The organism is Paenibacillus silvestris (assembly GCF_009882985.1).
In the GTDB taxonomy this organism is placed as follows: domain Bacteria; phylum Bacillota; class Bacilli; order Paenibacillales; family NBRC-103111; genus Paenibacillus_E; species Paenibacillus_E silvestris.
On record NZ_WTUZ01000040.1, the window covers coordinates 57,672 to 115,342 of the forward strand.

Here is a 57,671-nt window from a genome sequence, read left to right on the forward strand (position 1 = left end):
CGCAGCTCCGGCTGCTCCGCTTGTTGGCGCTTTACTGGGTCCCTTCTGACTTAGCTGCTTGAGCGTATCGGCATACTTTTCCCAAGTCCAGTTCTTATCGTCGATCGGTATACCGGTTTGGTTAATGCCTTTTTCATCGCCAATTAATACATTTAGGAAAAAGGATAACGGTAATCCGAAAAGGCCTCCACTTGTTTGAGAGCTCTCCAGAATATTGTTATAATAGTCTCCCTTTAGAAAGCCAGGGTCTTTCTTCAGCATCCCGCTTAGATCAGCAAGTAGATGTTGACCGACATATTTCTCGCTTGGCAGCATGTCTAAAGCAAGCATGTCAGGGCCTTTCCCTGATAACATGGCGGTATTCGTTGCTGTTACATATTTCTGCAGTTCGGCTTCCAAATGCGCATCATCCGTCACCACATCTTGCAGCTCAATGGTAATATTCGGATGAGCCGCTTCATAACTCATCTTCGCCTTCTTGAGCCCCTCATCTGGCCAAAAGGTGGAGAATACAATCGTTGCTTTACCTCCTTTAGAAGGATTAGCCGCGTTCGTCCCGGTTTGTTGTGGAGCGGATGACTGTCCTGCCTTCCCCGTGTCCGTGCTAACATTGCTTGCACTCGTGCTGGGGTTCGAGCTGCATGCCGACATTCCCAGCATGACAACGCTCAGGCTAAGCCCTAGCCAATAGTTGGATTTCTTCAATTTACTCCCCATCCTTGTCCTAGATAATTTGATATGTCGCCTATAAGATCAATGTAAACCAAGGATGTTGCGGTCACTTAACCAACTTGTTAACGAAATGTCAACGAGATGTCAAAAAAAAGAACCGAAAGGTGTCCCCTTCGATTCTTTATTTGAATTCAATCACTAAGTTTTGATTCACTTTAGTCGCTGCAGCAGCTTCTTGAGCCGAAGATGAACGCGTTGCTGGTTCAGGCGCAGGGGCGGGAACAGTATGAGGCTTATCCCACTCGTAAGGCTTCCATCCACTTAAGAGAAGTCTTCGATTATCGGAGCTCCACGCTATGAACGAGGGAACAACTCCTTTGAAGAGTTGCGTTTTGTTAAGCACATTGTTTCCATACAACGAAGCCGCATAGACAGTGTCCTTGTTCTGTGAGAAGGCAATCGATTTGCGATCCGTTGATAAACGGAACATGTTTACCCCTTCTACTAGGACGGAAAGGGCCGCATTACGTCGCTCATAGGCATATAAGGTGTTTTCTTGTCCGATAAACGCGATTTGATCGTTGTGGATCCATTCGATTTGGCTGTCGTTAGCTGCGAGATGTTCGTATTGGCGGTTCGCTGCGTTGCCGTTCCACGTGTCGATTTCTACATAGAATTGTTTCCCACTTGAACGGACAATTGCCATACTTTGGGCATCGTCAGCTAGCTGAATGGAATCAATAATATCGGCTTGGTTCCATCCATCATACCAATAACTTTTCATACGATGCTCCATCATGTCGTATACGCCAATTATTGCCCCTTCGTTCTCTGGCTTATTCATGATATAAACGAGATAACGACTATTGTTTGACCATCCAAGTTTCAAAGATCGAATCTGGTCTATGGCAATTGCCGTGATAACCAATTCTTTCTGATCCGTGATAGTCGTGAGGTTTAATCCAATCGTTCCATTAGTCTGCTGTTTGGCATAAGCAATCGATTGTCCATTAGGAGATAAAGACATGTAAATAGACTTCGCTTCGATGCTGAGCAGTTTCAGATGCTCTTCATAAGGAGCATCAACACGATCTAGACTTGGCAGTTTCTCATGTCCCTCAAATAAGGTCAGAACAGAAGTGGGACTGCTCCAACCTAACGGGGTTCCCTGCTCACTTGTTTTGCTAAGCATGCGATAGATCGTCTTGACATCATACACACCGTGTTCCCCTTTGAGCGTTGAGGATTCCTCTGTATCTGGGATGATAATGGTATCCGATCGTGTCCTTGTCGAGCAGCCTGTCAATAGAATCGTTACAAGAAAGAGAATCGTAATCACGACAAGCTGGCGTCTACTCATTCCTCGTCACGCTCCAATCTTTTGTATGGCAATTCGATATAGACCGTGGTTTGCTCCAAGGAGCTTGTTATGCGGATACTGCCTTGATGCTCATCAACAATCCCTTTGCTAATGCTCAGTCCCAGGCCTGCACTATCTGCTTCATGTTTCGTGGAATCCACACGATAGAAAGGCTCAAAAATCCGGCTGAGATGCTCCGGACTCATCGTCGGCCCCTTATTTGTGAACGTCAACTGTACAACATTGGACGCAAGTTCCGCTTTCGCTTCAATGTCACTGTGGGCATAGCCATATTTGATCGCGTTATCTAGGAGATTAATGAAGAGTTGCCTCAGTTTATCCGCCTGTCCATTTACGAATAAACCTTCTTCCGTAAGACATCGAATTGATTTCTTATATCGTTTGGCCTTAATCGTCATCGTTTCACTAACATCCCCAAGAAGATAGCCTACATCCACGACGGATACGCGATCCCCCACATGGGATTCCTTCGACTGTTCGAGCAGCTTCAACACCATGTCATGCAACCTTTTGCTCTCGTCAACAATATGGGTAATGCCCTTATCAAACATCACTTGATCTTGGATGCCATTCTCGCGAATAATGGTGGCATACCCCATGATGGTTGTAAGCGGTGTTTTCAGTTCATGAGTCACATTATCGAAAAAGCGCTTGCGCGCTTGGTTCAACTCCTCTAGTTCATCTCGATCTTGTTCGATTGTGGTGATTTGGTCCTGGATGCGTTCAATCATGTTATTGAAATTGGCAGCAAGCTTGCCGATCTCGTCTTTGCGCCTAAACGTAAGCCGAGTGTCTAGCTTGCCCTTCATGACTTCAGTGGAGGCCATGGACAATTTCACTAATGGCACCGTAATATGCCGGGATAACAAGTAAGTGAATAGAAATGCTGCCGCAAAAACAGCCATGGCAGTCACGAAGATGGTTCGCCTTATTTGTGTGCTCTGCTCATAGAGCAAAGTGAAATCCTTGGCAAATCGAATAATTCCGACCTTCGTTCCATCAACAATAACGGGGAATGCGAACAGAACCGATGCGGTGCTATTCTCATAAGTGATCCGATAAGCGGTCTTGCCAAGCAAAGCTTGTCTTAAATCGTCGCCATCCGCCGTGAACAAGGTAGCGTCCGTCGCATACAGTTTCTCCCCAGCTACAGAGTACAAAGCAAGGCTAGTGGACGTGTCATGCAGCAAATCTTTCGCCATTTCTTCAGCGATTTGTCCGAAATACAGCTCATCATTGGCAAAATGATGGATCATGAATGACTGCCGCACGTAGGCATTGCTGTTATTTTTCAGACCAATTAACGAATCGGTCATCATCTTTTGGTTACCGGATTCGATATTTCTTGCTACCATCTGATTTAGAATCAAAAAGAAAATAAGAAAAATGAGAAAAAAACCGATGAGCAGCTTCCCTCTAATGGTGTTCAACATGTTACAAGTCCACTTGTCTCTCGAATTTGTAGCCTATGCTAAACACAGTTGTAATCAGGTCGCTTAGTAACAATTTCTTGCGCAAACGCTGAATGTGAGTATCCACGGTTCTTGTATCCCCTGCGAAATCATACCCCCAAACCTGATCAAGCAGTTCTGTCCTGGTGAAGATTTTACCCTTGGATTGATAAAGCGTCATCAGAAGATCATATTCTTTGGGGGTCAAATCAACAAGTTCATTGTTTCGTCGAACCAAACGCTCACTTGTAGATATCGTAATTTCTCTTATTTGGATGACGGCTTCTTGTGGTTCGCTCGTAGTCCGATTCGCTTGAGCAAACCTGCGCAATATCGTTCTTATTCTGGCAACTACTTCACGAAGATCAAACGGCTTCGTTATATAGTCATCGGCTCCAAATTCCAAACCAAGAATTTTATCTGTAATATCCGATTTCGCTGTCAGCATGACAATTGGAATGTTATATAAGGCGGTCACTTTTTTGCAAATATCCAGACCGTTCCCGTCCGGCAGCATCCAGTCTAGCAATAATAAGTCTGGCTGAAACAATTCTAGCCGTCTCAAGCCTTCGGCACTTGTAGATGCCTTTTGGATGTTATACCCTTCCTTTTGTAACCCATATTCCAGAAGATCAGCAATCGCTGCTTCATCCTCAATCAGTAAGATCTTGGTCTTCTCCATCCGTCCTCCGCATTCCTTATGCCATGGACACCCGCTCTAGCCTTGATCTTGTCTTCCATCAAGGACGAGGATGCTCGGTGAAATTATACCTCTCTAGGGTAACGTGCATGTTACCAACTTGTAAACTTTTTGTGTCTAAGTAGGACACCTTGCTTAATCATTTGGATGACGAGAGACCTTGCTTTTTTCTACCAACAATAGAAAGCAGCACAAACAACAGCAAAGGTACAAGGACACAAAAACTCAGATCAAACCAAACGTAATATTGCTTCAGTAAGTCAATGTAAATGATTATACTCGGAGTGCCGACAACGGTACCCACTAGAAGTATCATGCCAATTGGAATAGTAAGCATATGATTTTCTTTTAGTTTGAGCATTTGGGATATACCAGTCATCAACGAATAAAATAGCAGCAGCGTTTTATAGAATACGGTTATGATCCATAAAAAAGCGAGAATGACTTCAAGCCGCTCCAAAAAGTGGCCAATCGTTATTTTTTGCGCCAATACGAAAGTTGGGTAATATTTCGTTTCCATCAAATTCGTGCCAAGAACGAGAACGCAAAGTAATACAATGAAAAACATGATGACTCCGCCGAGAGCGAAGCCTGTCATAATCGGTTTTGTCAACTTTGCGTTACCCGTAACATTGGAAACCAACATAAGTAAAATAACCATCTCCGTAAATCCGTATGTGAATGCCGGTATTGAACCTCGCCATATCTGGCTCATGCCTTTGGCTGCAATCGGCCATAAGTTGGAGAAATCGACTTGAGGCATCAAGAAGATAATGAGAAAAAGAAATAATACCATGAACATTGGAAACAACAGCTCGCTCATGCGCGCAAAAGCTTCAATACCATACCTGTAAGCGATTATAATAACCGTGAGAAATACGATAATGATGGCGTTAACAGGTGTTTCAGGCATCATTTGGGTCGTCATAAACTGACTCATCTCACTCAAAAGGGATAGGATGCATATAAAAAATTCAAATAAGAACAGCAAACAGAAGCAGCCTCCTACATAGCGCCCAAGCTTCTGAAGCGTGAAATCGAACAAGCTGTTTCGTTGAAGCTTATTGGCCATAGAAGCGAATAACCAACCAGACAAGAATCCAAGGAATGTGGCTACAATCATGGATAACCAAGAATCTTGCTTGGCCGAGGAGGCAATGATCGTTGGCAAGATTAAGATGGAGTCACCTATGATCCCCAGAATGATCAAAATTGTAAGCTGACGCAGGGATATCTTAGCATTGTCATAAGCGTTCATGTGCCCCTCCCTTTTTCTTGCTAATACAGGTTAATTGCTAGTCTAGCCACTGAAACAGCAGTTTTAAGATGTAAAATGGATTCGGAAGGTTTACTTTTAACGTCATAGCTCCGTAGAGCGCTGTTGCCATGAGCAGGAAGATTATGAAAATAAGCAGCTCGCGTTTATGTTTTCGCCGGATAAGCCCTGGAGCTTCGAGCCAGAAGGTTCCCGCCGCTAAAGCTAGTACAGCAAAAAAAGAGGACATGCTTGCACCTCGTCCTTTCCACGCATTGGCTATTTCATTGTTGAATTCCCCGTTGTTCCCGTTTTCCGAATAAAGATTTGAATCTCATATTGCACTTTGGTCCTGGGAAACGTTACGTCATTCCAATCGTCTTTGACTTGTTCCCAATAGTCGGGATGCTCCTTCCCTATTTGGTTCCCGAACCCTATGATATCCGACTTTATTTGTTTGGCTCGAGCGACGGTGGCTTCCATGTTGGATTGAACAATTTTCCTGGTCTCTTGCTCCAAATGCCGAATGGTAGCTGGGTCTGTCAAGTCCACATCACTACAAGGCCTGTCGACGATATTCGCTTCCACCCTAACTTGGACATTAACTTCGGGTAGTCCATTCTGTACGTTCGTTTTCAGTTTGGCATCTGAGGAAGTGACTTCAATGCCCATATACTTGTTCTCTCCACACGCAACTTCTATGGAGGTACTATCCAGATTATCCGTAATATCCGTGTATCCCTTGCTTTCCTGTTGATTCAACCATCCTACCAACTGATCTCCCTTAAAGGCTGCAATACCCGTATATCGGAAACGGCTTGGCGGTAGAAAGGATTCTACATTCTGCTTCGATTCCCCCACCTGAGGGTCACCAATTATTTTGATGCCTGTAAGCGCAAGCTCAAAACCGGGATTAGATAGCTTATTAAGAACTTCATCTAACGTAATTGCTGCGGTTGGCGCCCAATTCTTTTGGGAAGTTTGCAAAGATTGTTGCATGCTTTGACTGGAAAGTTTCTCGAGTGGTGTATAAAGTTTTAGGATGTTCTCCGCTTTGGTGCCTCTAGCTATAACAATATTGAAGTCCATCCGTAGTTCATTGTCTCGAAACGAGTTATCCATAAAGTCTTTAATTCCTCTTCTAGCCAGAGTCTCACTAATCACATAGAGTTGCAGATGTCCCATGTATACTTTACGCGGAGCCTCAGCTGTCAGAGACCTTGCAGCCTCGAACATCGTTTTGCCTCGACCCTGAAAAAGCGTACTTGGCGGACGATCTCCCCGTTTTTTCTGAGCCGAAATTTCGCTGGGGTTAACAACTTGGAACGAGATCAAATACTCACCGTCCTCCCAGTCAATTCCGACACCAAGAACGATAAGCAGCTCATTCAGTTCCCGCCTGCTCCAACAGCCGGTTAACATCAGCAAGCAAAGTATAATAATAGACAGTTTGTACCTCATGACGACAGCGCTCCTTCCTAACGCTTGCGAACCCTGATACTGCCATTATTCTGTGAAGTTTCAGGCCTTTTGAACATCAGCCATCTCGGCAAGCGTACAAGAGTATCCTCTAAATCTGTTTTGTTGTAGGGTGAAAATGGCGACATATAGGGCTCACCGAAAGAGCGCAAAGAGCACAAGTGCAGCATAAGCACAAATACCCCCATAATAATCCCGAACAACCCGAAGCTAGCTGCTAAACCCATAAACACAAAGCGTAGAATACGTATTGGAATTGACATGCTGTACGCCGGCAAGGTAAAAGTGGAAATTGCTGTTACGGATACAACAATAACCATCGCTGCAGAAACAATTCCTGCCTCCACGGCTGCTTGACCAATTACGAGCGTACCTACAACCGAGACAGCTTGACCAATCGCACGAGGCATTCTGAGACCGGCTTCACGCAATATTTCGAAGGTAACCTCCATAACTAGCGCCTCGACAAAGGCGGGCAAGGGTACCCCTTCTCTCTGCGCAGCCAAACCAATCAGCAGCGAAGCAGGTAACATGTCCCGATGGAAGGTTGTTATAGCAATATATAAGGATGGCAGCAAGAGCGAAATGAATACACTCCCAAATCGCAATAGTCTCAATAAACTCGCATACACGGCACGCTGGTAATAGTCCTCCGGCGATTGAAAAAAAGTAACGAATTGACTGGGAACAAGCAATAGATTAGGCGTTCCATCAACAAGAATCGCGACTTTCCCCTCCAGCAGCTGCGAAGCTACGTTATCAGGAAGTTCAGAATTATAGATGGTTGGAAATAAAGACAATTTATTATCCTCAATCAATTCCTCGATATAGCCGCTGTCAAGAACACCGTCGATTTCGATAGCGTTAAGTCTCGTTCGGACCATGTCAATGACAGATGATTTGGCTAAACCATTGATATACATGATGCTTACACCGGTTTTGGTTATCTCTCCAATCGAGATGGTCTCAAGCCATAGCCGAGGGTCCTTGATCTTCCGACGAATCAGCGACGTATTCGTGCGTAGCGTCTCCGTGAAGCTTTCCCTTGGACCACGCACGGACGTCTGGTTCGTCGACTCCGTCACCTCGCGTCCCTTCCATTCACGAATGTCTGCACGATAAGCGATGTTGGTGTCTCTAAGCAAAATAATAGCTTCACCAGAAAGTAAATTTGTTAACAAAGACATCATTTCCGTAACAACGTTAATCGAACCGACTCCGACTAGCAGCTCTTTGGCAAGAGATTCTATATCCATATGGTCAGACGGTGAGACAACGCTTAGTTTGTGATTTAACACGTCATAAATATAATGATTAATGGCTTTTGTATCCGACAAACCATCGATATACACGACGGCAGCTGCAATTTCTGCCTGTTCATTGAAACGGATCTCTCGGATGACCAAGTCATCGCTTCCGCCCAAATCCTGCTTAATTCGTTCGAGGTTATGTTCAACGACCGGGTTTATTGGAACTGCTGTATCTTCTGCCAAACACCCTCCCTCCTTATCGTTGACACCACATTAAGAGTAGTTACAACTTAGTGCTTCTCTACTTTTTAGTATTTTCATCCAATTGTATTTTTATCCCAGCACAAAAAAAGCGCCAGCGATCATATCGCTGACACTTTTCGAAGTTATGTAATCACCTAAAGGTTCTCAAATTTAACAGGTCTCATAAATAGCTTATTAATCTGCTTCTGCGCATCTTGAGTCTCCCAAACAATATCATTCACAGCCTGACAAATGGGTAGTTCCACCTCATATTTGGCCGACAATTGAAGTAAAGCTTTCACAGTAGCTGCTCCTTCAGCTAATTTCTCGAAGGGTTCCTGCCTAACAAAAGCTTCCCCAAACCGCCGATTATGACTATGCTTCGAAAATACCGTTGCCTCATAATCACCTAGATGCCCCAGTCCATAAACGGTTAACTCATTGCCGCCCATGGCCTTAACTAACCTGGCAATTTCTTTCGTTCCTCTAGCCATTAAAGCACCCTTCAAACTTGTATAGCCTAATCCATCCAGGATGCCTGCTGCAATGCCGATCACATTTTTCGCGGCGGCCCCAATCTCATTGCCTAGTACATCTTCCCCATAGTAAAAACGGATCGTTTCACTTCCCAAACCATCGACGATTCGCTTCATAACGTCATTATCCTCCGAGTCAATAACCATACAGTTCGGAATATCCTGTACAAAGTCTTGCACATGACCGGGACCAACCCAGATAGCAACATGGACGGGCTGTTGAATTTCTTCCTTAAATACACGGGTAAGCCTTTCCCCCGTATTCATCTCAAGACCTTTCATACATAAAACAAAAGTCTTGTTAGTAAGGTCAAGTGAATTTAGCTGCTTGGCAAAGCCCCTAAGCTCTTGAGCGCTAATCGCGATAAAGATAAGTTCAGCAGAAGCAATGGCTTCTTCCAGACTATTCGTTAACTGAATATTTTGTGGCAAAAGCAAATAATCATTCGTTCTCGTTTGCAAGAGCTTTTGATAATTAAAGGAAGTGTCCCTTCCCCATAACTTAACAGCATGGCCTTGTTTATTGGCATACCAGGATAAAAAGGATCCCCATCTTCCGCAGCCTAAAACGGTAATTCTCATGACATAGCACATCCTTTGCGTCAATCTGTGGCGTAAATACTTACTATGTTCTTCCATTAGCATTATTCGCGATAAAGATTGACTATCCTTTTGCGGCTCTAAAAAACAATAAATCCGCCAATTCGGCGGATTTATAAGGGTGACTATTACTTGGGCAGCCACAAACGATTTGACGTGCGGCCCCCCAGAAGAGGTCTGCCCACTTGCATTTTTCTCGGTTTGCCCGTTGGAATTTTACGCATCGAGCAGATCGTTTTGGACGGCAACGACACAGCGCCAATAGCCTTATTCGCACTACGAATTGCGGTTAAAGTGAGTGTGAAATTGGCAACTAGTAGGCCCATTCGAATACCTCTAAATCCGACTGTTCTACAAGTAGAGCAGCCTGTGTTCCAACACCATCGATACGGCGTCGAAGGAACTTGTGTGAAGAATTGCCCTGCCCAGCGGCGGCCGAACGCATCTTCAGCGTAATAATAAAACGTTTGCCCGCCAACGAACCCACTCCAAACTAGTCTCGTTTGCCCAGGGTCCACTCTATACCAACCTGTTTTGACAAAGGTTGTTGGTCGACAGAGTAAATTAAAGTATCCGAAGGAGATAAACAGTGCAGCATTCGTGGCGTTTCGGAAACTAAAACCCATAGTTCGTCACTTCCTATTCAATTATAGTAATCTTACAGTTTATACTATGAGATTACTGGAAATTGGAAAGGGACAAACGTTGACTCTTATAAAATATCACCTAGAACTAGAACATTAATTGTGTTTCCCATTCCGATCTGATACCAAGCTCTTAAAATTGGTCAATTTATAGTTTATTTTCTCAAGAGCCATGCTCATTTCAGCCATTTGTTCCTCTATCTCCACTTTGTGTGTGTGAAGAACCTGATAACAACTCTCATAATCTTGATCGATGTAGAACTGAATATATCGGTCAATTTCTTTTAATGGCATTTGTGTGCGTTTCAGTTGGGTAATAAAAATAAACCGTTCAAGGTCGCCGCTTGTATATTCCCTCTGCCCATTGCCTTTGCGATGTGGTGACGGCAGGATCCCAATTTTCTCATAATACCGAATCGTATCTATACTAAGTCCCGTCTTCTCAGATAGCTCTGAGATTGAGAGTTTAAGCTCCATAGTAAGCCTCCTTTCTAACATCATAGCGCCTGGAGTATAGTCTAGGTCAAATGAGTAGGCGATGATAAAGCAAGAAAGGCCGCCATTTAGCGACCTTTCACTGTTTCGTGCTGCATTTCGTATTCCATCTCTTTCTTAATTTTATCTGGCATTTTATCCGGCTTAGCGCCAAACCATTTCGCATACATCGTTTCGTAAGTTCCATCTTTACTGATAGACTCGATGCCTTGGTTCACCTTACCAATGTATTTATTGCGTTTCTTCCCGACAACGGCGTATCTTTCTTTGTTGAATGTTTCTCCAACCATTTTCACTTGCCCTTGCGCTTTGTCCTGTAGAAAATCATGGGCGTTTCGCTCATCGAAAATAGCGGCATCCACCGTATTGTTTTTTAATTCGTTGTAGACATCCGCAACATTGGAATAGCTCCGTATTTTAGCTCCTTGAATTTCACCGGCATAGTTAAAAGCTGTTGAACCATTCTTTGTAGCTACCACCTTTTGAGCCAAATCTTCCTTCCCTTTAATGACACCATTATCGGTAGATGTCAAGACGACTAGCCCTGTTTGAAAATAAGGACTGGAGTACTCAAAATTATTCTTACGGGCATTACTGACCGTCATACCGGCAATCGCCAGATCTACCGCACCGGATTTGACGCTCTTGATTAATTCTCCATGCTCCATGGGAACGAGTTCATACTTCATATCTGCTTTTTGCGCAATTGCTTGCCACAAATCGACCTCGAAGCCTTTCTTATCCCCGTTTTCCATATACGTGAACGGACGGAAGTTCTGCTCGATCCCGACTTTGACCGTTTCCTTTTTCCCGCACCCTGAGCCAGCCACCATAACCAACAGGACGGCTAACAGAGCGATGCTCCGCTTGCTTCGCATTCCAACCATTGCTTGTATACCCTCCTTCTCATAACAACGGTATTATTTGTTAATCGATGAGAGGTTATACTTGCTTATTTACATAGCACTACCGATAGCTCGGTGCGATTACGCCCTTATCTGCCTCAATCTTTTTCAGCTCAATGCCATCAACCCAATCAAATCGTTCATTTCCTCTCACAGCTACACGCCATTCCTGCCCCTGATAAGAAACAACGCCTTCAACCGTTCGAGCACTCATCCCTATCAAAGACTTCAGCTTTCCTTCTCGATCCGTCACAGCTCTAAGACCATTCGGAAACTGAAGCAGGACTTTCCCATCCTGATAAACGATAGAATCTTCTAGTGTATTTACTAATTCATAGGTAACGCCATCTATTTGACGGCTATAGGCCGTAGCATCAGCAATTGTTTCCCCATGATCGACAGCATATGGAAGCAGCCCCGTAAACCACAGCTCATTATCCGTTCTAGGCATAATCCCGCATAGACGTTCAACATAATCCAGCACGCACAAAATAGCCGGTGAATAGGTTTGTGTGAAACCCTCTTCGCCTGTCCAAGGGCTAAGCGCTTGAGCGAAACGCGTCATTTTATGAAAAGCCGCCATGATGGGATAAAGCACATACGTCAGCTCTACGAATCGCCCATGATGCTCAAAGGCATGCGGTGCACGGATCAGGCTGAGAAAATTAGATGACCCTCCCCAGCTGTTATAGGATGAAAAAGGATCAAATCGAGGATCATCCATCGCGATGGAGGTAAAGGGATATTTGGCGAAAAACTTACGCGTATTGAGCAAGTATTTACGCAGCGCCTGGTCGAAAAATGCCTGATCGCCTACTTCACATGCAAGCACACGCAAAAGCACATCTGATTGAATGCGGACTAGCTCGTCATTGTTATCTCGATCATAGAAGAACTGATCCTCTTCATCGAAACAGTATTGAAATAAGCGATTTAAGCTGATTTCAGCCTTTTCCCGCCAAGGCTCACCGCTTTCCCCTAACTCTTCCGCCATTTTCGCCAAATAAAGACGCTGGCAATAGACATTTGCCGTTAAATCCGGTGCAATAAACGGTAAAATCGGCGAATCCGGATGGTATTCTCGCGGATTATTCCTATGCGGCGTATCGGGTACATGCCAGAAACGCGGCGACAAGTCATGCCCCGTATCGAATGTACAGAACGCTTCCACAGCGTCAGTCCCACGCGTATTGCGATAGGTGACAAGCCACTCATCATAGCGCTGCATGGCCGCGTACATTTTACGCAAGAATGTTTGATCCTTCCCATTCAATTGGTAGTGATTCCAAACGCTTCGCGCAAGGGGTGTCACCAGCTGGATTTGTCTATACGATGGGCCATTTTCGGTCAATTTGTAGGGTATTAAACCATCCTCACGCTGGTAGTCAGCAAACATTTCATACGTCGTTTGCGAAACGGACGGAATGAACCGCGAGAGCAGTTCGGCGTTAATAGTCCCTGTGCTTTCCAGCCAACAGCCTAAATAGATGCCGCCTTCGTGTAAAATAGGCTTGTCGCCGAGGGTTGGCACAACGCAGTCCAGCAACTTGCGGAGCGCCTCGTAGTAGACATTCTCGATTTTGTCGGAGGATGCAGCAAATTTCACCCCATGCTGCAGCCATTCTTTGACTACTTGATCATCAGATGCTTTTTTCACTTCACCGATCTTCTGCTCCGTTTGGATTCCACGAAGTTTTTCAAGCAACTCTTCTCTCATGTTTCAGCCTCTTTTCTTGTTTTTTGGGGAGCTCTATTTGAAATAAATGGAAATACTACCGCTATTTAATGGAATAACGCAGCAAAAACATAAATAACTGGAATTTCTCCTGTTAATACGACAATTGTGTTCGGAAACTACGATAGTAGAGTAAAATTAATGGAATTTTTCCAGTTAATTCTCCATCCGTGAAGATTCCACTTGAAATAGCTGGATAATTTCCTGTTATATGTTGAATCACAGAACACAGATACGATGGGAATCGACGACTGATTGTGCTTTGATGATAGAAAAAAACGAGAAACTATGCGAGAACAGGCCGCTTAGTTCCTCGTTTTTATGAATCCAACCCTATTTAGTTACTGCTGGTATTCTCCCATAAGCGGATGCCTTATTTGTTATTGTTGAAAATCTTCACAGTACCGGTGTAGAAATCAGTTACACCTTTTTTCACATCTTTTTTGCCAAAACCGATTTCCTGTACGGTCGTTTCAATTAATTTCGTATACTCCGTATTGCCCGGAGGATTATAGCTGACAGCAAACGGTTCTTTATTCGTCGCTGCAGAAACACGACTTGTATAATCATAGATGACTTGATCTACCGGATTTGCATCCTTCTTCAACAGTTCACGCATCTTGGAGGTAACTGGAACGCCACGGTCATTGCCGAGAATTTTCGCTGCATCCGGATCGTTAATCCAGTAATTCATCAGCATCGCCACTTCTTTGGGATGTTTCGTTTTCGCATAACCGGACAAGCCTTGGCTGGATTCGAATACGACACCAGTTCCTTTCGGTCCGCGAGGCAGTTGGACTAGTTCCAGCTTATCTGGAATCAAGTTTTGATGAGCGCCAAGCTGATTCGATGCAAGCAAGCTCATCGCCACTTTCCCCGTTACAACAAGTGATTTACTCGTATCCGAAGGAGGATTCGACACTTGCAACGCTGGTGTAACAACGCCTCCAGCTTTGGTCATTGTATCCCATAATCCGAACCACTCTTCCGCGTCCTGCTGCTCAAAGCCGAGCTTCGCGTTGTCCATGTCGTAAAGCATTTTGCCTCTTTGCTTCAAGTATATGTCCATACCATCAACGGTGAAGTTGTAGGTGCCGAACACATCTTTACCAAGCTTATCCGAGATCTCTTTGCTTGTTTTGCCAAATTCCTCCCAAGTCCAACCATCTTTCGGAACTGGGATACCGGCTTTTTTGAACATCTCCGTATTGACCACGATTCCCCTTGCATTCGCTCCAGCAGAGACATGTAGAAGCTTGCCTTTGAAGGTCCCATATTGAATCATTGATTTATCCATATCGGTGAGGTCAAGCTCTTTACCTACATAAGGGTCCATTTCTAGCAGAACGTTCTTGTTGGCGTAATCAACGACGTTCCCACCGAGGAAAAACGCATCAGGTGCTGTGCCAGAAGCGAGCTGCGTATTGAGTTTATCGAAATACCCGGAGCTTGGCGCGAACTCACCGACAATTTTGATATTCGGATTTTTCTCTTCGAACTTGCGAAGCGCTTCATTCGTGCGATCGGCACGTTTTTGATCGCCCCACCACATAAGCCGCAGTTCAACTGGCTCTGCTTTTGCAGCTCCGGTTGCCGTACTTGCTGCTGGCGCATTTGTACTTGTGTTGCTGCCTGTCCCCGTACCTGAAGAACAAGCCGTTGTCACTGCCATCAACATGGCTAGCGTTGTCATGATCAACTGTTTTTTCATAGATAATTCCCCCTGCTTATAGTGTGATGATCGTTGATATCCTGATCGTAATGCATTTTCACCTTACATAGAATGTCATTTCTTCGGGTGTTGACTACTTAATTTTTCGGGTTATTTCAATCCAGTAGTCGCAATGCCTTCCAAGAAATATTTCTGGAAAGAAAGGAATATCGTCATAATCGGTACCAGGGAAAGCACAGACATCGCCAGCAGCGCGCCCCAATCCGATTCCCCGGAAGGATCAAACAAGGAGCGGATACCTAGTTGAACCGTAAACAATTTGATGTTATTTAAATAAATCATTTGTGAAAAGAAGTCGTCCCACGTCCAGATAAAAGTAAAAATAGCAGTTGTAATTAGCGCTGGAACCAGCAGCGGCATCATAATCCGAAAATAGATTTGACCTTGTCCGCAGCCGTCAATCGTTGCACTCTCGTCAAGCTCTTTCGGGATACCTCGGATGAACTGCACCATGAGAAGTATGAAGAAGGAATCGTGTGCCAGCCACTTGGGTACGATCAGCGGTAGGTACGTGTTAATCCACTCAAACTTGTTATAAATAATGTACTGTGGAACTAATGTGACATGGTAAGGAAGCATAATCGTCACCAGCATGAGACTGAACCAAAGTTTTTTGAACCTGAAATCCAGCCGGGCAAACGCATAAGCTGCAAAAGAGCAGGTAATTACGTTCCCAAGTACGGAAAGCACCGAAATTTGTGCGGAATTCAGAAAAAACCGACCAAACGTCGTGCCCTGCAAACCTCTCCAGCCGTTGATATAATTATCAAACGTAAATGTTGACGGCCACAGGCTCGTAGTTGAGAAAATGAGCTGATTCGGCTTAAAGGATGCACTGAGGAGCCACAAAACGGGATACAACATCAGCAAGCCAAAAGCGATAATCAACAAATGTTTCAGCAGTTTTGCATAGTTCCTATTCACAGTCATTGAATCATCCCCTTTCATCCTTGCCATCGCCGTAAAATACCCAATATTTGGAGGTCAGGAACACAACAGCCGTTAAGACGCCAATCACAACTAGCATGATCCAAGCAAGCGCTGACGCGTAGCCCATATCGAAGAAAGCAAATCCTTTTAAATACAGATACAGGGTATAAAATAGCGTTGAGTTAACAGGTCCTCCGCGCCCGTCACCGATAACATAACCAGGCGTAAACACCTGGAACGAGTTAATAATGCTCATGACGAGGTTGAAAAAGATCACCGGCGACAACAGTGGCAGCGTAATTTGAAAAAACTGTCTGATCTTTCCTGCACCGTCTACTTGCGAAGCTTCATAGAGATCCGCTGGTACTTGCTTCAGACCGGCCAGAAAAATAACCATCGCAGATCCAAACTGCCACACCGATAACGTAATGATCGTAGACAAAATATAGTCTGGATGTGCCACCCATGCTGGCCCCTTTATGCCAAACCAGCTCAAAAATTGGTTGAACAATCCGTCTCCGTCGAATATTTTACGCCACACGATTGCAATCGCAACGCTTCCCCCAAGCAGGGATGGGATGTAATAAACGGTTCGGTAGACCCCTAGCGCTCGAATTCCTTTATTCAGCGCCATTGCCACCAGTAAGGCGAAAATCAGTCGAAGAGGCACTGACAATAAGGCATATTGGAAAGTAAGTCCCATCGAATGCAGAAAGGAGTCATCTTCCTTGAAGATTTGCACATAGTTGTCCAGTCCTAGCCACCGGGGGCTGTTCAATAAATTGAATTTCGTGAATGACAGATAAAGCGAACCTAACATCGGCCCTAGCGTTAAACAGAAAAATCCGATTAACCAAGGCAGTAAAAATAAATAGGCGGTACGATTTTGCCGCGAAAGGGCGGTTTTACGTAGAGATGACATGAGCGCCCTCCTCCTTCGTGATCGTTTCAGGTGACCATCTATCACCATTAGGATCATCATACGGATTTGCGGCGCTCCTTTGAATGCTATTTCTTCGGTATTTGATTATCAAATTTTTCAGGTGTTTTTAGACGTACCCGGTAATCGGACGGTGAAATACCGTACATTTTCTTAAATTTCGAACTAAAATAACTCGCATTCGAGAAGCCCGTCAGCTCCGCGATGTCCCACAGACTGAGCATCGTTTCCTCCAGCAGCTGCACGGCCTTCACCATCCGCACATCTGTCATATATTGAATAAAGGTTTTACCGGCTTTCGCTTTAAACATCTCGGAAAAATAGGAAGAATTATAATTAAACCGTTCCGCTAACATCGTTAAATTCAGATCATACATATAATTATCTTGGATAAATTGCTCAGCCGCCTGAATCATCGAATGTTCGGCATCCAGTGCGTCCTTTTCCGGTCTGCCCATGATTTTCACGGCTAATTTATTCAGAAATTGCTGGGCTTTAGCTGTCGTATCGAAGCCCCACACCTGCTCAGGACGAAGCCACAGCTGTTCGCTGCTTTCTAAGGCAATGCCACCTGTAAAGGCCATCGTATCCAACATCAGATACAGCTGAAAAATAAGCTTAACGAATCGGGCCTGCGAGGCAGCGAAAGCCGCACTCAACTCTTTGTGAATCGCCTGCTCAAAAGCCGTCAAATCGCCTCGCGTCACATAACGCTGCAGCACCTTAGTCGTCTCTTCTGAGAGAACAGCTTCCATTACCGTTTGTTGCTGAATAACGTTCGAAGCATGATTGCCTTTTAAATTCCAAGCTAGCAGCGCTGATAAATAGCCATCCTTCCACTGCCTAAGGCCCGTCACGGTCTGCCCCGTGCCAATCGCAGGCTCGAATCCTAGATGTTCAGTCACCGCATGACGTAGGCTTTGCACGAAAGCCTTCAGATCCCCATCCTCAGCAGCGGTAACGAAGTGCATCAAGCCCGCATAATTCGCATCACGAAACACATGATACTGCCCATTTGAATTCTCCGCTGCTTCTCTGCATACCATTTCGAAGGGCAAGCGCATTTTATCCGGCGAACGCTCCTGCTGCGTAGGCTGACGCTCGATCGAACCGGCGGTAACGAATCGCACTTGGCGATTTTCCCATACATCCAGTTGAAACCACTTGGCTCTCTCCCTTAGCAGAGACTCCCGTTCCACTTCTTCTTTGACAAGATGGACAAGAAAGTGCTCCTTCATTTCCTTGTAGTATTGCGAAAGCCGCCACTGCATCATGGCTTGTTGGTCGCGTTCATTCCTTAGACCGTCCAGTTCCTGAACAATTTTGCTCAGTGTTTCGGTCAATTCATCTTGTGTCACAGGCTTAAGCAAGTAATTCCTTGCCTGATTGCGGATCGCCGCTTTGGCATAATGGAAATCCTCATAACCGGTAATAACAATCAACCGTAAAGCAGGATATTGCTCGTAGCAAGCTTCCAAAAAGGACACACCGTTCATGACAGGCATATTCATATCCGTGATGACCACATCTACAGGATGCTGTGTCAGCCATTCCATAGCTTCCGCTCCATTACCGGCCTCACCTGTAATATTTAAGCCAAGACGCTCCCAGTCAACCTTGAGCTTCAAACCAAGACGAATTTCCGGTTCATCATCGACAATAAGCACACTATACATCTAAGGTCCCTCCTTGAATAGGCAAAATCAGTGAAATACTCGTGCCTTCCAATTCGCCCGGAATGATTTCAAATTCAAACAAATTACCGTAGTAAAGCTGGCATCTGGCCAATACATTGCGCAAACCAATCTGCTCCGACCTAGTTCGCAATATATGGTCAAAATGGGAAGTCAACGATTCTGCGCGCAATAACTGGTACATGTCCAACGTGATTCCAGTGCCGTTATCAGCAACAGTGAGAATTAGACGCTGATCAGCACGTCGAACTCTGACGATGACTTTCGCTTCTGCCTGTTTCTTAAAGCTATATTTCACAGCATTTTCAATCAGTGGCTGCAAAATGAACTTAGGAATGACACATTGGCGAAGCCCTTCATCTTCCTCTAACGAGAGTTGTAATCTATCGGCAAAGCGAATTTGTAAAATAGAAGCATAATGGCGAACATATTTCAGTTCTTCTTCAAGCGGAGTTAAATCGTTGCTGATTTTCAAGGAAAAGCGCATCATTTTCCCCAAAGCTTCAATAACCCTCACCGTATCCTGTGTACGTTGCTGCATGGCCAAACTGCTTAGTAACTCTAAGGTATTAAATAAAAAATGCGGGTTAATCTGCATCAGTAATGCTTTGTATTCCGCTTGCTGCTTTAATAGCTTCAGCTCAAATTCAGTTTTAATATGGTAGCGGAGCCGACTCACCATGTTTCGAAACGTTGTCGTGACATAACTGACTTCATTACGCACTTTTTCATCTGCTGGAATCCGATTCTCTGCTCCGTCAAAATCACCCATCTGGACATAACGCATCCCGGATGCCAACCGTGAGAGCGGTTTCGAAATACCATGTGAAAGCCAGATGGCAGCCGCAATTGCTCCTACAAGCAGCAAGGATCCAAAGATCAATAAACTTGTGCGCAGCTTGTACAATTTCCCGTACAAATCGACTTCAGGCACAATGCCAACGAGCAGCCAATTGTTTAACTTCAACTTTTTATAAACCATAATATCCCTAGCGCCAGCTTCATTCTCCAGATAAATAACACCGCTTTGCTGCGAACTAGTGCGGATTGCTTCCATCTGCTTGGCAGCCTCGGGGTGAGAGTTGTATTCATTCTGTCCTAGCACCGAATCTCCTTGGCCATCCAGCAGGAAAATCGTACCTTTCTCCCCCAAATGAATCCGATTAAGCGGTTCCAAGAAAAATTCAGAGCTAACATTAATCTTCATCATATTCCTAGACAGTGAGGGCTCAAAAGTGCCGATAGGCAGCAATAAACTAAGTACATCAAAAGTTTTGGCACGATTCAATTCAATTGGGTCTTTGTGTGCAGAAACCCATTGAATGCCTCTCGTTTTAAAATGTTCGTACCACTGTTCCTGTTTGAACGAGGAATCGTTCATCATCTGGTTATCTGCGGTGATCCACATGCCTTCCTGCCTATACACCGTCACCGACGAAACAATCGAGTAATTATTCGTGGTTTGTGTTAGAAATTGGCTCAAATTAATGTTTGCCAGCATTTTTTCTCCGTCTGGCAGAGCAGGATCTGACAGCGCGTTATCCCAGCTTTTTATCATCGAACTGTTAAACACAATGGATGACACATCATAAATTTGCACCAGTGCCATATTGACGAAGGAACCGTACTCGTCCATTTTTTCGAAGGCTGACGATTCGATATAGGAACGTATAATGGATCGCGATTCCGTGAAAAACAAGTACGACATTAACCCGAATGAGACGGACAATAAGATGACGAAAAAAACGATTAAGCGGTTTTTTAGCGAGTAGAACATGGAAGGCCCCCTCTAGCTATATCTAGCGTTGTTAATTACATCCATATAACGCCTTCGGGCATCTTTTTGTCAACAGCTAAAATCATTGCAGCTTCGCAACCGGCTTATCGGACCATTGTTTTTCGCTCCCAACGATGTTTTTCATCGCTGCGATGCTCCTACCGTGGCTTGTGTGTCTACAACGATGTTTTCCATCATTGCAGCTCCCACCATTACAAAAAAAATGCCGCATAGATTGCGGCATTCCTTTATTCGCTGATTCGATTATTCCTCGCTATCTTCAACTTCTCCATTCAACTGATCTGCGTACGCTCGAATCAACTCATAATCATGCTTCGCTTCGGCTTGCTCCACCTGCTCAGTCACCTGAAACTCCATCAACTTCTCATTATCATTCTGCATACGGCCAACCCCTTCGTGTTGTTGAAATTAGAATTTCCTATCAAGGAGTTGTTATCCTTTCTCCAGAAAGTTTTCCTTCTACTGGCAACATGTTGACACGTATACTAGAAAGAGTACGAACTCTGAAGGAGGATATGGCAAATGATTGTAGCAGAACAAATTTATCAGTCGTATGGGATGGATAAGGAGTCATTTATCACCTTTATGAAAGAACGAAGTTTGCATACAGCTATTCAATCGCTCGGCATCGACTTCGTTGAACTGGCGCCCAATCGTGTTGTGATGTCAATGCCCGTCGGACCTAGCACCCATCAGCCTGCTGGCATTTTACATGGCGGAGCCTCGGTTCTATTGGCGGAAACCGCAGCTTCGATTGCTTCGGAGATTAATATCGTCGACAAAGATAACTATGCGGCGGTTGGACTTGAAATCAATGCGAATCATCTTAAAAGCAAAAGAGATGGCATCGTAACAGCCGTTGCCACGCCCATTCATAAAGGCCGCAAAACGATGGTTTGGGAAATTCGCATCTCCGATGAGAACGATCAACTGATTTGTATTTCACGATGCACAGTTGCGATTATAGAGAAAAAATAACAACCCCCCTCTGCTAGATCCACATGACTGTGAAATAGCAGGATACATGGTTCCCATACCCCATAATCTCGCTAACAACTTACTTAAGAGAACTGTAGTCCTTTATTTCCAGAAAAACGGGCTGTTTCCACTTGCAGCGGAACTAGAGGGTCTTATGTCTTCTCAGTGGGCGCGTTTTTCAGATGATTTGGTGAAATAGCGGAACGTAGTTCCAGGAAAATCCGGAAATGCACAAAAAACAACAGCCCAGACAATACGTCTTGGGCTGTTGAATCTTCGCTATGTAACTTTACTCTTCAGCGTATATCATTTTAACCGTCATCCCGCCGTCGATGGTTAGATTCTGCCCCGTAATGAATCCAGCTTTCTCATCAGCTAAATATAAACAAGCAGTGGCAATATCTTCTGGTTTGCCGACTCTGCCAACTGGATGTTGTTTTTTATCCACTTCAGAATGGACAATGCTATCCTTGACTGCTGGATAATGCCAATCTCGAACCTCAATCCATCCCGGTGAAATGGCGTTAACCCGAATGCCATATTCCCCTAGGCTTATAGCCATCGCGTGCGTTAGCGCAGAGATGCCGCCTTTAGAAGCCGAATAAGCCTCTGTGTTAGGCTCTGACATGAAAGCCCGCGTAGATGAGATATTGATAATGGAGCCGCCTCGCCCCTTCTCCTTCATCACACGCGCCGCGGCTTGCGAGCATAGAAAAGCTCCTCCTAAATTCACCGAGATGACCCGCATGAACTGTTCGCTCGTGAGGTCGAGAACATCAACATTATGCATAATCCCTGCATTATTAACAAGCACATCAATCCCGCCTAAATCAGAGACTGTGCGCGCCATCCACTGCCTAACTTCATCTTCCTTTGAAACATCGACCTTCGTGAAAATGACATGCTCTGTATAGGCGTTCAAGAGCTTGACCGTCTCCAAACCCGCTTCTTCATGAATATCCGCTATGGATACACCGTATCCTTCTTGGGCAAAAGCAAGTGCAATTGCACGTCCAATGCCATGGCCTGCGCCAGTGACTGCTGCAACTTTTCGCGTATTCATCCCTCTATCTCCTTTGCTCATCCTTTGAAAAAATGACCTGAAGCTCCTTCGAGGAACTCAAGTCATTACGATGTATATAACCTACCTGTTAGTTATAAGTTATTTTCAAACCTAATTCAACAGCGCGGTTTAGTGCCGCTTCAGAGAATTTAGGCTTCTTATATTTTTGTTCAAATTCTTCTTTACCAAGTGGCATCCATATGAAATCCTTGTTCTGATAGATCCACGTCTTCGTTCCCCAATCCACGTGGATGGTCCGATTCGTTACTTTCTTGATGACGCCAATTTCAACAATAAATCCGGTTTTGCCAAATAATTTGGCACAGTATTTGTTAAGCATTTCGCTCACGATGACACCCCATTTCTCTATACCTTCGCTCTATTCTCTTATAAAATGCCCGTTAATGCAACTTTAATAGTTCCAGCACAACGCAAAAAAGGCACCAAAGCTGGTGCCGATCTTGCTTCAACCATTACGCTAAAATTTGATTGGTTCGAAGAGTATGAACAATTGCCGCTGCAACTTCAACCGACGTATCTTGATCTTGATACTCTTCGCCAAATGATGTCCGAAACAACTTATTGATCTCTTTGTTAAGGTTATGTGCGTCTAAATCTAACAGGTGTTTCGTTATGTAAATCGTCAACGTACGTGTTTCACCATCATATTCGTCATCAAGAGCGTTCATATCTAGAAGCCCGATAGGATCCCACGCATCCAAGAGTTGCTTGACGATCTCCATAATGGGTGTGGGATCATAAGGCAAAGAGTTCAAATACGCATTTTCTTTGATAATCTCTCTTCGAATGCTCCACATCATATAATTCATTTTTGTTTGCTCAGATACCGCTCTAAACTTCAATGGATAAGCCTCCTTTATTGGACGCTCTCTTGCTTCTCTGTCATCAACTTGTCAGACTGTGTGATCAGTTTGGCAGATCGTTCAATTATCGCCCCATTGAAGTTTAGCATTTTCCCTGTCCCTTGGGCAATACATGCCATTGGATGTTCAGCAAGAAACACAGGAACGCCTAGTTCTTGCTGAAGACGCTTGTCCAATCCTTCGAGCAATGCGCCGCCTCCGCAAAGCAGTATCCCCTGCTCCATAACATCGCCAGCCAGCTCAGGAGGACATTTCTCCATAGCAAGTCGAATGCACTCCACAAGTGCAATCATAAAATCATCAAAAATTTCATAAATTTCCGATGAAGTAATCGTAATGCTTCGCGGCAATCCTTCCATCAAGTCGCGACCTCGAATGTCCATCGTGATTTCCTTGGCAGGTTTCACGACAGTTGCGACGTTCTTCTTGATGTCCTCTGCCGTACGTTCACCAATAATCATATTGTAGGCACGTTTCACATATTCAATAATATCCTGGTCAATGGACATGCCTCCACGACGAATCGCTTCGCTTACGACAATGCCGCCTAATGAGATAATTGCAACTTGGCTTGTCCCACCGCCAATGTCGAGAACCATGCTGCCGATAGGTTCTTCGACAGGAAGACCTGCTCCCATTGCTGCCGCTAATGGTTCTTCTACCGTTGTTGAACGCCTCGCTCCTTTATGAACGATCATCTCTTCAACGGCTCGTTTCTGCACGTTGGTAATGCCGCACGGAACTGAAATCAATACGTGAAAGCTGCGGAACCAGTTGTAGCCTTTTCTAATTTTGCCAATAAAATATTTAAGCATCGCTAAAGTCATATCAAAATTAGCAATAACGCCATCTTTTAAAGGATAAATGACTTCCACATTAGCAGGTGTTCTCCCAATCATATCATAGGCTTCTTGGCCAATAGCTTTGATTTCCCCTGTATCTGTTTGAATGGCGACTACGGACGGCTCTTGCAGAACAATACCTTTTTTTTGCTGATAGATAAGCGTATTACAGGTGCCCAAATCTACACCAAACAGTTCTTCCAATCTCTTTAACATGACTCGCTCCTTCTCGCTGTTTATTAGACGATGCCCCTAGTAGCGTGTGTATTTAAAATGATTATGACTAACTGCATCTGTATACTTGTTCGCATTGCCGCACCATTCTACGGGGGTATACCACGAAAGACCAATCATTTCCAAAACGGAATTTCCATTTAATCAATGCATAATTTAGATCAATCCATCAGGAAAATATCCTAATCAGAGATGTATCTTTTACTTAAATTTAACCTTCTCTACTTATTTTGAATCAATCCGATGCCGTTCCCGCAAAATTAAGATAAGGAAACTACATGGACGCAACGCTTATTTTCAGCGTAAAGTACGTCCAGTAGTTTCCTCTCTGCTTTGTTCGCGATAACCTTCTGAGCGCCATTCATTCTTGGTAGGAGTAAAATCCCTGCCCCGATTTACGCCCTAATCGACCCGCTTTCACATATTTACGCAGCAGCGGACAAGGCCGGTATTTGGAATCTTTAAAACCATCATACAGAATTTCCATGATCGAAAGACACGTATCCAGTCCAATGAAATCCGCGAGCTCCAGCGGTCCCATCGGATGATTCATGCCAAGCTTCATCACGTTATCCACGGATTCAATGGAAGCTACGCCTTCGTATACGGTGAAAATGGCTTCGTTAATCATCGGCATCAGAATGCGGTTAGAAACAAACCCAGGAAAGTCATTCACCTCAACCGGCGTTTTACCCATACGCTGACTCAGCTCATAAACAACCTCGAACACTTCCTGGGACGTCTCCAACCCTCGGATCACTTCAACCAAAGGCATGACCGGCACTGGATTCATAAAATGCATCCCAATCACTTTCTCAGGTCGACCCGTAACGGCTGCAATTTCCGAAATAGGAAGCGATGACGTATTCGTCGCCAGAATCGTATGAGCCGGACATAGACTGTCCAGCCTATGGAACAGCAAGACCTTCAGCGCCATATTTTCGGATATCGCTTCAATCACCAGATCAGCTTGCTCCGCAAGCTCTACAAACTCTGTTGACTGTATGCGGCTAACGATCTCCGACATCCCTTCTGGTGTCAGTTTGCCTTTATCAACATTTCGGCTTAACTGTTTGTTAATCGCCAGCATGCCCCTGTTCAGAAATTCAGGGGATGAATCGTGCAGCAGCACCTGAAAGCCTGCAGCAGCAGCCACCTGTGCGATCCCGCTCCCCATTTGTCCAGCGCCAATGACCATGATGGTCTGTATGTTCATAGTCCCGCTCCCCTCAATCCTAGTCAGCCATCTACGCGAATGAGAATGGCATCACCTTGTGCAGCCCCGCTGCAAATAGCGGCTATTCCGTAGCCACCACCCATTCTCCGCAGCTCATGAATGAGTGTGAGCAGAATCCGTGCACCGCTGGCGCCGATGGGATGACCAAGCGCAATAGCTCCCCCGTTAACGTTGACTAGCTCCGGATTCCATCCTAGTAATTGTTCGCTGGTCAACAAGACAGCAGCGAAGGCTTCATTCACTTCAAACCGGCTGATTTGTTCCAGTTTCATACCTGTTTGCCTTAAAAGCTTTTGAATCGCGAGCGCTGGTGTTATTGCAATGTACGGCGCTCTTTCCCCAACGCTCGCATGCCCGACAATTGTTGCAAGCGGGCTCACACCTTGGGCTAACGCTTTATCCTTCGACATCACGACCATCGCAGCCGCCCCATCGTTAACACTAGGAGCATTTCCGGCAGTTATCGTGCCACCTTTCACCAGTGCCGGCAAAACGTCAAGCTTCTCCATACTCGTATCCTCACGGGGACCTTCGTCTTGATCAATCAGCTTCGTTCCATGCTTCGCTTGCACAACAATAGGTACAATTTCTTCCGCCAAATACCCTTTCTTTCTCGCCTCAACTGCCAGAACATGACTGCGATAGGCCCACTCATCCTGCGCTACACGGCTCAAGCCGAACTCTCCGGCAACGTCACTGCCATGAACGAACATTTGGACGTGTTCAAATGGACATAACAATCCATCGTGAACCATCAAGTCAATGGTCGTTTGATTCCCCATTCGCGCGCCCCAGCGTGTGCTCGGCAGCAAGAAAGGGCTACTACTCATGCTCTCCATGCCCCCGGCAACCATGCACGCTGCATCGCCAGAGCGGATCATTTGATCAGCAAGGGTGACACTTCGAAGTCCCGATGAACATACTTTATTGATCGTTTCTGCCGTAACGCTCCAGTCCAGACCCGCCAAGCGCGCAGCCTGACGCGCAGGATTCTGCCCTGCTCCCCCTTGCAGGACCATCCCCATGATGACGGCCTCAATCGCAGACGGCTCAAGAGAGGAACGCAGAATCGCCTCTCGAATGGCATTACCCCCAAGCTCGACTGCCGAAACATCCTTTAATCCACCGCCGAATTTCCCAAACGGTGTGCGAGCACCTCCAACAATGACACTTTCCCTCATACGTTAATCCTCCTAAGGTGAGAAGCCTCAGTAGATTGTCGTTTCCTCATCATATTTCTCTAAATAATGCTTAACTCGCTGCAAAAAACGACCGCAAATCCTGCCATCAAGCAAACGATGATCAAATGAGAGGCAGATAGAGACCATGGATCTTATCGCAATCATTTCTTGAATCACTACCGGTTTTCGCACAATTTTCTCAAAGGTGAGAATAGCCGCTTGCTGATGTTGAATAATGGGATAAGAAAGCATGGAGCCAAATGCTCCTGTATTATTAAAAGTAAACGTACCGCCTTGCATATCCGTCACTTGCAATGCACGAGCTTTAGCTCGTTTGACTAAATCAAACAGCTCAAAAGCTAAGCCAGCTATGGACTTGTGGTCGGCATGATGAATAACAGGCGCAATCACCGCGTCCTCAGAGCCAATTGCGATGGAGACATTGATATGCCTTTTGACGGCAATGCCTTCAGGCGTCCATGATGCATTCATCAGTGGGAATTCTTTTAAAGCATTCACGATCCCTTTTAACACAAACGGTGAGATCGTTAATGGCAATCCTTCAGTAATCAAGAAGGAATCCTTCAGCTTGTTCCTTAACGCGACAAGTTGACTAACGTCCACCTCGATCATCAGCCACGCATGGGGAATTTCGGTGACACTTTGCTGCATACGGGATGCAATCGCCTGTCGCATTGGAGTTACAGCCAGCATTTGATCGCCTGGGAGACCTGCACCTAATTCCTCGTTATGCGCCATGTCCACCCTCCTCTACAATTCCGCTAGTTGGCGCATCGCGTCCTTTACCGAATCCACATTTGGCAAGTAGAATTTCTCTAGCGTCGGCGCCATCCCGACAGGTGGAACGTCCGGTGGACAGCAGCGCATGATGGGAGCATCCAATTCATATAACAGATGTTCAGCCAACATCGCCGATATCTCTGCACCAATGCCGCCAGTTTTGTTATCCTCATGGACAATTAGAACTTTCCCCGTTTTCGCTGCTGCCTCAAAAATAGCTGACTGATCAAGAGGATGAAGCGTCCGCAGATCAAGCAGCTCTGTGCTGACTCCTTCTAAATCCAGTTCAGCCGCTGCTTTCATGGCATGATGCACAGATAGACCGTAAGCAATGACCGTGATATCCGTCCCTTCGCGACGAGTCACCGCTTTACCGATCGGCACAAGATAATCATCCGCAGGAACTTCATCCGATACGGAGAGATAACATTTTTTATGTTCAAAAAAGAGTACCGGATCCTCGTCCCTGATCGCTGCTTTCAATAATCCCTTGGCATCATAGGCCGTTGACGGTGCAACGATTTTGAGACCCGGCGTACCAAAAAATACCGATTCAGGACATTGTGAATGATACAGTCCCCCGCCGCCAGTGGCGCCATAAGGTGCGCGAATTACGATCGGGCAATGCCAGTCATTATTCGAGCGGTAACGGATCTTTGCGGCTTCGCTGATGATTTGGTTCACTGCTGGAAAAATGAAATCAGCAAATTGAATTTCTGCAATCGGCCTCATCCCTACCATTGCTGCTCCAATTGCGACTCCCACAATGGCCGACTCAGAAAGCGGAGTATCGAGCACCCGCAGCTCGCCGAATTTATCGCGCATGCCTTTCGTTGCGTTCAAGACGCCCCCTTTGCCGATATCTTCGCCTAGTACAAAAACGCATTCATCCCGCTCCATTTCTTCCGCCATCGCTGAACGAATAGCCTCCAAGTAGGTTATGATTGGCATCTCAAACATCACCTCCATCTTCCGCATACACATGTCGCAGCACGTCTTCGGGGGCCGGATATGGCGATTTTTCAGCGTATTTCGTGGCTTCATTCACTTCTTTGGCAATGTTCTCTTGCAAGGCGCGATCCAGCTCCTCACTAAGCACGTCACTTTCTAACAAATAACGCCGGAACCGCTGAACGCCATCCTGCTCTTTGTGATACTCAACTTCCTCCTTCGTCCTATATAGCATATCGTCATCAGCCGTGGAATGAGGCGGAATTCGATACATCATCGCTTCTATCAATGTGGGGCCATAGCCACGAACAGCACGCTCTCTTGCTTCTTTCACCGCACGATACACTTCCAGGGCATCATTACCGTCAACACGTTGACCAGGAAAGCCGTACCCTGCGGCACGATCAACAACACGACCGGCGACCTGCCGATGGGCAGGAATAGAAATCGCATATTGATTGTTTTCGCACATGAATATCACAGGCAGCTTGAATACACCAGCGAAATTAAAAGCCTCATGCACATCTCCCTGATTACTTGAGCCTTCACCAAAAGTTACGAAGGCAATATGCTCTTCCTTCCTCATCAAGGCTGTCAGTGCAATACCAACCGCATGAAGCACTTGTGTAGCTACTGGGCTTGAGCCCGATACGATATGGAGCTTTTTATAACCGAAATGGCCTGGCATTTGCCTGCCGCCGTTAATATCCTCTGCTTTAAACAGCGCAGCCAACAGCAGTTCCTGGACCGTCATGCCAATCGTGAGCACGAAAGCATAATCTCTGTAATACGGAAGAAAATAGTCCTGTTGTTTATCCAAAGCGAACGCTGCCGCCACCTGAGCGGCTTCTTGACCGATGCTGGAAATGTGAAATGCCGTTTTACCGGATCTTTGCAGCAGGGTAGCGCGTTCATCAAACTTTCTCGCTTTCAGCATGTAAGAATACATCTTCAGCACGTCATCGTCCGTTAAACCCAGCTGTTGATGCTTGAGAATGTGCTGAGAAGACATCGCTATTCCTCCTCTTCTGCTCTCTACATGTTTCTGCGATATTGCCCGCCAACCTGATACAGCGCACGTGTAATTTGCCCGAGACTCGCGACCTTGACAGTTTCCATCAATTCCGCAAAGATATTACCGCCGGACAGCGCCACTTCTTGAAGCTTCTGCAGTGCCACTGGAGCTGCCTGTTGATTTCGATCAAGAAACTCCCGAAGATGGGTAATTTGTTGATCTTTCTCCGCAGTTGATGCTCGAGCAAGTGGAATATCCATGTCCCCTACAGGTGGATTTGGATTCAGGAACGTATTGACGCCAATGATCGGCAAGTCACCTTCATGTTTTTTCATCTCATATAGCATCGATTCATTCTGAATTTTACCCCTCTGATACTGCGACTCCATTGCGCCGAGCACACCGCCACGATCACTAATGCGCTCAAGCTCTTGCAGAACAGCCTCCTCGACCAAATCTGTCAATTCCTCAATGATAAAGGAGCCCTGAAGCATGTTTTCGTTTTTGATAAAACCAAGCTCTTTCGTAATGATCAACTGAATCGCCATCGCTCGGCGAACCGACTCTTCCGTAGGCGTTGTTACAGCCTCATCATAAGAATTTGTGTGCAGGGAATTGCAGTTATCCAGCAGCGCCATCAAAGCCTGAAGCGTCGTTCGAATGTCATTAAAATCCATTTCCTGCGCATGCAAAGAACGCCCTGAGGTTTGTATATGATATTTCAGCTTCTGGCTGCGATCGTTCCCGCCATATTTAACTTTCATAGCCACAGCCCATATGCGGCGCGCTACTCGGCCGATGACGGTATATTCCGGATCTAACCCATTGCTGAAAAAGAAGGAAAGATTCGGCGCAAAGTCATCAATCGACATCCCACGGGATAAATAATATTCCACATATGTAAAGCCATTCGCCAGTGTAAAAGCGAGCTGTGAAATCGGGTTCGCCCCAGCCTCCGCGATATGATAACCGGAGATGGAAACCGAATAGTAATTCCGCACTTCCTGATCGATGAAATACTGCTGAATGTCGCCCATCATCCGCAGCGCGAATTCTGTAGAAAATATACAGGTGTTCTGTCCCTGATCCTCCTTCAAAATATCCGCTTGCACCGTTCCCCGAACGGATTTCAGCGTTGTTCTGCGAATTTCGTTGGCCTCATCCCTTGTTGGCTCTCTTCCGCATTTCTGCGCAAAACGTGCGATCTGATCCATCACCGCCGTATTCATATACATCGCCAAAATGATTGGTGCAGGCCCATTAATCGTCATGGATACAGATGTCATTGGATCACATAGATCGAAGCCGGCATACAGCTTTTTCATATCATCTAACGTGCAGATACTGACGCCGCTTTCGCCAATTTTGCCATAAATATCTTGCCGCTCCGCAGGATCCTCCCCATACAACGTGACAGAGTCAAAGGCTGTGCTGAGACGTTTGGCTTGATCATTTTTGGATAAATAATGAAATCTCAGATTCGTTCGTTCTGGCGTGCCCTCTCCTGCGAACTGACGTTTGGGGTCTTCTGCTGTACGTTTAAAAGGAAACACGCCTGCGGTATACGGAAATTCGCCAGGCACATTCTCTCGGTACAGCCACCGGGTAATATCGCCAGTATCTCGGTATTTAGGCAGGCTGATCTTCGGAATATCTAGTCCCGATAAGCTTGCCGTGGTAAGTTCCGTCACGATTTCTTTATCCCGAATCCGGGTAATGAACGTCTTTCCGCTGTATTGCTTCTGACGTTCGGGCCACTGAGCCAGCATACGGAGCGTATCTTTATGCATCTGATTCTCTAAGCTCAGCTTGATAGCTTGCAGCGTAGCTAAGCTTTCATCTGCAGCTTGGGCTTGCCTTGCAGCAGCAATAGCGCCATCCAACCTGTAGCCAGAACTCGCCAATTCCGCCTCCTTTTCAGCAAAAGCATGATAGGACCGTATGCTCTGAGCGATTTCACCCAAATATCGCGTTCGATCCACGGGAATAATAACATGCGTTTTCGAATGAGCCTTAGGCGCGAAGCCATCCACTCGCCATTGCAATGTGCACTTACGGTTCAACGTATCGATTAGTGCCTTAAATAACGTATCTACACCGATATCGTTAAATTGACTAGCCATCGTGCCATAGACTGGCATCGTTTCATAAGGCTCAGAGAATCTGCTGTGATTTCGCTGCACCTGCTTCTTCACATCTCGGAGTGCGTCCTCTGACCCTCGCCGATCGAATTTATTGATCGCCACCAAATCTGCGTAATCAAGCATATCGATCTTCTCCAGTTGCGAAGGCGCACCGAATTCGCTAGTCATCACATAAAGGGAAACATCTGCAAGTTTAGTAATCTGGTGATCCCCTTGACCAATTCCACTCGTTTCGATAAGGATCAGATCAAAGCCCGCTTCTTTCAGAACAGCAATAGCAGGACTAATCGCAGCGGATAATTCATTTCCCGAGCCACGTGTAGCCATACTGCGCATATACACACGCTGTGAATGGACAGCATTCATGCGTATCCGATCCCCAAGCAAAGCTCCCCCGCTTCGCTGTTTGGTTGGGTCCACCGATAGAATCGCTATCGATTTATCCGGATATTGCCGCAGGAAGCGCTGGACGATTTCGTCTGTTAAGGAGCTCTTACCCGCTCCTCCTGTGCCAGTGATCCCAACAATGGGGCACGCTGTCACCTGTCCCAGCGAGTTGACTGGATCTTCTGACGGTCTACCCGCTTCAGTTTCACATGCGAGTTCCGCCGCTGTAATACGCTGCGCAAGTGACCTATGATCCTTCCCTCCCTTGGTACCGATACCTCCCTCCAGATCCGTAGCAACCGTACAGAAATCGCATTCTTTCATCATGTAAGAAATCATGCCTTGAAGCCCTAATTCCCTGCCATCGTCTGGCGAAAAAAGGCGTGTAACGCCATAGTCATGCAGCCGTTTGATCTCCGAAGGCAGGATGACGCCGCCCCCTCCACCGAATACTTTGATGCGGGAGGCTCCCTTTTCACGCAGCAAATCAATCATATAGGTGAAAAATTCAACATGTCCGCCTTGATAAGAGGAAACGGCAATGCCTTGAACATCTTCCTGAATCGCTGCCTGCACAATCTCTTGAACCGACCGGTTATGACCCAGATGAATAACTTCCACTCCGCTAGCTTGCAGAATCCGCCGCATAATCGTTATTGACACATCATGACCGTCGAACAAAGCGGAAGCCGTGACGAATCGCACTTTATGATTCCCTGATGACACCGCTGAACCTCCTTTCCCCCTGATGACGGATGTGCACAAAAACCCCACCGACATTAGGTATCAGTGAGGCCTAGCCCTTATCGGGCAAAACGGTTTTGGCAATTTTTCCATCCAGCGCTTCATACTCGAAATAACGAATCGTCTCGTATAGCTCACTGCGGGTTTGCATGTGGCTTAGAGATTGCTTCTGCGTGCCGGTCCTCTGAATCTCCTCAAACACGATCTCCATTGCCTTGGCCGCTACACGCAGGGAAGTAACGGGGTAAATCACCATGCGAAATCCCCAGCTTTCAAACTGCTGCGCCGTAAAATACGGCGTTCTTCCGAACTCCGTCATATTTGCGAGTAGTGGAGAGTCTAACGCTTGACTAAATCTGAGGAATTCCTCCTCCTTCTCCAGTGCTTCTGGGAAAATGGCATCTGCGCCTGCCGCTACATAATGCTTCGCCCTTTCGATTGCTGCGTCCAATCCTTCCACACTTTTCGCATCTGTGCGCGCTATCAAATATAGGGAAGGGGAAACGGCCTTGATCGTTTGGATCTTTTGCATCATCTCCTCTGTGGAAATCAGCTTTTTCCCGTTCAAATGCCCGCATTTCTTCGGCATTTCTTGATCTTCTATTTGAACGGCTGCGACTTTAGCTTCCACCATCTCTTTCGCCGTTCGTGCGGCATTCAGAACACCTCCGAAGCCGGTGTCGATATCAACCAGCAGCGGAAGACCTGACGCGCGAACCAGCTCACGGGCGCGCTCTGCCACCTCATTGGAGTAGATGAGCCCCAAATCCGGCAGTCCTCTGCTAGCCGTATAAGCCGCACCAGAAAGATAAATGGCTTCAAACTTGGCTTGCTTGGCAATAAGTGCTGCCATCCCATCGTGTGCGCCGGGAATTTGGACAATAGGACCCTCTTCAACGAGTTGACGAAAGCGGGCAGCTAATTGATTTTGATCAGGTTCTTCTTCAATAAGCCATGCCATAGGAACCTCCTGCATTCATACCATCGGTCAAATAACAAAAAGCGAAAGGAACTCCTGACATGGCGTTTGAATGAAACGCTCGTAATCGAGAGTAAGGTTCAAAATGTCAGCCGATTTTTTCTTAGGGAAGCGGGTTAGAAGGTTAGACTCAAATTTCTCTATCACCTTGGGAAGCCCTTCCGCACGCCGCCTGCGATGGCCGATCGGGTATTCACAGACAACTTTCTCCGTAGAAGAGCCATCCTGAAAATGAATTTGGACCGCATTCGCGATCGAGCGTTTGTCCGGGTCCAGATAATCCTTGCTGTACTGCTCCTCTTCGGTCACGATCATCTTCGCCCTTATCGCATCTATTCGCGGATCTTTCGCGATGCTGTCTTCATAATGCTCAGCTGTAAGTGTCCCATACAGCAGTCCGATAGCGACCATGTATTGCAAGCAATGATCCCGGTCCGCCGGATTCGACAAAGGTCCTTTTTTATCGATGATCCGGATTGCGGATTGATGGGTAGTAAGCGTGATAGATGCAATTTCCTCTATACGTTCGCTTATCAGAGGATGCAGCTCAAGCGCGCATTCCACTGCTGTCTGTGCATGAAATTCGGCAGGAAATGAAATTTTAAATAAAATATGTTCCATCACATAAGAATCAAGCGCTCGCCCTAGAGTTAGCTCCTTGCCTCGGAATAACACATCTTGAAAGCCCCACGTTTTGGCCGAAAGCGCGGTTGCATATCCCATTTCGCCGCCCACAGCCATTAAGGCCAGACGAACGGCGCGGCTTGTTGCATCCCCGGCAGCCCAGGACTTGCGCGAGCCTGTATTTGGTGCATGCCTATACGTTCTTAAGCTGGCTCCATCAATCCATGCATTCGAAAGAGCGCTGCACACTTCCGCTTTGGTTCCACCTAACATGGCTGTGGCCACGGCTGTTGAAGCTATTTTAACAAGATGAACATGATCTAACCCTACACGATTTAAGCTATTTTCTAGCGCCAGTACGCCTTGAATCTCGTGCGCCTTAATGCACATTGTGAGGATATCCTTCACATAGAGCGGCATTTTACCCTCTGCCACCCTGCAGCGGCTAATATAGTCGGCAAGCGCCACAATACAACCTAAATTGTCGGATGGATGCCCCCATTCTGCAGCCAACCACGTATCGTTATAATCGAGCCAACGAATCATGCATCCGATATTGAATGCGGCATGTACGGGGTCGAGCTCATATCGGGTTCCTGGCACCCGGGCGCCTCCTGGCAAGCTCGCTCCTGGCACAATCGGGCCCAAGTGTTTCGTACACTCTGGAAAACGCAGTGCAAGTAAGCCGGTTCCGAGGGAATCCAATAAGACATGCTGCGCAATGCGATACGCCTCTTCACTTGCAATATGTGCGTTTAACGTGTAATCAGCTATTTCTTCAATTAATGGGTCAAAAGTCATCTCCTTATCGGCAATGTTCTCGTATCCACTCATTCACAATGTCGTCCTTTCTGGCAAATTAATTTCCAGCGCTCAAGGATGTAAGTTGCGAGGTCCCGTATACTGTACACGAGGCCGGAATAGCCGATTATTCGCATGCTGCTCCATCACATGGCTGCTAACGCCAATTGTACGGGCAGCGAGAAATACCGGTGTGAACAATTCAATTGGAATACCGAGCAAATAATAGACAGGGGCTGCGTAATAGTCCAAGTTCGGATGCAGATTTTTCTCGCGTTTCATGACTTCCTCACCAACCACACACATCGTGTACAGCTCAGGTTGATTTTTCTCTAAAGCAAGTGCCGCTAACGCATCTTTCATTAGCAGTGCGCGTGGATCGGCTTTTCTCATATAAACCCGATGACCGAAACCCATAATACGCTCTTTCCGAGCTAGCTTGCTTAACATGAGCGTTTCGAGGTTGCCTTCCGAACCTGCCGCAAGGAGCATCTCCATGACCGCTTCATTGGCGCCTCCGTGCAGCGTTCCTTTCAACGAAGCAACTGCGCCTGTAAGCGCGCCATATAGATCAGACTGTGTCGAAGCAATCACTCTTGCCGCGAATGTCGAATTCGGCATTTCATGCTCGCTATAAACGATGAGAGATTGGTCAAAAATATCCTCTTCCATCTTCGTGGGTACCTTCCCCGTAATCATGTACAGAAAATTAGCTGAATAAGATAGGTCCTCACGTGGTTCTGCGAACGTTTGTTTGGTCTTAGCTTGATAGCCATTTGCTACAATTTGCGGTACCTTCGCCAGCAATCTGATTGCTTTTCGTGTATTTGCCTCCCTAGAACGGTCTTCAAGCTCATTATCGTAGCTAGCCAAAGCTGAAATCCCTGTTCGCAGCACATCCATTAGGTTGGATTGTTCAGGCAGCAACCGAAGAATCGAACAAACGTTCGATGGCAGTCCGTATTCGCTTTTAATTCTCTCCTCAAACGCCACTCGTTCATCTTCATCAGGCAGATCGCCCTCAAGCAACAACGCTGCAACATCCAAATAGGTAACATGCTGCGCAAGCTCAATGAGGTCATACCCACGAACAACAATTTCTTCTTTCTCAACATCCAGAAAGGAAATCCCCGTCTCACTTGCAATGACATTCTCCAGTCCAGGGTGATAGCTGTTACTCATCTCATCGCTCCCCTTCCTCTCTTCCTGCCGCGTCTAGTCGGCAAGCAGCATGCGGGAAATCACAATACGCTGAATCTCATTCGTCCCTTCATAGATTTGTGTGACCTTCGCGTCGCGCATATAGCGCTCTACTGGATAATCTTTCGTGTATCCGTAGCCACCGAAAATTTGAACAGCTTCAATACTGACAGCTACAGCCGTATCACTGGCAAAAAGCTTCGCTATGGCAGCCTCTTTCCCATATGGCAAGCCTTTGCTTTCCTTCCATGCTGCTTGATAGGTCAGCAGTCTAGCCGCTTCAATCTGGGTCGCCATATCAGCAAGTTTAAAAGCAATGGCCTGCTGCGCTCCGATCGGCTTCCCGAACTGCTTGCGCTGCTTCGCATAGGCAATGGAAGCTTCCATCGCTGCCTGGGCGATCCCCAGCGCCTGCGCGGCAATGCCGATTCGCCCGCCGTCCAGACTTCGCATGGCAATTCGGAAGCCCTCACCCTCCTCGCCCAGCAAATGACCCGCAGGTACGCGGCAATTCTCGAATTGCAGTTCGAGAGTTGGCGAAGAGCGGATGCCCAGTTTTTTTTCCTTGTGGCCGAAAATGAAACCCTCGGACCCTTTCTCTACGAGAAATGCGCTGCACCCGCGCTTCTTGTTCACTAGATCCGTCATAGCAAAAACGATATAGATGTCCGCTTCGCCGCCATTTGTGACGAAAAGCTTGGAACCATTTAGTACATAATGGTCTCCATCCCTGACAGCCGTTGTTTTCATCGCTCCCGCATCAGAGCCTGAGCCACTTTCTGTCAAGCTGTATGCGCCTAGCTTCTTGCCTTGAGCCAGCGGCCGCAAAAACGCTATTTTCTGCGCTTCCGTCCCGTACTTGGAGATCGCCCAAGAAACTAAGGATGTATGAACGGAAAGCATCACACCAGTAGAAGCACACGCCTTCGAGAGTTCCTCGACGACAATGGCATACGTCAAGAAGTCGGAGCCGATCCCCCCATATGCTTCAGGCCACGGGATTCCCGTCAGGCCAAGCACTCCCATTTTATCGAACAGGGTACGATCGAATCGTTCTTCTTCATCCCTTTTAGCAGCCGTAGGTTCAATTTCGTTTTTGGCAAAATCCCGCACCATAGCACGAATCATATTCTGTTCATCCGTTAAGGCCAGTTCCATATGATCGCCTCCTTCGACATGATAGCTATTCCTGCATGTTTGGCCGAGGATAAGATCGGTGAATTGCTTCTTCATGGGACAAGTTGTAACCGCTTCCAATAACATGTTTTATATATACACGTTACGCTGGAGGCTTATACCTGACAGGCTATGAAATTACGTATAGATGAAAAAAAACACCGCCATTAAGCGATGTTTGGTCTCAATCTTATTATTATCGTAATTTAACGGGCATCCCGCTTCTGGAAGACTCCAATGCAGCTAAAGTAATGCGCAGCGTGACAGCCGCGTCGGCGTAATCCGTCAAAATTCGTGACCGATCCCCGGTTTTGATCGCATGCAAGAAGGCATCTGTCTCGATTTCATAGGGATTGAGGAGGTTCTTATACTCCGTTGTTTGTGAACCTTCATGATTCTTTAGGTACCGACTTTGTTGGATTTCCAAAACACCTTTATCTGTAAACAGTTCCAATCCCGATCGATGCCCGAAAGGTAGCATGCACGTATTCGTGATGGACGCAACGGCACCACCTGCGAGCTTTAAAGTCACAGCTCCAACATCAGCCACATCAACGCCGTCATGCTTCGTATGCATATGCTGCTGCGCATAAACCGCATATACTTCCTCTACTTCGCCAACCAAATAGCGAACCAAATCGACAATGTGTGTCGTTTGTTCGATAAATTGTCCACCAGAACCACTCTGCTTGCGCCACCAATGAACCCCTGGCATATCTCCTAGCCAACTGCCAACAGCCATACCAACTTTGCGGGTTTCCAGCAGTTCTTTCGCCTTTTGGACCGTATCCGTATATCGGATATGATAACCAACGGAGGTGATGATATTCCTGGTTGTCACCTGATCTTGGATGCGATTCACCGTTTCCATATCCAGTCCAATTGGTTTTTCGATCAGGAATGGGATATTTCGCTCCACAATTGCATCTTCAATACGACCATGCGCCATAGGTGGAACACTTATGTATACAGCGTCTGGTTTAACCGTATCCAGCATCTGTTCGATCTCGTCAAATGCTTGCGCACCAGCAAATTTCTGCGCGATCTTCTCTGCCTTGGGCAGCGAAGATCCTAGAAAAGCAACAACTTGTGCATCCTCCCTAGCGGCTAACAAACTTGCGTGCTTATCAGCAAACCATCCTGTTCCGGCAATTGCAATTTTCAACATGATGAAATACTCCTCCCAGTGGTTCAAATTAGCATAGATTCCCATAAGACAAGTATATACGTTGATGACAATCTTTTCTCTATTAATTTTTTTTGATAAAATTTGTTTTATACTGTTAGTAATTGTAGTCATTTGGGTATATGATAATGAAGTCTCTCTCGATTATGGAAAGATCTTTCAAGGCCTTTTGGTCAAAAGTATGGTTTAATGGATGTATCATGTTTTGAAAATTCCCTGAAAGGTAATTACGACCATGAAAACTGCCTCATTTCTTTTTCCGAAAGACAAAGTAGCCTTTATTAGGTCATCCTCTTCCATGAAGGAAGCAATGGAACAATTAGAGCAGCACTATTATACAGCACTTCCCATCGTTGATGAAGCCGGCAAATACGTTGGAACACTATCCGAAGGCGACCTTTTGTGGACGCTCAAAAATAAACCGGGTGTTTCCTTCGACAACATGGATGAGATCCCTGTAAGCACGATTAAAAAGCATATTCGCAACGAATGTGTCTCCATTGATGCTTATATGGAGGATATGCTAGCCAAAGCAGCCGATCAGAATTTTGTTCCCGTCGTCGATGATAAACAAATATTCTTAGGCATTATTCGCCGCAAAGATATTATCGCCTACTATATGAATAACATTACGGATTAAGAAAATAGGCTGTCTCAAAAAGTTCAAAAAAGAGGCTCTCCCTCATTCATTGAATGATTTGGGATCGCCTCTTTTTTATGAGCCGAATCGAATTAGCTGGAAAAACTCCCTTTGTTTCAAGCAAGTCGCCGCTAGATAAACTTAATAACTGGAAAAAATCCCGTTAATTCGCTGCTCCAATCCTGTTTCCGAGCTCAATCGTCCACATGAACAGGAGAAATTCCATGTATTCATGCCTATATCGGCGTTATTGGGCGATTTAGCGGTAGTATTTCCAGTTCATATAGTGAAGCTAGTTATTTAGCCCCAATCTCAGCGATCGTTGCATGCCCTCTTTCTAGCTGAACAGCCAACGTCTGGACACGGCTCCATCAACTAGAAGGCGCCTTCGATAATGCTCTCGCTAAGTGGACGTCGACCATTCGGCAGTTCGCGCTCTTGCAGTTCACTTGGCAAGCCCTCACTGGCTCCGCGGTAGCCTAGAGCAATTACCGCATGCAATTCATACGCCTCGGGTACGCCTAGCACTTCACGGGCTATATCTCTGTCATAGCCGCCGACAGCTCGCGTTGCAAGACCCAGCAAATGGGCTTGAAAAGCAAGCGAGGCCCAAGCTGCACCAGCATCGAACGCGTGGGCACCATTCAGGGCTCCGTCTTGACGGAGCTTGTGCGAAAGAACGAGCACAAGTACTGGCGCATGATCCGTCCACAAGCGGTTGTTCGGCTTAATGAATGATTGAAATTGCTGCTTCTGTGCTTCCGTTTTGGCAACGATAAATCGCCATGGCTGCAAATTGCTTGAGGATGGCGCCCAGCGCGCGGCTTCCAGGATTGTATAGAGTGTTTCGTCGGCAACCTCTTTCGGTTCAAAAGCACGTGAGGACCAGCGGTTCAGAAAAAGCGGGTGAACGGGGTAATCTACTTTCCGGTTCTCCTCTACTTCGGGGAGTAATACAGCTTTCTGTGCTTGGGTTGTCATGTGTCATCATTTCCTTTCTTCCAATTCCTGATTGGCTGAGAAATAAAAAAAAGAGACAACTTCTCTGGATAGAGAAAGTGTCTCCGTTAGAACGGTAGTCCTTGTGTATATACAGTAGCACTGTATAGGAAGTGTCGTCAATATTATTTCTTGTATTCCGATGAACTTTATCGGGAATTGAACAATTTCATGATGAAGTGATATACGGAGCGACCAGCTTCCGAACACGCTCAATCCCTTCCCACATGTCGCCGGTCCCGTCATAGACTACAGTAATCGGACCTTCGTACCCTGCTTGCTTCGCAATATCCATGCAGCGGATGAACTCGTCTGCATCTGGAAATCCTTCCGCATCCGTTTGTGCTTTGGCATGGATGGACTCGCTGAATGGAATCGTTTGGGCTAACGCTTCGAATTTGTCACTCCCTTTGAAATTGCCATAATCGGAAGTGAATCCAAGGACATCCTCGCATTTTTGCAGCAAAGTAAGACAATTATCAGCTACAGAAGTCAACGAGTGGAAATTTTCCGTAACCACCCTAACCCCGCGCGAGCTAGCATATTCCCCTAACTCTCTTAATGCATCAACCGAACGCGCTAAAGCTTGGACATCTGAAGGCTCCGCATCCCCTGCAATGACCCGAACTCGCTCTGCTCCCGCAAGTGCGGCAATATCAATCCATCCTTTAATCCATGCAATGTCTGAGGTTCTGCGATCCTCATCAGCGCTAGAGACATCTCCATACTCGAGTAGCAGGGTGTAGAAGCGTAGATTTGCTGATTGGAACGATTGTTTCAACGCTCCGAGATACTCTTCACTTGTCTCTGGAAAATGAAAATGGCAAACCTCCGCAGAGGCAAACCCTTTGTTGGCAAGTGTGGCTGGAAGCTCCAGCAGCGTAAGAAGTTCCGGTTGCTCCTGCGCTACCGTTATTTGTGTACGTGTCGATTCATCCCAGCGTGTCCACCGCAATGGACCTAACAATCGGTGCAAACTCCAACTCGTCAATGATAAAAATGGCATATGTTCAACCCTTCCTTACTCTGTTTGAACAGATTCTACCAAATCCACCCTACTGGAGACCATATGCCATCTCGCCGTTTCCTCTCTTATTGTGCTGTTTTGTCTGCTTCTTCCACAACCAGGTATCCATTCCCGTCCGGATCTTGAAAGTGGAAACAAGTAACACCTAATCGAGTTTCGATTCCCTCTTTAACAAGGCCACCTACAGAACGAACATGTTCAAGGGCGGCTTGCACATCCGGCGATTCCAGGATCATAATGGGGTTCGTTCGCGTTTCTAACTGAAGCTGCTCAAAGAATTTACTTGAGGACTGACTTAAGCGGTTATCGTCAATAAGCAGATGAGCTCCGCGATCCATTGGAATCACAGGCAAATCGCTGAACCGAAGATCTGGACCTGCGCTTTTCCCAACAAAAGCTTCATACCAAGCCGTCGTATCATCCATATCATCGGTATGCACCAGGATGCGGCTAATTTTTCGTAAAAAAACATTCGCAGGTCTTGCCTGCTTTAAACCTAAATCCCGTTTCGCTTGGCAAACCATATGAGAGTTCATATTGAAAACGGAAATATACTCATCTTCGATAACATCCGTCAAGACCGTGTGCGATCTGCTTTCGCAGAATTGATGCGCAGCATGGCTGTCATCGGTATCGAACATAATCGTTGGCGGAGACCCCCAGGTGTTCCGGTCTAGAATGATTTCTGTGCCCTCCAATGCAAAAATATAAATACCATGGGTGTCCTGATCAGGTTGGGGAACAATGGGTCGCTGAAACAAATTCGCGTACCATTCAATGGAGCGCTTTAGATCTTGAACGGGAATAAATACAGCTGGCATAAAAGCATTAATCGGATGTGACATCGTCGTTTTCCTCCTTAGTTGATTGTACAGCATATAGACACAGCGGCTGCATCATTTCTATCACACTCATTCAAAAATAGTTGCAATGAGGCGGATGCCTTCTTTTTCAGCCTCCCACGCTAGCATCAGCTCTTCCCTGATCTTGCTTATTTGGCCTGCATGACTGCCTCCGTAACCAAACGGAAAGCTCGGGTATAAGCGAGTGAAGGATTGGCTGACTTGCGTATAGCACAGCGCTGCCTCAGCCAGCTGCTGTTTGCGCCAGACATTGTTGCTGTTAGCCGACAGCTTCTGCAAATAGTGAGCCGCATGCTGACGAGCTTCGGCCAAAATCGCCACTTGATAGGCATGTCCATGCAGATCAAGTGAACCTTCTTCTACAGCCTCCAGCCATAGGCGGTAACCGTCAAGGCCGAAAGCATAGCCGTCCAAGGGAGGTTCTTTCCCTCTTGCATGCTCGATTATCGCTCGGAGCGCAGCATCCTCTGTTTGAGGTGGAGCCGCTCTACCGCGGATGCCGAGCACGAACAGCGGCGGTTGATCAGCTTTTCTTCCCAACTGGTCATAACGAATAGACCTTTCCTCGCGGTTATAACCTAGATATAGGATTTTCTGTTCGCTGTCATTGTAGCTATGGATAAACCCAAACTCATTACTCTGCATATTCCAAATAATTGCAGGTACATCCTGATCGATAGAACCATGTATGATGGATAAGAGATGAACTTGCTGTTCCGGCGTTAGTGTCTTGCGCTGAGGCCGCCCAAAACATGTTCCACGGATACCTAGTCGCTCCAGAATTCGATAGGCGGTATAACTCCAGTCGAAGGTTGCATTTCCTTGGGAGTGACAGCTTTTCGCCACATTCAAACGAAATGCATCACCCGAGATCCCCATCAGCTCCGTATGAGAAAGGTTCTCCTCTCCTACAGTCCGGAGCGCTTCACCAATCATAACGGACAGAAAAGCATAAGGACGAGAAAACACGGGATGCGGCAGCGTTCTTGTGACTGGCAGCCCACATCTGCTCCGCCCCTCAAGATAACGCTCGATTTCATTCCGGAAACGCTCTTCATTCGCTTTCACGCGTGCGCGAGACAACAAGTTATAGACATTGCTTTGCTTCATTCCGAAGCGGGCAGCCAGCTCTTCCGTCGTCGCTTCATCAAAAGCGCTGGCGGTTAAAACCTCGCGTGCCTGCTCGGAAAGCGCGCGCATAGAACTGCGAATCAACTCTTCGCCTTCTTCCCGCTCCTGCCAGGCACTTGGACTAGTCTCCTTGCCTCCACTAAACTCTCCCGAGCTCGATTCAGGGACTTCCTCGGTAACGTATTCGCTCCGGTTAGCCGCTCCACGAATCGAATTCATCGCGATACGGCGAACTATAATTCGAAACCAGCCACCGAATTTCGCTTCGTTTTTCAGGTCATGTATATTGTCTTTTACTTTGAGAAAAGCTTCCTGCACCACATCTTCTGCAAGAAAGGCATCCCGAACGATGGCTTGCGCCCAGGACAAGGCAGCTGAGCGATAATCGCTGAGAAGCTGCTCGAAAGCAATCGAATCCCCCTCTTTGACACGTCGTATAAGATCAGGTACTTCGCTATGGTTCCCCACTGGCAACCTCCTGCCATCTTTATTTCCCGTCTATATTCGCCAAGACGACCGATTTTCCTACTTCCACGCCCGATAGCTGGATAGATTCCAGGATGGCCAAGTTTTACTCTTTTGATCACTCATCACACGATCTATCGTTTGCTGGGCTTTACTTAGCTCGGGATGCTTAGCCTGCAAATTCCTCAACGCTGGAACCACATCCGTTGACAGGCTACCCAAGTAATTTAGGTCGATGACACCTGTTTTTTCATAGCGCTCGATGTTGTTAATGGCAATCCGGTGGTCAAGGTTCATATAATTCATCACTACATAGGCAAGAATGGCAGTCGTTATGTAAGCTCTGGACATCGACATCTTTTCCAACCAAATCCGGAAAAAAGCAAGGATAAACAAAATGCCAAGGAAGATCATAAACCCATGCACGAGCAGTCTCGTTTGGGTAAATCCATATGCCTCTTCATATAACGAAAGCCTTCCATAAGCAGAAATTAGCATCACAATTGTACAGGCTACCAGTAAAGTAAGCAGTGCTTTTCGAATCATTTCCCCTAATGGACTGCTAGAGCGAATCCAATGTAAACCAGGAAACAGCAGCGATACATTGATAAGAGCGACAACGACAAGCTCTGCAAAACCTCTACGGGCATATTCCGCATAAGCAACTCCAATTGGCAATAGGCCATCTGCGGCTCCGAATAAATACGAAAACTGAATGATCGCAAACAACACATAAACCACATTCACGCAAACAAGCAGAGTTCCTGCTGTTATTGGATCAAGCAAGGGTTTGTTGCGAATCACATCAGCAGTAGCAGCAGCTGTTTCATTTTCCGTACGGTCAAATGGGTGCGAGGCTTCGATGACTTTTGGGAAAAGCAGTCCCCACATATAACAAAACGTGTACAAGGTAACGGCAACTGCCAGAATGATTCGGCTTATCCCTTCCCCAATGGATACGCCAGTGAACCAAGCCGGAACTTCCGCAATCCAAGATAAGAAAATCCGGTCTGCAGAAGCTAACAATCCAATCACGATAAACAAGATTGGCGCTGCAAGCAGTAGGCCAGCCAAGACCTTTACGACTTTCGCCCACGTCGAATCTTTCGGGTTATCACGGGTAGGCAGCCAAGCTTTGACCATCCCGAAGGGGACAGGGAGATAAGTAATCGGACTGCTGAGAACGTGCCTAACCATGTCTTGCAAGAAAGTAGCATGGTACCAAGCATGTTTGCTATTCCTCGATAACACAACCGTTTGCATCACGATACAAAGCGGCAGAGCAATTATATTTAGCAGGTGGAAAAAGTTATTTGCGAACAAGGCATAGGTCAGCGCCAGCAAAGCAACAGGCACCATCAGCAGCCAACCGGCGGTACTCTGCCCTTTCCACGGTTCAAATCCGCCTAATCTGCCTTTTATCGAATAAAAATAAAGTCCATAGAAGCCGGCAACGCTTAGAAATACAGATATACCTGCTGGACGGCCAATAAATAAATATTGCACCAGCAGTCCGAATAAACAAGCGTACGCTAACATGCAGCTATATTTTCTTTGCCATGGAGCTGGATCTCTCATTGAACTTTCTCTCCTTTAATCATAACGATATGGAATTGCAAGGAATTGATAATTCCTGCCTTTTATTGTAACCTTTAAAACAAGAACAAAAAGTGTAAGTTTAATTTCTGTAATTTCATATTTTATGACGGAGGCCATATGATGAAAATTCGCAAGCATTATTTGACACTTCGGCAGGCTTTCCCACATCTCCATGAAGAGGCTCCACTGGAGACAACGCTCGAAGAGCTTGCGGCGGAGGTAGACTGCACACATCGCAACATGGTGCTGCTCCTCAAGCGGATGCAGCAAGAACAGTGGCTCACTTGGCAGCCCAAGAAAGGTCGCGGCAATCGCTCGACCCTCATCTTTCATATGCGCAAAGAACAATTGCTTCTGGAAGAAGCCAAACAATTCGTGGCCAAGCAAGACCTCGAGTCTGCTCTTGAGCTGCTGCAAACAACCGATCATCCCTCTCACCTGAGAGAGCAGTTTCAAGAATGGTTGTCTGGCCAATTCGGGTTTCGTTCGGAGCTGCAGGGCGATCGGCGATCTGATGTGCTGCGCTTCCCTCTGACCCAAACCATTCACGCATTAGACCCTGCTGCGATCCATTATACTGGAGAATCCCATCTGGTGAACCAGCTCTTCGATGGCCTTGTTCGGATGGATGCAAAGGGTGAGCACATCGTGCCTCATTTGGCGCATGCCTGGGAAGTCGATGAAACGAGAACCATTTGGACGTTCTATCTCCGAAAAGGAGTGCGCTTTCATCATGGACGCGAAATGGCTGCAAGTGACGTCAAGTATGCGCTTGAAAGGCTGCAGCGCTTAGCGCCGCGCGGACTGTACAGCTGGGCATATGCGGGAATTAAGCAGATTTCCTGCCCGAATGACACGACAGTTGTCATCCAACTCGTTGAACGCAATGAATTGTTTTTGGGATTCTTGAGCACGAATCGTGCGGCGATTGTGCCTGAAGACGCGTGCGAATCTGCTGGCGGTTGGATGGGCACGAACCCTGTCGGAACGGGTCCTTTTCGCTTAGCGGGACACGAACATGGCATTTGGATACTGGAGGCCTTTCCTGCGTATTTTCAAGGCAGAGGGTTCTTGGATCGTGTCGAGGTATGGACGCAGCCAGAGCTTGAACATCTGTCTGACTCCGATTCTAAGCAGTCTTTTCAAGTCATGCACAATGTGCGAATTTCGGACATGGATGCTCAGCGCTGGCAGCAGGTGCGACAATCGGGAATGACGACGAAGTTCATGACGGTTAATGAGCGGAAGGAAGGTCCTTTACGAGATCCGCTTATCCGTAAAGCGCTCAGATTTGCTCTAGATCAAGCTTATTTATTAGAGCAGCTTTCTGGGGATGTGATCGAAGCGGCGGACTCTTTCTTTCCGAAATCAGATGCTGAAGGAGAAGAAGTAGATGGTGATGCTCCCCGCCCTTCTTATAGATCCGCAACACTTGATCAGCTGATTCACTCTGCCGGTTATCAAGGGGAGACTTTGATGCTTGCTACGATTCCGCAATACGAGCAGGATGCACTTCTGCTGCAGAACATGTACGAGAAATCTGGCATCTCACTCCAAATCATGCTCATTCCTGCGGAACAGTTCAATGGCGAGCTGCGCATGTCCGCTGATCTTGTTCTTTTCGCCACCATGATGGATGAGCACCGCGAACTACGGCTTTATGATATGTACAAAAGTATGCAGCAACATGCGGCGCCTGAGGTGCAGTCCCTGCTCGATGACAGCTTGCACCAGCTGCGTTATGAAATCGATCCCCTACGCAGAAAAACGCTGCTTGAGCAGTTAGAATCACAGCTCAAGCAGCGTAATAGCTTGCTTTTTCTATATCGCAAACATCTCAAAACCGCCTATCACCCATCGATTCGCGGCATTTCGTTCGATTCTCTCGGGTGGGTACGATTTCGCGACATTTGGTTCACTTAAACGTGCAGCCTTACAGGCTAAATCTCAGCGGTACTCCTGAAGGAAGTACACCTACAATATGCTCGCGAAGCGCATCATTCGTGTGCATCTCTTCGCTAAAGATAGCGATAATCCCGCTATCTTCCCGCGTTCGGATTAAGCGCCCAATCCCTTGTCTCAGCCTTAACAGCATGTAGGGGATGTCTACTTCCTCGAAAGGATCAGAGGCAGCTTCCCTCTTAGCCATGAAAACGGGATCTTGCGGTGGAAATGGAAGCGCCCAGATGATGACGTTCGATAAGGAAGGACCTGGCACATCGAGTCCTTCCCACAAGCTGACGGCAGCCAGCACGCTATGCTCGTCTCCTTGGAAAGAAGCGATGAGATGGCTGATTTCTTGATCTCCTTCGAATAGAAACCGCAGGTTCTCGCACTCGCTCCGCTTCTGAATCTCCTGCTTAAACCTGCGCAGCTCTTCATGCGTCGGGAAAAGAATTAACGCCCTTCCTTCCGTTTTTTGCAGCAGCTTGATGGCTATCTCCATTTTCTCCTGGAATGTTCCACTCGAAGTCCACGTTGGAGCTAACACTTCCATTCGTTCAGCGTAGTCATATGGCGAGTCCACAGAGAACGATAAATACTTGTCCAGTCCCAGGCTATCCGCAATATAATCAAAGGTTCCTTCTACGGATAACGTAGCTGAGGAGAAAACGATTGGCATTTTGGCAGAAAACACTTGCTCTTTCAGTACTTCTTTCACCGTTCTTGGCATGATGACTAAGCTCAAACCTGTAATACTCTCCGTTGCCCAACAGATGAAAGCTTGATCTTGGCGGAACAAAGCCAGTGCCTTCTGCATCATTTCCAAATGCTCTTCGACAATTTTGAGCTGATAGTCGTTCAAAGTGAACATCTCACTTTCGAAGACAAGCTCCTCTTCGATCTGTGATAAAATATCACATAAACGATGAATTTCGCGCAGCAATCGATCATTCATCACAATCTGCTTGCGGTCTGAGCCCACAATCGGCTGACAGCTGCTTTCGAGCACTTCAAACATCAATTCGCTTTGCTCAATCGCCTGATCAATACAGACAGCTAGTGTCTCGCGCACTTCCCCTTTTAACAACCGAACCACTAATTCTTCAAAAACAGTATGCTTAAGCTTGTAAGTCAACGCTTTCTGGGCAGCCGACTCCATCAAATGTCCTTCATCGAAAACGACCGCACAGTGGTCTGGCAGCAAAGGCAGCTGGCCTTCCCGCTTCCGCCCTTCATACGTCCAAACATGCTCCATATAGAAATCATGGGAACAAATAATTAGATCTGCCGATTTCCGGTATGACTCCCGTGACAAGGTTTGACCGCAGCGGTGTCGTTTATCACAGACAAAGCAATCCTGATAAGCATCCCAACTAACACGTTCCCACTGTGCATCATTCAGATCGGGATAGTCTTTGCGATCCCCATACGCATAAAACGATTGCAGAGCTTCCCGAGTGTGGACGAAGTCAGGCAAACCAGCATGTAACTCCCGGTATAAACTTAAATCTTCATGTCCAAAACGAGCTTCATCCAGCTTCTGAAGACACAGATATTGATCCGGTGACTTGGCAAGCCGAGCATCAATGACAAGATCCAAATGCCGCATTAACTTATCAATATCGCCGCCTGGCTTGACCAATTGCTCAATTAACGATTCATCCGCACACGCGATGATGGCCGGTTTCTTCGTTAGTCGCGAATAACAAATGGCATAGAGCAAGTAGACAAGCGTCTTCCCTGTACCTACACCCGCTTCAGCGAAAATGGTCTGTTTCTCAGCAAAAGCCCGCTCCAGCTGAAACGCCATGTAAATCTGCTCATCGCGTACTTCAAACCCTGCTTCGGGTAAAACCTCATAAAATAAATCAGCAATCCAATCAGAAACCTGCTGCATGAATGGCTGTGAATGATCATACTCAAATGGATACCGTCCCACGTTACAAGCCCCCAAAAATAGAAATCTAATCAAACTTGTATTATCTCACTAACTAGGTACAAAAGCAAAGAATGATACAAAAAAGCTTCATTCACTCCGCTTTAATCGTGGAGATGAAGAAGCCTTCCATCCATTATTACCTTCAGTTTACATACTGAAACGTTCCCGATATCCGCATTTGCGGCATAATTCTTCCACTACTTCGCGTCTGGAGAAGCCTTCGAACAAACGGTTCGCACGCTCTCCTTCGACAATCTCAGAAAATGGCGTGTGGTTAATATTGCCTAAATTAATAACGCCTTCCCCATCGAGACAACAAGGAATGACTGTGCCGTCAACCAGGATACCTGCTTGATTTCGCAACGCATGGCAGAAGCCTGGCCCTTCTATTTCTTGTGCCTTCAGATCCGGCCATTGAAACTCATGATCCTGATTCAGATATACGCGTTCTGCAAGTTTCACACCGCTGCCACGCACAAATTCCTCATCGATTTTGTAATCTAGCTCAAACTCTTTCTCCAGCATTTCCAATACTTCGCGATTCCTCTGCCGTTCTTGATTTGTTTGGTTATCCATCGTTAGATTCCATAAACGGAAGGAGATAATGACATTGGACTTTGCTACAATTTCCTTGGCAAAACGCAGAACGCTCATCACGTATCCTTCTTTATCTTCCGAGCCTTCGTGACCATCAAAGCTGTGCAAAGAAAAATTCATTTGTCGAAGTGCCGGTTTGTCCAGCAGCTTATGCCTGTTTTTATTAATCAACGTCCCGTTGGTTGTAATATTGACCTTGAACCCTTTCTCATAGCTCAAATCAAGCAGTTCGTCAATCTTGGGATGCAGTAAAGGCTCTCCTTTGACATGGAGGTAAATATGATCCGTATGCGGCTTGATTTGATCAAGAATATTCGTAAACGTATCTATTTTAATAAAATTAGCTTGCCGCTTCGTTTGCGGACAAAACGTACAAGCTAGGTTGCATACACTTGTAATCTCAATATAAAACTTTTTAAACTTCTTCATGCCATGGCTCCGTTTCTAGCTGCGCTACTATGATAATAGCTATTATAACAAGCTGCACTCCTGAAAGAAAGGAATTGAAAGATTTAGAATATCCATTTGACGATCCATCCGATAAAATACGCTGAAGGAATAAGAAAAGCTTGTGCCAATAAAGTACCTAGAAAACGGGATGTCATGAGAAGCGCATAAATTTTGCCTAACTGACTCCGCTGCGATTCGTCTTGCAGCGCTTTATCTGTGATAAGTCCCAACTGTGGATCGATGAAAATCGTGAGCAATATCGTGGCAATCCCATTAATGAGCCCTGATGCTTGGGAAGCCGTAGTCGCGTACTCAGGTATCAAATGCGCCGCATAGAGGGAAGACAGCACCCCCACTGAATAGAAAGCCGTTACTAGGATATTAATGACCAAAAACCTTTTGGATACTCCTAAATAGCGGAATTGGCTTAGTTTGAACTTTGGCTTTTTCAAGTAGCTTTTGGTGTTTTTCAACTGTTCGATCTTCACGCTAGAAATAAGCTTAGGAATAGAGCCCGCCACTTCGAGACGAGCAATAACCCGTACACTGATGTTGATAAAAGAAGGAAATAACGCAATCGCAATCAGCGTTCCAATGGACGATGCGAACAACGTAATTCGCAAGTATCTTTCTAAATCGAAAGTCGGCTGTGCCTTGGCAAAATCCACGAAATTAGCCGTCATAGGCGCTTGAATTAGGTTGGCTGTACGAGAAACGAGTACGATGATCCCAACCAGCGAAAGCGCAACAGCCAGCTTGTTCACCTTCACTCCAGCAAAACGCACAGAGTAGGACAATGTTTCTGCGGTATGAATGATCATCGTTAAAATGAAAACCAGTATGAGCGTATTTGTCATCGTCATTTGGTCGTTAACTCCATCAACCGGTTCATAACGGCTTCCCAACGTACCTTCATTTCTTCTCTGCGTTGCATGCTGTCGAGCTTTTCTTGATGAAAGCTAATGGTTGTGCGGCCAGGAGAAGCGGCTGGCAGCAGCCGAATTTGCAGAGTTGAAGCTTCTGTCCAGCCAGCAGGCTGCCAAGATAGACGAAGCTGCTCATTCGGTTTAACCACACGAAGAACGCCATGATTCCCTTCCTTCGTACAAAAGGCATGCCCTTTTTCGAACGCAATGGTAGGCGTCTCCCCTAACCAAAGCTTGCGGCCTTGCGGCGAAATCAGTAGCTCCCATGTTTTCTCTTGGCTTAAAGTAACCGTTTTTCTAACCCCAATCTGGAAGCCAGCTGCAGCTGTAAGCCCTACGATTCTCTCTGAATTCATGAACTCTCCCCCTTCGCTATTCCGATCCAGCTCCAAGCTTTTCCAAGTAATCCTTCAGGTCCATCAAATCCCTAATCGTGTAATCTCGCTCAAAATCACCTTCAAAATGGACGTCTTCCTTCCAGATTCCCTTCATTCCCACACTGCGGCTAGCCCAAACATCATTGTGCGGATGATCACCGACATAGGCTGCCTCACTAGGCTGTACTCCCAATCTATCTAATGCTCTATGAAAAATCGCTGGTTCCGGCTTGCGCAGCCCCTCTATTTCGGAAACAAGAATCGCATCAAAATAAGTCATGATCCCTAGTGCTTCTGTATTTTTTGTCTGAAAGGCTCCATACCCATTGGTAATTAGGCCAAGCTTAAACCCGCTTTGTTTCAAATAGGTCAAAAGTTCATGCAGATTGGGAAACCCCACACAGTGTGCACGGAATTGCTCCATGTAATCTTCTAACAAGTCCTCCCATTGCAAGACTAGCTCGAATTCAAGTTTGAGCTGCTGATACACCTTGTCTTTCCAAACGTAGCCTCTTTGATCCAGAGTGATAAACCTGTTCACGTACTCGTTTTTATCGATGTGATGAAGCTCAGGCAACCGCTCGTGCTGATGTTCAACAAAGGCTTTCAGAGATGTCATCCGGTCCAGCAACGTACCATCCAGATCAAATATAATTGCTTTGAACATGGGAGCCATCACTCCTTTCTAGCTAAAATAAAGATTTCGGGTAGTGGAGCGCTCCGCTCCAATCCTCAAAATTGAACCCCTTAAAATCAAATATTCGTGTATCTACCAGTATTTCCCTCTAAAATATTCAAAAAATAATGAAAAATCGCCCTCGCTATTTCGATGAGAACTCTAGGCCGTTATTTTGCTGAGAAGGCATATTCTCCATGAGCAAGGGGAACTCCAGGCCGTTATTTTGCGGATTTCAGTCGAAAATCGTACTCTGTTGGTGGAATAAGACCCTCTAGTTCCGCTCAAAGTGGAAACAACCCGGTTTCCTATGAATTAGGGACTCCAGTTCCCTTTAGCAAAAAAAGAGAGCCTAATGGCTCCCTTTTCATTCTTCGCTTGATTGCCGCTCATCGCCGTACCAAAGTTCACGGAACGTCGCGCTTCGCTGCAGCAGTTCCTCGGAAGTACCTTCGGCTTCGATGCGCCCCTCCTTCATCACAATGATGTGATCGGCACGCATCAGCGCCGTTTTGCGGTGCGAGACGACCAAGCAAGTCGCATCGCTTCGGCGCTGGAACATCCGCTCCCAGAGCTTCTGTTCCGTCTCCACGTCGAGCGCGCTCGACAGGTCGTCGAAGACGTACAGCTCGGCGTCACGCACGAGCATGCGCGCTGCTGCCGTCCGCTGTGCCTGGCCGCCGGAGAGTTTCACCCCGCGCGGGCCGATGACGGTGTCCAGCCCGCCAGGCAGCTGCGCGACGTCGTACTCGAGCACCGCCGCGTGCAGCGCCTGCTGCAAGCTATCGTTTTGCTCCGCTTGCCCGAGCAAAATATTGTTGCGCAGCGTATCGCTGTACAACCGCGGCACCTGCGCGGTATAAGCACTCCGCGGCGGCGTGAAGAAGGTGCCCGGGTCTTCGACGGGCACTCCGTTCCACGCTATCGTCCCTTCCCCTTTGGGCAGAAGCCCAAGGAGGGAGCGCACGAGCGTGGTTTTGCCAGAGCCGATCGCTCCCGTTACAACGGTGAACGATCCTCTTTGCAAGCTGAGGTGAATGTCTGAGATGCCTCTGCCTGTATCCGCATAGGCATAGCTGAGCCCATTCACTTCAAGCCGCTGCAGCGCAGCTTCGCTCCCGAGCGTTGCACGCTCGTTCTGCTCCTGGTTCGTTCTGCTCGCGCTAGCGCTGCTTGGCTTCAAATGCAGCGAATTAACCATCGTCAAAACCTTTGCTGATGCACCCTGCAGAAGAAAGGTTAACCGTTCAAGCGATACGCTCATCTGTTTGAAATACGTAATGAATTTGCCCACATTCGTAATAAATTGCGTCACGAAGGTCAAATAGTAGACGAACAGCGCGAAGTCCCCGACTGTAAAGGTACCTGCTCTCATTTTGGTAGCAGCTAACAAAAGAATAAGCCCTGTCCCTAAATTCACGGAATTGGAGAATACGGAATCCAGCAGTTCAGTCATTAAGCGATCCTTGAGCATCGCCTTGCGACGATTGTCGCCAAAACTGCGGAATCGTTCAATGACGCGCTCCTCGGCTCCCGCCACTTGGATGGCTTGTACGTTACCGAACATTTCGCTGATTTCCCCAGTTACTTTGGAGGTGGCTTCCCTGCTCGCAGCGCGATATTTCTGAAGGCGAACCGTTGCTAGCTGCGCAGCTGAAATGACAAGCACAATTGGCAGAAACACAAGCAGTGTCATTTGAGCATCAATACGAATCAGAATATAACCGGACACGAGTGCAAAACAAGTCATGCCAAATACATCGACAGACCAGCTAGCCGCCTCTTCGGATTGATCCACATCATCCCGGAAATGGCTAATCGCTTCCCCTGGAGATACGGGAATGGCCTGTGCACCTGGCTGTTTTAAGACATGCTCAAGCAAGTTCCTTCTGAGCAGCATCCCCATCCGAAAGCGGAAATGAACATCGGTGATGAACCCGATAACAATGAGGCAAATTCGCCCCAAAGCGGCAGCAATGAGCAGAGCGATCAAACCCCAGACGCCATAACCAAGCGTGGAATTCACCGTCAGAGAGTCAAAAAATTGTTTCGTAATCAAGCCTGGCGCGATCGGTGCCAAGTAAATAATTGTCCAAGCAACCGCATTAGTAAAATAACGCAAAGGACGGTACATAATTAGCCGCCACAGATAGTGGAACGTTGTCATACCAATACCTCCTCAAGCCCGGTGGCAAGTAATTGGCTGAATCTAGAATTGGGGTCTGCGGCTAACTGCTCTCTTCTACCTGTTTCCATCACATGACCATTATCCAAAATAAGAATATGGTCTGCACGCTGTACGGTAGCTAATCGGTGCGCGATCATGATACAGGATCGTTCGGTCAACAGTTTGGAAACAGCTTTCTCGATGCGCTGTTCTGTCAACGGGTCTAGCCGTGAGGAGGCTTCATCCATAATAACAAGTCCTGGTTTCGTTAAAAACACCCGTGCGAACGCAAGCAATTGCGCTTCGCCTGCCGATAAACTGCCTCCACCCGAGGCCAGCATGGAATCCAGCCCTTCAGGCATTGACTCATACCATGAACCGAGTCCAAGCTCAGTAAGCACATCGATAATTTCTTTATCCGTAATAGCGTTGTCATAAAAGGTCAAATTATCGCGAATTGTTCCTTGCATAATTTCGATATTTTGCGTTACCAGCGCCACATGCTTGCGCAGTTCCGCCAATGTGCAATCGCGTATATCGGTCCCTCCTAGTGCAATTGTGCCACTTTGCGGATCATAAAATCGCAGCAAAAGTCTTGCCATCGTTGACTTGCCACTGCCCGTTCGCCCAAGCAAGCCTAACACTTCACCTGGCTTCAAGTTCAACTCTACCCCTTTGAGCGTAGGCTGATCCCCGTCGTAACTGAACGTTACATCACGGAATTCAACTTGAAGTGGTCCTTTTGGCAGCAATGCGCCTGGTCCATCTTTAATCTCAGATTGTGTAGCAAATAGTTCGCGAATGCGGGAAATACTTGCATCTGCCTTCTGCAAATCCTCCATTTGCGTACGGATTTTCTCAATGGGCTTAGCTAGCAGCTCTGTATAAAAGAAAATTAAATACACCGTACCCAGTGAAATGTTCTGGCTGTACCACAGATAAGCACTGATGCCAAAAGCCAAAGCATTGCCCAATGCAAAAACGAAAATCGACATATTCCACATTGCGCAGAAGCCTAGAAAGGCTTTGACTCGCAGCGGCAGCATTTTTCTTAGCATTGTATAGAAGCGATTCATGACGAATCCTACTGCTCCGTTGGCGCGGATATCTTCCGTCCCCTCCAGATGCTCACCGATAAAACCATAAAACTCGGCATTCGCCTGGCGCCAGCCCGCCCACACAGGAACGGCGAATTTACGAATCCACTGAATCATAAAAACAGCAAATATGACGAAAAAAGCCATGCCCGCGCCAATGATCCAATTCTCCCGGAATAATAAAACGATAATGCCTGCCATCAAAAGCAGATTGCCGAATAGATGAATAATCATGCTGGAAAAGAAATTCGCAAGCGCATTCACATCGCCGTCCACCCGTTCGATTAGCGAACCTGACGTATGCGATTTATGAAAGGACATATCCAGTGATAAGCAATGTGCTGCCAAATCAACGCGTAATTTATTCGTTGTTTTCCAGCCGACATTTTCGCTGTAGTATGTCGCTACAACGGAGACTAGCTGCTGCACAAGCGAGAAACCAATGAAGAAAATGGCTGCTGTGATGAGCGGCTGCATGGCGCTGCCGGTTTGTGCCTGATCAATAAAATAGCGGATAATTTGCGGATTAACTAGCTGTAGTCCTATAGAAGCGAACAAAAGTAGCGTTAGTAAAATGAGTGTACCTCTCTGCGGGAACAAATATCGCCTCAATAGCTCAGCGTACTGCCCCATGGAGTTACTCTTTTTGGGTTTCACTTTCATTATGTAAGGGCCTCCAGTGATTATTAATGACATTAATCATTCATGTCGTTAAGCATTGTCCTCCTCTTCCAATCGTACATTCAATCATACTAAATTGAGCTGCAACCGACAACGCACGTTTTCATTTCCACTAACACCGGTTGAGGTGGAGTCGAGGAGTGGATAGAGTCGGCGAGAGTTCAGTAGGAGATTGAAGTTGGGTCGAAGATCAGGGGTCGAAGATCAGGGGTCGAAGATCGGGAGCGAGTCAGCAAGGGAGCAGTTGGATTAGGCCTGGGTTGAGGATCGGGGTCGAGTCACTGAGAGTTCAGTCCGTTTGGTGCTGGGTCGAAGGTCGGCGACGGGCCACCGAGAGCACAGTCCGATTATTTCATTGGATGAATTCCAATGAAAACATTAAGTTTCGGTCACGATAAGCTAATCTATTGGATGAAATCCAATGATATCAGTTAATCGTGGGGTTATTACGCTAGATTTGGCAGTTCTATTGGATTTCGTCCAATGGGACCAGCCCTTTTAGTTCATAAATGACGTTTCCATTGGAAATCATCCAATGAGGATACGAGGTCCCCATATCTGTGTAGCTTTTACCAACGCTAACGTGAAGCTTCTCTAACAGAAAAAAACCGCGATTCCTCGCGGTTCCCTCCTACTATAAGAATTATCTCCACAAGTCATTTGACACATTGTATAATAGTAAAAAATCACCAATACGGCTCTCATGTTACCTTCACTAACACATAGGCGGTGGATGATAATGGTTCAGACACTTTTGCAATTAACCGTGAAAGACATTTTGCAGCGTCCTTTGTTTCAGAAAGCGGAAACCATCGCAAGTGAAGAAGCATTGAACCGCTCCGTTCGTTGGGTTCACATCATGGAGGTACCGCATGTCGGCCATCTATTGAATGGCCATGAACTCATCCTCAACACAGGGATTGGTTGGCACGATAACGAAGATATAAGCCTTTCCTTCCTCCAGCAATTGATCGATAGCGGAGCTTCTGGACTTTGTATTGAACTAGGGACTTATACGAAACAGCCCCTCGAACGAATGAAGGAGCTCGCACTGCGCGAACATTTTCCACTCATCTTTTTCCATGAAGAAGTCCGATATATTGATATTACCCAAGATTTGCATGCCTATTTCATCCATCAGCATTACACGATGGTGTCTGAGCTCGAAGCTCTATCCACACAATTGAATCAACTGCTCCTGTCAGGAAAAGGACTGCAGCCGCTCT

At 46.5% G+C, this 57,671-nt stretch carries 50 protein-coding genes (2 of these 50 cut by a window edge); 4 read left to right on the top strand and 46 right to left on the bottom strand.

Features of this window, described 5'->3' with window-relative positions; translation table 11 throughout:
- The 19 genes from GQF01_RS32320 to GQF01_RS32410 form a co-directional block, all read right to left on the bottom strand.
- Positions 1-717, bottom strand: partial view of an ABC transporter substrate-binding protein gene (locus GQF01_RS32320; RefSeq protein ID WP_235960772.1) — the 5' portion only. It extends 714 nt beyond the left edge of the window; only the first 717 of its 1,431 coding nucleotides appear in the window; the start codon lies at positions 715-717; its stop codon lies off the left edge, out of view.
- A gap of 136 nt (positions 718-853) precedes the next feature.
- A complete protein-coding gene (locus GQF01_RS32325) occupies positions 854-2,032 on the bottom strand; it encodes a hypothetical protein (protein ID WP_161411212.1) in 1,179 nt (392 codons plus the stop codon).
- On the bottom strand, positions 2,029-3,486 hold the full coding sequence (locus GQF01_RS32330) for a sensor histidine kinase (protein WP_161411213.1): 1,458 nt from the start codon (positions 3,484-3,486) through the stop codon (positions 2,029-2,031). The genes GQF01_RS32325 and GQF01_RS32330 overlap by 4 nt, the downstream gene beginning before the upstream one ends.
- 1 nt (position 3,487) lies before the next feature.
- Positions 3,488-4,186: a response regulator transcription factor gene (locus GQF01_RS32335; protein ID WP_161411214.1), complete on the bottom strand. Its 699-nt coding sequence runs from the start codon at positions 4,184-4,186 to the stop codon at positions 3,488-3,490.
- Positions 4,187-4,343: 157 nt separating this feature from the next.
- Positions 4,344-5,462, bottom strand: a complete 1,119-nt coding sequence (locus tag GQF01_RS32340; protein WP_161411215.1) for a GerAB/ArcD/ProY family transporter — start codon at positions 5,460-5,462, stop codon at positions 4,344-4,346.
- Between the two features lie 37 nt (positions 5,463-5,499).
- Positions 5,500-5,709 carry a hypothetical protein gene (locus GQF01_RS32345; protein ID WP_161411216.1) on the bottom strand — a complete coding sequence of 70 codons (210 nt, stop codon included), beginning with the start codon at positions 5,707-5,709 and terminating at the stop codon, positions 5,500-5,502.
- Positions 5,710-5,738: 29 nt separating this feature from the next.
- Positions 5,739-6,920, bottom strand: coding sequence for a Ger(x)C family spore germination protein (locus GQF01_RS32350; RefSeq protein ID WP_161411217.1), 1,182 nt, complete (start codon positions 6,918-6,920; stop codon positions 5,739-5,741).
- A 17-nt stretch (positions 6,921-6,937) separates the two neighbouring features.
- Entirely contained in the window at positions 6,938-8,431 is a 1,494-nt protein-coding gene (locus GQF01_RS32355) for a spore germination protein (RefSeq protein WP_161411218.1), read from the bottom strand.
- A gap of 155 nt (positions 8,432-8,586) precedes the next feature.
- Positions 8,587-9,549 carry an NAD(P)H-dependent glycerol-3-phosphate dehydrogenase gene (locus tag GQF01_RS32360; protein WP_161411219.1) on the bottom strand — a complete coding sequence of 321 codons (963 nt, stop codon included), beginning with the start codon at positions 9,547-9,549 and terminating at the stop codon, positions 8,587-8,589.
- A 146-nt stretch (positions 9,550-9,695) separates the two neighbouring features.
- The gene (locus GQF01_RS32365) at positions 9,696-10,193 is read right to left on the bottom strand and encodes a DUF1036 domain-containing protein (protein WP_161411220.1); all 498 of its coding nucleotides are present in this window, start codon (positions 10,191-10,193) and stop codon (positions 9,696-9,698) included.
- Between the two features lie 114 nt (positions 10,194-10,307).
- Positions 10,308-10,688 carry a MerR family transcriptional regulator gene (locus tag GQF01_RS32370; RefSeq protein WP_161411221.1) on the bottom strand — a complete coding sequence of 127 codons (381 nt, stop codon included), beginning with the start codon at positions 10,686-10,688 and terminating at the stop codon, positions 10,308-10,310.
- 86 nt (positions 10,689-10,774) lie between these two features.
- Complete coding sequence (locus GQF01_RS32375) at positions 10,775-11,593, bottom strand: transporter substrate-binding domain-containing protein (RefSeq protein WP_161411222.1); 819 nt, start codon at positions 11,591-11,593, stop codon at positions 10,775-10,777.
- A 79-nt stretch (positions 11,594-11,672) separates the two neighbouring features.
- Positions 11,673-13,328, bottom strand: coding sequence for an MGH1-like glycoside hydrolase domain-containing protein (locus GQF01_RS32380; RefSeq protein ID WP_161411223.1), 1,656 nt, complete (start codon positions 13,326-13,328; stop codon positions 11,673-11,675).
- 391 nt (positions 13,329-13,719) lie between these two features.
- Positions 13,720-15,057: an ABC transporter substrate-binding protein gene (locus tag GQF01_RS32385; protein WP_161411224.1), complete on the bottom strand. Its 1,338-nt coding sequence runs from the start codon at positions 15,055-15,057 to the stop codon at positions 13,720-13,722.
- 111 nt (positions 15,058-15,168) lie between these two features.
- Entirely contained in the window at positions 15,169-16,008 is an 840-nt protein-coding gene (locus GQF01_RS32390) for a carbohydrate ABC transporter permease (protein ID WP_161411225.1), read from the bottom strand.
- A gap of 4 nt (positions 16,009-16,012) precedes the next feature.
- Positions 16,013-16,930 (bottom strand): carbohydrate ABC transporter permease, encoded by a 918-nt coding sequence (locus GQF01_RS32395; protein ID WP_161411226.1) that lies wholly within the window; start codon positions 16,928-16,930, stop codon positions 16,013-16,015.
- 86 nt (positions 16,931-17,016) lie between these two features.
- Positions 17,017-18,624: a response regulator transcription factor gene (locus GQF01_RS32400; protein ID WP_161411227.1), complete on the bottom strand. Its 1,608-nt coding sequence runs from the start codon at positions 18,622-18,624 to the stop codon at positions 17,017-17,019.
- The gene (locus tag GQF01_RS32405; protein WP_161411229.1) at positions 18,617-20,419 is read right to left on the bottom strand and encodes a sensor histidine kinase; all 1,803 of its coding nucleotides are present in this window, start codon (positions 20,417-20,419) and stop codon (positions 18,617-18,619) included. Before GQF01_RS32405 ends, GQF01_RS32400 begins: the two co-directional genes overlap by 8 nt.
- A 264-nt stretch (positions 20,420-20,683) precedes the next feature.
- Positions 20,684-20,821 carry a hypothetical protein gene (locus GQF01_RS32410; RefSeq protein WP_161411230.1) on the bottom strand — a complete coding sequence of 46 codons (138 nt, stop codon included), beginning with the start codon at positions 20,819-20,821 and terminating at the stop codon, positions 20,684-20,686.
- Between the two features lie 204 nt (positions 20,822-21,025).
- On the opposite strand from GQF01_RS32410, the gene GQF01_RS32415 reads away from it, so the two are divergent.
- Positions 21,026-21,418, top strand: a complete 393-nt coding sequence (locus GQF01_RS32415) for a PaaI family thioesterase (protein WP_161412079.1) — start codon at positions 21,026-21,028, stop codon at positions 21,416-21,418.
- Positions 21,419-21,707: 289 nt separating this feature from the next.
- Here GQF01_RS32415 and GQF01_RS32420 read toward each other — a convergent pair whose 3' ends face one another.
- From GQF01_RS32420 to GQF01_RS32490, 15 genes are all read right to left on the bottom strand, one after another.
- On the bottom strand, positions 21,708-22,481 hold the full coding sequence (locus GQF01_RS32420; RefSeq protein ID WP_161411232.1) for a glucose 1-dehydrogenase: 774 nt from the start codon (positions 22,479-22,481) through the stop codon (positions 21,708-21,710).
- A gap of 88 nt (positions 22,482-22,569) precedes the next feature.
- Complete coding sequence (locus GQF01_RS32425; RefSeq protein ID WP_161411234.1) at positions 22,570-22,830, bottom strand: hypothetical protein; 261 nt, start codon at positions 22,828-22,830, stop codon at positions 22,570-22,572.
- A gap of 124 nt (positions 22,831-22,954) precedes the next feature.
- The gene (locus GQF01_RS32430; protein WP_161411236.1) at positions 22,955-23,344 is read right to left on the bottom strand and encodes a hypothetical protein; all 390 of its coding nucleotides are present in this window, start codon (positions 23,342-23,344) and stop codon (positions 22,955-22,957) included.
- 14 nt (positions 23,345-23,358) lie between these two features.
- Positions 23,359-24,423 (bottom strand): rod shape-determining protein, encoded by a 1,065-nt coding sequence (mreB, locus tag GQF01_RS32435; RefSeq protein ID WP_161411237.1) that lies wholly within the window; start codon positions 24,421-24,423, stop codon positions 23,359-23,361.
- A gap of 379 nt (positions 24,424-24,802) precedes the next feature.
- Complete coding sequence (locus GQF01_RS32440) at positions 24,803-25,657, bottom strand: 3-hydroxybutyryl-CoA dehydrogenase (RefSeq protein WP_161411240.1); 855 nt, start codon at positions 25,655-25,657, stop codon at positions 24,803-24,805.
- 23 nt (positions 25,658-25,680) lie between these two features.
- Complete coding sequence (locus GQF01_RS32445; RefSeq protein ID WP_161411242.1) at positions 25,681-26,859, bottom strand: acetyl-CoA C-acetyltransferase; 1,179 nt, start codon at positions 26,857-26,859, stop codon at positions 25,681-25,683.
- Positions 26,860-26,886: 27 nt separating this feature from the next.
- Positions 26,887-27,618, bottom strand: coding sequence for a dihydrolipoamide acetyltransferase family protein (locus GQF01_RS32450; RefSeq protein ID WP_161411244.1), 732 nt, complete (start codon positions 27,616-27,618; stop codon positions 26,887-26,889).
- Between the two features lie 12 nt (positions 27,619-27,630).
- On the bottom strand, positions 27,631-28,611 hold the full coding sequence (locus GQF01_RS32455) for an alpha-ketoacid dehydrogenase subunit beta (protein WP_161411246.1): 981 nt from the start codon (positions 28,609-28,611) through the stop codon (positions 27,631-27,633).
- 1 nt (position 28,612) lies between these two features.
- Positions 28,613-29,623 carry a thiamine pyrophosphate-dependent dehydrogenase E1 component subunit alpha gene (locus tag GQF01_RS32460; protein WP_161411247.1) on the bottom strand — a complete coding sequence of 337 codons (1,011 nt, stop codon included), beginning with the start codon at positions 29,621-29,623 and terminating at the stop codon, positions 28,613-28,615.
- A gap of 23 nt (positions 29,624-29,646) precedes the next feature.
- Complete coding sequence (gene icmF / locus GQF01_RS32465; RefSeq protein ID WP_328803577.1) at positions 29,647-32,883, bottom strand: fused isobutyryl-CoA mutase/GTPase IcmF; 3,237 nt, start codon at positions 32,881-32,883, stop codon at positions 29,647-29,649.
- A 70-nt stretch (positions 32,884-32,953) separates the two neighbouring features.
- A complete protein-coding gene (gene prpB / locus GQF01_RS32470; RefSeq protein ID WP_161411251.1) occupies positions 32,954-33,862 on the bottom strand; it encodes a methylisocitrate lyase in 909 nt (302 codons plus the stop codon).
- A gap of 27 nt (positions 33,863-33,889) precedes the next feature.
- Positions 33,890-35,338: a bifunctional 2-methylcitrate dehydratase/aconitate hydratase gene (locus GQF01_RS32475; RefSeq protein ID WP_161411253.1), complete on the bottom strand. Its 1,449-nt coding sequence runs from the start codon at positions 35,336-35,338 to the stop codon at positions 33,890-33,892.
- Positions 35,339-35,377: 39 nt separating this feature from the next.
- Positions 35,378-36,487 carry a citrate synthase gene (gene mmgD / locus GQF01_RS32480; RefSeq protein WP_161411254.1) on the bottom strand — a complete coding sequence of 370 codons (1,110 nt, stop codon included), beginning with the start codon at positions 36,485-36,487 and terminating at the stop codon, positions 35,378-35,380.
- 33 nt (positions 36,488-36,520) lie between these two features.
- Positions 36,521-37,663, bottom strand: a complete 1,143-nt coding sequence (locus GQF01_RS32485; protein WP_161411256.1) for an acyl-CoA dehydrogenase — start codon at positions 37,661-37,663, stop codon at positions 36,521-36,523.
- A gap of 214 nt (positions 37,664-37,877) precedes the next feature.
- Complete coding sequence (locus tag GQF01_RS32490) at positions 37,878-38,849, bottom strand: Gfo/Idh/MocA family protein (RefSeq protein ID WP_235960774.1); 972 nt, start codon at positions 38,847-38,849, stop codon at positions 37,878-37,880.
- Positions 38,850-39,102: 253 nt separating this feature from the next.
- Here GQF01_RS32490 and GQF01_RS32495 point away from each other — a divergent pair, with 253 nt between their 5' ends.
- Positions 39,103-39,507 carry a CBS domain-containing protein gene (locus GQF01_RS32495; RefSeq protein ID WP_161411258.1) on the top strand — a complete coding sequence of 135 codons (405 nt, stop codon included), beginning with the start codon at positions 39,103-39,105 and terminating at the stop codon, positions 39,505-39,507.
- A gap of 375 nt (positions 39,508-39,882) precedes the next feature.
- Here the strand turns inward: GQF01_RS32495 and GQF01_RS32500 are convergent, their stop codons facing one another.
- The 5 genes from GQF01_RS32500 to GQF01_RS32520 all read right to left on the bottom strand — a co-directional run bounded on the left by GQF01_RS32500 (position 39,883) and on the right by GQF01_RS32520 (position 45,570).
- A complete protein-coding gene (locus tag GQF01_RS32500) occupies positions 39,883-40,488 on the bottom strand; it encodes a nitroreductase family protein (RefSeq protein WP_161411259.1) in 606 nt (201 codons plus the stop codon).
- A 187-nt stretch (positions 40,489-40,675) separates the two neighbouring features.
- Positions 40,676-41,512 carry a sugar phosphate isomerase/epimerase family protein gene (locus GQF01_RS32505; RefSeq protein WP_161411261.1) on the bottom strand — a complete coding sequence of 279 codons (837 nt, stop codon included), beginning with the start codon at positions 41,510-41,512 and terminating at the stop codon, positions 40,676-40,678.
- Positions 41,513-41,598: 86 nt separating this feature from the next.
- Complete coding sequence (locus tag GQF01_RS32510) at positions 41,599-42,378, bottom strand: VOC family protein (RefSeq protein WP_161411263.1); 780 nt, start codon at positions 42,376-42,378, stop codon at positions 41,599-41,601.
- A 66-nt stretch (positions 42,379-42,444) separates the two neighbouring features.
- Positions 42,445-43,995, bottom strand: coding sequence for an RNA polymerase sigma factor (locus tag GQF01_RS32515; protein ID WP_161411266.1), 1,551 nt, complete (start codon positions 43,993-43,995; stop codon positions 42,445-42,447).
- Positions 43,996-44,052: 57 nt separating this feature from the next.
- Positions 44,053-45,570 carry a DUF4153 domain-containing protein gene (locus GQF01_RS32520; RefSeq protein ID WP_161411268.1) on the bottom strand — a complete coding sequence of 506 codons (1,518 nt, stop codon included), beginning with the start codon at positions 45,568-45,570 and terminating at the stop codon, positions 44,053-44,055.
- A gap of 141 nt (positions 45,571-45,711) precedes the next feature.
- Here GQF01_RS32520 and GQF01_RS32525 point away from each other — a divergent pair, with 141 nt between their 5' ends.
- Positions 45,712-47,514, top strand: a complete 1,803-nt coding sequence (locus tag GQF01_RS32525) for an ABC transporter substrate-binding protein (RefSeq protein ID WP_161411269.1) — start codon at positions 45,712-45,714, stop codon at positions 47,512-47,514.
- A gap of 10 nt (positions 47,515-47,524) precedes the next feature.
- Here GQF01_RS32525 and GQF01_RS32530 read toward each other — a convergent pair whose 3' ends face one another.
- From GQF01_RS32530 to GQF01_RS32560, 7 genes are all read right to left on the bottom strand, one after another.
- Positions 47,525-49,474 (bottom strand): ATP-dependent DNA helicase, encoded by a 1,950-nt coding sequence (locus tag GQF01_RS32530; RefSeq protein ID WP_161411271.1) that lies wholly within the window; start codon positions 49,472-49,474, stop codon positions 47,525-47,527.
- 147 nt (positions 49,475-49,621) lie between these two features.
- Complete coding sequence (locus GQF01_RS32535) at positions 49,622-50,500, bottom strand: radical SAM/SPASM domain-containing protein (RefSeq protein WP_161411273.1); 879 nt, start codon at positions 50,498-50,500, stop codon at positions 49,622-49,624.
- A gap of 83 nt (positions 50,501-50,583) precedes the next feature.
- On the bottom strand, positions 50,584-51,378 hold the full coding sequence (locus GQF01_RS32540; protein ID WP_161412081.1) for a lipid II flippase Amj family protein: 795 nt from the start codon (positions 51,376-51,378) through the stop codon (positions 50,584-50,586).
- A 2-nt stretch (positions 51,379-51,380) separates the two neighbouring features.
- Positions 51,381-51,803: an SRPBCC domain-containing protein gene (locus GQF01_RS32545; protein WP_161411275.1), complete on the bottom strand. Its 423-nt coding sequence runs from the start codon at positions 51,801-51,803 to the stop codon at positions 51,381-51,383.
- A gap of 16 nt (positions 51,804-51,819) precedes the next feature.
- Positions 51,820-52,491, bottom strand: coding sequence for an HAD family hydrolase (locus GQF01_RS32550; protein ID WP_161411276.1), 672 nt, complete (start codon positions 52,489-52,491; stop codon positions 51,820-51,822).
- 376 nt (positions 52,492-52,867) lie between these two features.
- Positions 52,868-54,667 (bottom strand): ABC transporter ATP-binding protein, encoded by a 1,800-nt coding sequence (locus GQF01_RS32555; protein ID WP_161411278.1) that lies wholly within the window; start codon positions 54,665-54,667, stop codon positions 52,868-52,870.
- Positions 54,664-56,427, bottom strand: coding sequence for an ABC transporter ATP-binding protein (locus GQF01_RS32560; protein WP_202556819.1), 1,764 nt, complete (start codon positions 56,425-56,427; stop codon positions 54,664-54,666). Before GQF01_RS32560 ends, GQF01_RS32555 begins: the two co-directional genes overlap by 4 nt.
- A 757-nt stretch (positions 56,428-57,184) precedes the next feature.
- Between GQF01_RS32560 and GQF01_RS32565 the strand changes: the two genes are divergently transcribed.
- Positions 57,185-57,671, top strand: the 5' end (the start) of a protein-coding gene (locus GQF01_RS32565) for a PucR family transcriptional regulator (RefSeq protein WP_161411281.1). 1,127 nt of this gene lie beyond the right edge of the window; only the first 487 of its 1,614 coding nucleotides appear in the window; the start codon lies at positions 57,185-57,187; the stop codon falls past the right edge of the window.

Coding starts and splice junctions, on each gene's coding strand:
- GQF01_RS32325 (WP_161411212.1), bottom strand. CDS start 2,032: ATGAGTAGACGCCAGCTTGTCGTGATTACGATTCTCTTTCTTGTAACG.
- GQF01_RS32330 (WP_161411213.1), bottom strand. CDS start 3,486: ATGTTGAACACCATTAGAGGGAAGCTGCTCATCGGTTTTTTTCTCATT.
- GQF01_RS32335 (WP_161411214.1), bottom strand. CDS start 4,186: ATGGAGAAGACCAAGATCTTACTGATTGAGGATGAAGCAGCGATTGCT.
- GQF01_RS32340 (WP_161411215.1), bottom strand. CDS start 5,462: ATGAACGCTTATGACAATGCTAAGATATCCCTGCGTCAGCTTACAATT.
- GQF01_RS32345 (WP_161411216.1), bottom strand. CDS start 5,709: ATGTCCTCTTTTTTTGCTGTACTAGCTTTAGCGGCGGGAACCTTCTGG.
- GQF01_RS32350 (WP_161411217.1), bottom strand. CDS start 6,920: ATGAGGTACAAACTGTCTATTATTATACTTTGCTTGCTGATGTTAACC.
- GQF01_RS32360 (WP_161411219.1), bottom strand. CDS start 9,549: ATGAGAATTACCGTTTTAGGCTGCGGAAGATGGGGATCCTTTTTATCC.
- GQF01_RS32365 (WP_161411220.1), bottom strand. CDS start 10,193: ATGGGTTTTAGTTTCCGAAACGCCACGAATGCTGCACTGTTTATCTCC.
- GQF01_RS32370 (WP_161411221.1), bottom strand. CDS start 10,688: ATGGAGCTTAAACTCTCAATCTCAGAGCTATCTGAGAAGACGGGACTT.
- GQF01_RS32375 (WP_161411222.1), bottom strand. CDS start 11,593: ATGGTTGGAATGCGAAGCAAGCGGAGCATCGCTCTGTTAGCCGTCCTG.
- GQF01_RS32380 (WP_161411223.1), bottom strand. CDS start 13,328: ATGAGAGAAGAGTTGCTTGAAAAACTTCGTGGAATCCAAACGGAGCAG.
- GQF01_RS32385 (WP_161411224.1), bottom strand. CDS start 15,057: ATGAAAAAACAGTTGATCATGACAACGCTAGCCATGTTGATGGCAGTG.
- GQF01_RS32390 (WP_161411225.1), bottom strand. CDS start 16,008: ATGACTGTGAATAGGAACTATGCAAAACTGCTGAAACATTTGTTGATT.
- GQF01_RS32395 (WP_161411226.1), bottom strand. CDS start 16,930: ATGTCATCTCTACGTAAAACCGCCCTTTCGCGGCAAAATCGTACCGCC.
- GQF01_RS32400 (WP_161411227.1), bottom strand. CDS start 18,624: ATGTATAGTGTGCTTATTGTCGATGATGAACCGGAAATTCGTCTTGGT.
- GQF01_RS32405 (WP_161411229.1), bottom strand. CDS start 20,419: ATGTTCTACTCGCTAAAAAACCGCTTAATCGTTTTTTTCGTCATCTTA.
- GQF01_RS32410 (WP_161411230.1), bottom strand. CDS start 20,821: ATGCAGAATGATAATGAGAAGTTGATGGAGTTTCAGGTGACTGAGCAG.
- GQF01_RS32415 (WP_161412079.1), top strand. CDS start 21,026: ATGAAAGAACGAAGTTTGCATACAGCTATTCAATCGCTCGGCATCGAC.
- GQF01_RS32420 (WP_161411232.1), bottom strand. CDS start 22,481: ATGAATACGCGAAAAGTTGCAGCAGTCACTGGCGCAGGCCATGGCATT.
- mreB (WP_161411237.1), bottom strand. CDS start 24,423: ATGTTAAAGAGATTGGAAGAACTGTTTGGTGTAGATTTGGGCACCTGT.
- GQF01_RS32440 (WP_161411240.1), bottom strand. CDS start 25,657: ATGAACATACAGACCATCATGGTCATTGGCGCTGGACAAATGGGGAGC.
- GQF01_RS32445 (WP_161411242.1), bottom strand. CDS start 26,859: ATGAGGGAAAGTGTCATTGTTGGAGGTGCTCGCACACCGTTTGGGAAA.
- GQF01_RS32450 (WP_161411244.1), bottom strand. CDS start 27,618: ATGGCGCATAACGAGGAATTAGGTGCAGGTCTCCCAGGCGATCAAATG.
- GQF01_RS32455 (WP_161411246.1), bottom strand. CDS start 28,611: ATGCCAATCATAACCTACTTGGAGGCTATTCGTTCAGCGATGGCGGAA.
- GQF01_RS32460 (WP_161411247.1), bottom strand. CDS start 29,623: ATGTCTTCTCAGCACATTCTCAAGCATCAACAGCTGGGTTTAACGGAC.
- prpB (WP_161411251.1), bottom strand. CDS start 33,862: ATGGCATGGCTTATTGAAGAAGAACCTGATCAAAATCAATTAGCTGCC.
- GQF01_RS32475 (WP_161411253.1), bottom strand. CDS start 35,338: ATGAGTGGATACGAGAACATTGCCGATAAGGAGATGACTTTTGACCCA.
- mmgD (WP_161411254.1), bottom strand. CDS start 36,487: ATGAGTAACAGCTATCACCCTGGACTGGAGAATGTCATTGCAAGTGAG.
- GQF01_RS32485 (WP_161411256.1), bottom strand. CDS start 37,663: ATGGAACTGGCCTTAACGGATGAACAGAATATGATTCGTGCTATGGTG.
- GQF01_RS32490 (WP_235960774.1), bottom strand. CDS start 38,849: ATGTTGAAAATTGCAATTGCCGGAACAGGATGGTTTGCTGATAAGCAC.
- GQF01_RS32495 (WP_161411258.1), top strand. CDS start 39,103: ATGAAAACTGCCTCATTTCTTTTTCCGAAAGACAAAGTAGCCTTTATT.
- GQF01_RS32500 (WP_161411259.1), bottom strand. CDS start 40,488: ATGACAACCCAAGCACAGAAAGCTGTATTACTCCCCGAAGTAGAGGAG.
- GQF01_RS32505 (WP_161411261.1), bottom strand. CDS start 41,512: ATGCCATTTTTATCATTGACGAGTTGGAGTTTGCACCGATTGTTAGGT.
- GQF01_RS32510 (WP_161411263.1), bottom strand. CDS start 42,378: ATGTCACATCCGATTAATGCTTTTATGCCAGCTGTATTTATTCCCGTT.
- GQF01_RS32520 (WP_161411268.1), bottom strand. CDS start 45,570: ATGAGAGATCCAGCTCCATGGCAAAGAAAATATAGCTGCATGTTAGCG.
- GQF01_RS32525 (WP_161411269.1), top strand. CDS start 45,712: ATGAAAATTCGCAAGCATTATTTGACACTTCGGCAGGCTTTCCCACAT.
- GQF01_RS32535 (WP_161411273.1), bottom strand. CDS start 50,500: ATGAAGAAGTTTAAAAAGTTTTATATTGAGATTACAAGTGTATGCAAC.
- GQF01_RS32540 (WP_161412081.1), bottom strand. CDS start 51,378: ATGACAAATACGCTCATACTGGTTTTCATTTTAACGATGATCATTCAT.
- GQF01_RS32545 (WP_161411275.1), bottom strand. CDS start 51,803: ATGAATTCAGAGAGAATCGTAGGGCTTACAGCTGCAGCTGGCTTCCAG.
- GQF01_RS32550 (WP_161411276.1), bottom strand. CDS start 52,491: ATGTTCAAAGCAATTATATTTGATCTGGATGGTACGTTGCTGGACCGG.
- GQF01_RS32555 (WP_161411278.1), bottom strand. CDS start 54,667: ATGACAACGTTCCACTATCTGTGGCGGCTAATTATGTACCGTCCTTTG.
- GQF01_RS32560 (WP_202556819.1), bottom strand. CDS start 56,427: ATGAAAGTGAAACCCAAAAAGAGTAACTCCATGGGGCAGTACGCTGAG.